The sequence below is a fragment of the Streptomyces coelicoflavus genome (assembly GCF_003112555.1).
GTDB classification, from domain to species: Bacteria; Actinomycetota; Actinomycetes; order Streptomycetales; family Streptomycetaceae; genus Streptomyces; species Streptomyces coelicoflavus.
Map to the genome: position 1 here is coordinate 334,018 of NZ_BEWB01000007.1, position 57,671 is coordinate 391,688.

The 57,671-nt window shown below is 72.5% G+C and carries 41 protein-coding genes and 1 pseudogene (1 of these 42 running past the window's edge); 15 read left to right on the forward strand and 27 right to left on the reverse strand.

Annotated elements, in window-relative coordinates; all coding sequences use genetic code 11:
* Window positions 1–267 precede the first annotated feature (267 nt).
* From Sco07f_RS19160 to Sco07f_RS19185, 6 genes are read right to left on the reverse strand one after another with little or no spacing between them, the layout of a single operon-like run.
* Window positions 268–1,593 carry an alpha-glucosidase/alpha-galactosidase gene (locus Sco07f_RS19160; protein ID WP_108988551.1) on the reverse strand — a complete coding sequence of 442 codons (1,326 nt, stop codon included), beginning with the start codon at window positions 1,591–1,593 and terminating at the stop codon, window positions 268–270.
* Complete coding sequence (locus Sco07f_RS19165; protein ID WP_108988552.1) at window positions 1,590–2,546, reverse strand: carbohydrate kinase family protein; 957 nt, start codon at window positions 2,544–2,546, stop codon at window positions 1,590–1,592. Before Sco07f_RS19165 ends, Sco07f_RS19160 begins: the two co-directional genes overlap by 4 nt.
* 43 nt (window positions 2,547–2,589) lie before the next feature.
* Window positions 2,590–3,489 carry a carbohydrate ABC transporter permease gene (locus Sco07f_RS19170; protein WP_007389615.1) on the reverse strand — a complete coding sequence of 300 codons (900 nt, stop codon included), beginning with the start codon at window positions 3,487–3,489 and terminating at the stop codon, window positions 2,590–2,592.
* Window positions 3,486–4,436 carry a carbohydrate ABC transporter permease gene (locus Sco07f_RS19175; RefSeq protein ID WP_007389616.1) on the reverse strand — a complete coding sequence of 317 codons (951 nt, stop codon included), beginning with the start codon at window positions 4,434–4,436 and terminating at the stop codon, window positions 3,486–3,488. Before Sco07f_RS19175 ends, Sco07f_RS19170 begins: the two co-directional genes overlap by 4 nt.
* Window positions 4,437–4,450: 14 nt before the next feature.
* A complete protein-coding gene (locus Sco07f_RS19180) occupies window positions 4,451–5,779 on the reverse strand; it encodes an ABC transporter substrate-binding protein (RefSeq protein WP_108988553.1) in 1,329 nt (442 codons plus the stop codon).
* 37 nt (window positions 5,780–5,816) lie between these two features.
* Window positions 5,817–6,644 (reverse strand): endo alpha-1,4 polygalactosaminidase, encoded by an 828-nt coding sequence (locus Sco07f_RS19185; protein ID WP_007389618.1) that lies wholly within the window; start codon window positions 6,642–6,644, stop codon window positions 5,817–5,819.
* Window positions 6,645–7,016: 372 nt separating this feature from the next.
* Here Sco07f_RS19185 and Sco07f_RS19190 point away from each other — a divergent pair, with 372 nt between their 5' ends.
* On the forward strand, window positions 7,017–7,238 hold the full coding sequence (locus Sco07f_RS19190; RefSeq protein WP_054101081.1) for a hypothetical protein: 222 nt from the start codon (window positions 7,017–7,019) through the stop codon (window positions 7,236–7,238).
* A 16-nt stretch (window positions 7,239–7,254) separates the two neighbouring features.
* On the opposite strand, the gene Sco07f_RS19195 is transcribed toward Sco07f_RS19190, so the two are convergent.
* The 5 genes from Sco07f_RS19195 to Sco07f_RS19215 form a co-directional block, all read right to left on the reverse strand.
* Window positions 7,255–8,694 carry a cellulose binding domain-containing protein gene (locus tag Sco07f_RS19195; RefSeq protein WP_108988554.1) on the reverse strand — a complete coding sequence of 480 codons (1,440 nt, stop codon included), beginning with the start codon at window positions 8,692–8,694 and terminating at the stop codon, window positions 7,255–7,257.
* Window positions 8,691–10,310 carry a beta-N-acetylhexosaminidase gene (locus Sco07f_RS19200; RefSeq protein WP_108988555.1) on the reverse strand — a complete coding sequence of 540 codons (1,620 nt, stop codon included), beginning with the start codon at window positions 10,308–10,310 and terminating at the stop codon, window positions 8,691–8,693. The genes Sco07f_RS19195 and Sco07f_RS19200 overlap by 4 nt, the downstream gene beginning before the upstream one ends.
* Before the next feature lie 66 nt (window positions 10,311–10,376).
* On the reverse strand, window positions 10,377–11,228 hold the full coding sequence (locus Sco07f_RS19205) for a carbohydrate ABC transporter permease (protein WP_108988556.1): 852 nt from the start codon (window positions 11,226–11,228) through the stop codon (window positions 10,377–10,379).
* The gene (locus tag Sco07f_RS19210) at window positions 11,225–12,139 is read right to left on the reverse strand and encodes a carbohydrate ABC transporter permease (protein WP_087788309.1); all 915 of its coding nucleotides are present in this window, start codon (window positions 12,137–12,139) and stop codon (window positions 11,225–11,227) included. The genes Sco07f_RS19205 and Sco07f_RS19210 overlap by 4 nt, the downstream gene beginning before the upstream one ends.
* A gap of 30 nt (window positions 12,140–12,169) precedes the next feature.
* On the reverse strand, window positions 12,170–13,438 hold the full coding sequence (locus Sco07f_RS19215) for an extracellular solute-binding protein (RefSeq protein WP_108988557.1): 1,269 nt from the start codon (window positions 13,436–13,438) through the stop codon (window positions 12,170–12,172).
* 225 nt (window positions 13,439–13,663) lie between these two features.
* Between Sco07f_RS19215 and Sco07f_RS19220 the strand changes: the two genes are divergently transcribed.
* Both Sco07f_RS19220 and Sco07f_RS19225 read left to right on the forward strand, forming a co-directional pair.
* Complete coding sequence (locus Sco07f_RS19220) at window positions 13,664–14,509, forward strand: GntR family transcriptional regulator (protein WP_108988558.1); 846 nt, start codon at window positions 13,664–13,666, stop codon at window positions 14,507–14,509.
* Window positions 14,510–14,732: 223 nt separating this feature from the next.
* Window positions 14,733–16,154, forward strand: coding sequence for a Gfo/Idh/MocA family protein (locus Sco07f_RS19225; protein WP_007389628.1), 1,422 nt, complete (start codon window positions 14,733–14,735; stop codon window positions 16,152–16,154).
* A gap of 36 nt (window positions 16,155–16,190) precedes the next feature.
* Here the strand turns inward: Sco07f_RS19225 and Sco07f_RS19230 are convergent, their stop codons facing one another.
* Window positions 16,191–16,949 (reverse strand): hypothetical protein, encoded by a 759-nt coding sequence (locus Sco07f_RS19230; protein ID WP_108988559.1) that lies wholly within the window; start codon window positions 16,947–16,949, stop codon window positions 16,191–16,193.
* 331 nt (window positions 16,950–17,280) lie between these two features.
* Here Sco07f_RS19230 and Sco07f_RS19235 point away from each other — a divergent pair, with 331 nt between their 5' ends.
* Window positions 17,281–17,484 (forward strand): cold-shock protein, encoded by a 204-nt coding sequence (locus Sco07f_RS19235; protein ID WP_003978336.1) that lies wholly within the window; start codon window positions 17,281–17,283, stop codon window positions 17,482–17,484.
* Window positions 17,485–17,578: 94 nt separating this feature from the next.
* Here Sco07f_RS19235 and Sco07f_RS19240 read toward each other — a convergent pair whose 3' ends face one another.
* The 13 genes from Sco07f_RS19240 to Sco07f_RS19300 all read right to left on the reverse strand — a co-directional run bounded on the left by Sco07f_RS19240 (window position 17,579) and on the right by Sco07f_RS19300 (window position 33,146).
* The gene (locus Sco07f_RS19240; protein ID WP_007389623.1) at window positions 17,579–18,412 is read right to left on the reverse strand and encodes an alpha/beta fold hydrolase; all 834 of its coding nucleotides are present in this window, start codon (window positions 18,410–18,412) and stop codon (window positions 17,579–17,581) included.
* A gap of 34 nt (window positions 18,413–18,446) precedes the next feature.
* Window positions 18,447–19,262, reverse strand: coding sequence for an SAM-dependent methyltransferase (locus Sco07f_RS19245; protein ID WP_007389624.1), 816 nt, complete (start codon window positions 19,260–19,262; stop codon window positions 18,447–18,449).
* Window positions 19,263–19,370: 108 nt separating this feature from the next.
* Window positions 19,371–19,952 (reverse strand): TetR/AcrR family transcriptional regulator, encoded by a 582-nt coding sequence (locus tag Sco07f_RS19250; protein WP_054101073.1) that lies wholly within the window; start codon window positions 19,950–19,952, stop codon window positions 19,371–19,373.
* Between the two features lie 253 nt (window positions 19,953–20,205).
* Window positions 20,206–21,387: a YncE family protein gene (locus Sco07f_RS19255; protein ID WP_108988560.1), complete on the reverse strand. Its 1,182-nt coding sequence runs from the start codon at window positions 21,385–21,387 to the stop codon at window positions 20,206–20,208.
* Entirely contained in the window at window positions 21,384–22,037 is a 654-nt protein-coding gene (locus Sco07f_RS19260; protein ID WP_108988561.1) for an ankyrin repeat domain-containing protein, read from the reverse strand. The genes Sco07f_RS19255 and Sco07f_RS19260 overlap by 4 nt, the downstream gene beginning before the upstream one ends.
* Before the next feature lie 324 nt (window positions 22,038–22,361).
* On the reverse strand, window positions 22,362–23,015 hold the full coding sequence (locus Sco07f_RS19265; RefSeq protein WP_108988562.1) for a maleylpyruvate isomerase N-terminal domain-containing protein: 654 nt from the start codon (window positions 23,013–23,015) through the stop codon (window positions 22,362–22,364).
* Window positions 23,016–23,103: 88 nt separating this feature from the next.
* On the reverse strand, window positions 23,104–24,195 hold the full coding sequence (locus tag Sco07f_RS19270; protein WP_108988563.1) for an AI-2E family transporter: 1,092 nt from the start codon (window positions 24,193–24,195) through the stop codon (window positions 23,104–23,106).
* A 94-nt stretch (window positions 24,196–24,289) separates the two neighbouring features.
* Window positions 24,290–25,813: a glycerol kinase GlpK gene (gene glpK / locus Sco07f_RS19275; RefSeq protein WP_108988564.1), complete on the reverse strand. Its 1,524-nt coding sequence runs from the start codon at window positions 25,811–25,813 to the stop codon at window positions 24,290–24,292.
* A 145-nt stretch (window positions 25,814–25,958) separates the two neighbouring features.
* Entirely contained in the window at window positions 25,959–26,789 is an 831-nt protein-coding gene (nadE, locus tag Sco07f_RS19280; protein ID WP_007389659.1) for an NAD(+) synthase, read from the reverse strand.
* Between the two features lie 135 nt (window positions 26,790–26,924).
* Window positions 26,925–29,933 (reverse strand): 3-keto-alpha-glucoside-1,2-lyase-like domain-containing protein, encoded by a 3,009-nt coding sequence (locus Sco07f_RS19285; protein ID WP_108988565.1) that lies wholly within the window; start codon window positions 29,931–29,933, stop codon window positions 26,925–26,927.
* Window positions 29,934–30,138: 205 nt separating this feature from the next.
* On the reverse strand, window positions 30,139–31,458 hold the full coding sequence (locus Sco07f_RS19290; protein ID WP_087788298.1) for a DEAD/DEAH box helicase: 1,320 nt from the start codon (window positions 31,456–31,458) through the stop codon (window positions 30,139–30,141).
* A 131-nt stretch (window positions 31,459–31,589) separates the two neighbouring features.
* A complete protein-coding gene (locus Sco07f_RS19295) occupies window positions 31,590–32,549 on the reverse strand; it encodes an alpha/beta hydrolase family protein (RefSeq protein ID WP_108988566.1) in 960 nt (319 codons plus the stop codon).
* A gap of 162 nt (window positions 32,550–32,711) precedes the next feature.
* Entirely contained in the window at window positions 32,712–33,146 is a 435-nt protein-coding gene (locus Sco07f_RS19300) for a PGPGW domain-containing protein (RefSeq protein ID WP_007389663.1), read from the reverse strand.
* Window positions 33,147–33,418: 272 nt separating this feature from the next.
* Between Sco07f_RS19300 and Sco07f_RS19305 the strand changes: the two are divergent.
* Both Sco07f_RS19305 and Sco07f_RS19310 read left to right on the forward strand, forming a co-directional pair.
* A pseudogene (locus Sco07f_RS19305) lies at window positions 33,419–35,286 on the forward strand (CocE/NonD family hydrolase).
* Window positions 35,287–35,324: 38 nt separating this feature from the next.
* On the forward strand, window positions 35,325–35,564 hold the full coding sequence (locus Sco07f_RS19310) for a DUF5302 domain-containing protein (RefSeq protein ID WP_007389666.1): 240 nt from the start codon (window positions 35,325–35,327) through the stop codon (window positions 35,562–35,564).
* 85 nt (window positions 35,565–35,649) lie between these two features.
* On the opposite strand, the gene Sco07f_RS19315 is transcribed toward Sco07f_RS19310, so the two are convergent.
* The gene (locus tag Sco07f_RS19315; protein ID WP_054101063.1) at window positions 35,650–36,597 is read right to left on the reverse strand and encodes a methionyl-tRNA formyltransferase; all 948 of its coding nucleotides are present in this window, start codon (window positions 36,595–36,597) and stop codon (window positions 35,650–35,652) included.
* A 189-nt stretch (window positions 36,598–36,786) separates the two neighbouring features.
* Here Sco07f_RS19315 and Sco07f_RS19320 point away from each other — a divergent pair, with 189 nt between their 5' ends.
* The 9 genes from Sco07f_RS19320 (at window position 36,787) to Sco07f_RS41350 (ending at window position 57,077) form a co-directional block, all read left to right on the forward strand.
* Complete coding sequence (locus tag Sco07f_RS19320; RefSeq protein ID WP_087788294.1) at window positions 36,787–38,142, forward strand: lysine N(6)-hydroxylase/L-ornithine N(5)-oxygenase family protein; 1,356 nt, start codon at window positions 36,787–36,789, stop codon at window positions 38,140–38,142.
* A gap of 11 nt (window positions 38,143–38,153) precedes the next feature.
* A complete protein-coding gene (locus tag Sco07f_RS19325) occupies window positions 38,154–39,212 on the forward strand; it encodes a FecCD family ABC transporter permease (protein ID WP_164139973.1) in 1,059 nt (352 codons plus the stop codon).
* An 11-nt stretch (window positions 39,213–39,223) separates the two neighbouring features.
* On the forward strand, window positions 39,224–40,315 hold the full coding sequence (locus Sco07f_RS19330; RefSeq protein ID WP_174855388.1) for a FecCD family ABC transporter permease: 1,092 nt from the start codon (window positions 39,224–39,226) through the stop codon (window positions 40,313–40,315).
* 38 nt (window positions 40,316–40,353) lie between these two features.
* The gene (locus tag Sco07f_RS19335; protein ID WP_108988569.1) at window positions 40,354–41,217 is read left to right on the forward strand and encodes an ABC transporter ATP-binding protein; all 864 of its coding nucleotides are present in this window, start codon (window positions 40,354–40,356) and stop codon (window positions 41,215–41,217) included.
* 50 nt (window positions 41,218–41,267) lie between these two features.
* Window positions 41,268–42,320: an iron-siderophore ABC transporter substrate-binding protein gene (locus Sco07f_RS19340; RefSeq protein WP_007389671.1), complete on the forward strand. Its 1,053-nt coding sequence runs from the start codon at window positions 41,268–41,270 to the stop codon at window positions 42,318–42,320.
* Between the two features lie 2 nt (window positions 42,321–42,322).
* Complete coding sequence (locus tag Sco07f_RS19345; RefSeq protein ID WP_108988570.1) at window positions 42,323–44,116, forward strand: ABC transporter ATP-binding protein; 1,794 nt, start codon at window positions 42,323–42,325, stop codon at window positions 44,114–44,116.
* A gap of 64 nt (window positions 44,117–44,180) precedes the next feature.
* Complete coding sequence (locus Sco07f_RS19350) at window positions 44,181–55,181, forward strand: non-ribosomal peptide synthetase (protein ID WP_108988571.1); 11,001 nt, start codon at window positions 44,181–44,183, stop codon at window positions 55,179–55,181.
* Entirely contained in the window at window positions 55,168–56,868 is a 1,701-nt protein-coding gene (locus Sco07f_RS19355; protein ID WP_164139968.1) for an ABC transporter ATP-binding protein, read from the forward strand. Before Sco07f_RS19350 ends, Sco07f_RS19355 begins: the two co-directional genes overlap by 14 nt.
* A gap of 131 nt (window positions 56,869–56,999) precedes the next feature.
* Window positions 57,000–57,077: a 50S ribosomal protein bL37 gene (locus tag Sco07f_RS41350; protein ID WP_370454205.1), complete on the forward strand. Its 78-nt coding sequence runs from the start codon at window positions 57,000–57,002 to the stop codon at window positions 57,075–57,077.
* Window positions 57,078–57,128: 51 nt separating this feature from the next.
* Here Sco07f_RS41350 and Sco07f_RS19360 read toward each other — a convergent pair whose 3' ends face one another.
* Window positions 57,129–57,671, reverse strand: partial view of an alpha/beta hydrolase-fold protein gene (locus tag Sco07f_RS19360; RefSeq protein ID WP_108988572.1) — the end only. 564 nt of this gene lie beyond the right edge of the window; only the last 543 of its 1,107 coding nucleotides appear in the window; its start codon lies off the right edge, out of view — the gene reads right to left on this strand; it ends in the stop codon at window positions 57,129–57,131.

A 57,671-nucleotide genomic window follows, 5' to 3' on the forward strand; every position in this document is an offset into this window, starting at 1 on the left:
GACCTCAGTGTGTGCCCGGTACGGCCGGCCCCGCAGCGCGCGCCGCCCGGACGCCCCGCGCTCCGGTGAACGCTCCTGTCCGCCGGTCGGGTGACGCACCCGGTGAAACGCGGGGTGGGAGCGCCGCCGCGGGGCGGGGGTGAAAGGTTCGGGCCGGTCGCCGCGCACCGGGTCTGGCAGGCGGCCGGTTACTCCGATAGCTTGCTGGTGCGGCCCCGCGTTCTCCCCCGTACGCGGGGCCGCACCAGTGCGGCCGTGCCGGTCGGCTCAGAGGGCGAGCGCGCCCCGCAGCCCCGGTTGCAGCAGGTCCCCGTGGGCGCGGACCATGTCGTCGCACAGCCGCCAGATCTCCTCGACCGTGAGGGTCGCCGCCGTCGCCGGGTCGGCCATCGCCGCGTGCCTGATGTGCCGCGGATCGTCCTCCGTCGCCGCCCGCACCACCAGGTCGGTGGTGCTCAGGTAGGCCCGGTTGAGGGCCGCCAGCTGCGGGGGCAGCGCGCCGATCCGGGTGGGCCGGACGCCCGTGGAGTCGACCAGGCAGGGCACCTCGACGGTGCCCCGGTCGGGCAGGTTCTCGATCAGGCCGTGGTTGGGCACGTTGCCGTAGACCGTGCGGGGCGTGCCGGTCACGATGCTGTGGATGATCTGCGGCGCGTACTCCATCGTGCCCTCGACCGTGAGCGGCGCCCCGCAGGCCAGGGCGTCGCGGGTGCGCTCGTACTCCGCCACGTTCTCGTCCACGATGCCCAGGTAGGCGCCTACGGGCAGCCGCAGCCGGTCGATCTCGCTGTCGTGGTGCAGGTACCAGGGGACGTACTCGGCGGAGTGCTCGCTGGTCTCCGTCGGGTAGTGACCCAGGCGCCGGTACATGTCCATGCGGACCCGGCGGCGCAGTTGCGGGTCCTCGTCGATCAGGGCGTCGAGGCGCGGGTGGAGGTCCCGGCCCCCGTGCTCCAGGCGCAGCACCCACGCCTGGTGGTTGACGCCCGCCGCCTCGTAGGTGACCTCCTCGTAGGGGACCTTCAGCAGCTCGCACAGGCCCTGGACCGTCCAGTAGACGGAGTGGCACAGCCCCACCACCCGCGTCAGCCCGGTCGCCTCGGCGAGGTACTGGACGTTCATCGCCATCGGGTTGGTGTAGTTGAGCAGCCAGGCGTCCGGGCAGACCTCGGCGATGTCCTCGCCGAGCGCCCTGAGCAGCGGGAAGGTGCGCAGCGCGCGGAAGACGCCGCCGACGCCGAGGGTGTCGCCGATGGTCTGGCGCAGTCCGTACCGGGCCGGTACCTCGAAGTCGGTACGGGTCGCCTCGCCCATGCCGACCTGCACGATGTTGATGACGAAGTCGGCGCCGGCCAGGGCCTCGCGGCGGTCGGCGTGGGCGGTGACGCGCGGCCGGGCGCCGCGTTCGGCGGCGATGTACTCGGCGGCGGCCCGCGCGGTGGCCAGGCGCTCCGCGTCGATGTCGTGCAGCGCGATGTGCGCGGACTTCAGCTCGTCGAAGGCGAAGAGGTCGGCGAGCAGGCCCTGGGTGAAGACGACGCTGCCGGCTCCGACGAAGGTGATCTTGGGTGCGGTCGGGTGGGCGGTGCTCATGCGGGGTTCTCTCCGTTGCGGGTGACCTGGGCGAACGCTTCGTCCCAGGTGGGCTGGGCGGTGGTGCCGCCGTGCGCGCGGGTGGACAGCGCGCCGCAGACGGCGGCGAGTTCGAGGGCCTCGGGCAGGGCGAGCCCGGTGAGGAGCGCCGCGACGAAACCGGCGTCGAAACTGTCGCCGGCACCCACCGTGTCCACGGGCCGGGCCGGGACGCCGGACGTGGTGAGCAGGGTGCGCCCGTCGTGGCACAGGGCGCCCTCGGCGCCGTTCTTGACGACGACCGTCGGCCCCCGGCCGGCGAGCACGGCGGCGCACTTGCCGAGGTCCGGGGTGCCGAGCCCGGCCAGCTGCCGGGCCTCGGCCGCGTTGGGCAGCAGATAGTCGGTGTGCGGGAGTACGGCGTCCAGGCCGGCCGGGTCCCAGCGGCCGGCGGGGTCGTCGTTGGTGTCGAGGGACGTCGTCGCACCGTGGGCGCGCGCGGTGCGCAGCAACTCGGGCAGCGCGGCGGCGAGTCCGGGGAGCAGGAAGTACGACGCGGCGTGCACGTGCCGGGCGGTGCTCAGCAGTTCGGCCGGAACGTCCGCCGCCGTGGTGGCCGGCAGTGTGCCCGGCGCCGTGACGATGGCCCGGTCGTCCCCCCGGGTGAGGATCACGGTCAGCGGGGTCGGCAGCCGCGGATCGACGAGCAGCGCACTCGTGTCGACCCCGTGCGCGTCGAGGGTGTCGCGGACGTAGCGGCCGGCGTCGTCGTCGCCCACCCGGCCGGCGAACGCCACCCGCAGGCCGAGGCGGGCGGCGCCGCACGCCATGATCGCGGCGGAGCCGCCGAGGGTGAGGGCACCGCCGGGGACGAGCTGTTCGCGCTGTCCGAAGGCGAGGGGGGAGTCGAGGGGCCCCACCACGACGTCGGGATTGGCGTCTCCGACGACGAGCAGGTCGAGGTTGTGCGGCATGGGTCTTCCCTGGAGTGACGGCGGACGGGCGGAGGGCGGGTGGTCAGCCCTTGAGCCCGCTGGAGGTGATCGACTGGATGAAGGTCTTCTGCGCGCCGAGGAAGGCGAGCAGGACCGGCAGCACGGTGATGACGTTGCCCGCCATCACGGCCGCCCACTGGGTGTGGTGCTGCCCCTGGAACGTGGTCAGGCCCAGCTGCAGCGTGTACTGCGTGTCGTGGTTGATGGCGATCAGCGGCCAGGTCAGGTCGTTCCACGTGGTCAGGAAGGTGAGCACGGCCACCGTGGCCAGCGCCGGGCGGGACAGCGGCAGCACGATCCGCCACAGCACCCGCAGCCGTGAACAGCCGTCGATCCAGGCGGCCTCCTCCAGCTCCCTGGGCAGCGAGAGGAAGAACTGCCGCAGCAGGAACACCGCGAACGGCGTGACCAGCGACGGCACGATCAGCGCGCCCAGGGTGTCGATGAGGCCGAGCTTCTTCATCACCAGGAACGTCGGGATCATCGTCAGCTGGAACGGCACGGCCATCGTGGCCAGCATCAGCCCCAGCAGCACCCGGGACCCCGCGAACCGCATCCGGGCGAACGCGTAGCCGGCGAGCGAGCCGAAGACGAGGTTCGCGGCGACCGTGACGGCGGAGACGATCAGCGAGTTGGCGAACCAGCGGGGGAACATCGCGTTGCCCAGCACGTACCGGTAACCGCCGAGGTCGATGCCGGACGGCCACAGTGCCGGCGGGAACCGGTTGATCTCCGCGTTGGTCATCACCGAGCTGAGCACCAGCCAGACCAGCGGCACGGCGAAGACGAGGGCGAGCGGGGCGAGCAGCAGGTGCCACGGGCTGAACGGAAGCCGCGGACGGCGCCGTTCCACGGCGGCGGGCGGATCGAGGACGCCGCGGACGGGGTCGGCGGTGCCCGGCCGGGCGGAGGTCGCCGTCATGATCGGGCCCCTTCGAGACGGTGGCGTCCCCGACGCCGGACGAGACGGACGGCCCCCGCGACCAGGGCGAGCGCGACGGCCAGGACGTACGCGGCCGAGGCCCCGTACCCGGCGGTGGCGTTCTTGAAGGCCTGCTCCCAGATGAAGTAGACGATCACCGTGGTCGACCCGAGGGGACCGCCCTTGGTGGTGACGTACACGAGGTCGAAGACCTGGAGGGACTGGATGGCCTGCCACAGCACCAGGAAGACGGTGACCGGGGTGAGCGTGGGCAGCGTGACGTGGCGCAGCAGATGCCGTCGGCCCGCCCCGTCGAGACGGGCCGCCTCGATCAGGGACTGCGGCACGTCCTGGAGGGCGGCGAGGTAGACGACGACGCAGAACCCGGTGCCGCTCCACAGCGTGATCGCCACCAGCACCAGGAGTGCCTGGGAGGGATCGGACAGGAAGCCCTGCGACGAGACGCCGAGACGGTGCAGCACCGAGTTGGCCGCGCCGAACTCCGGGTCCAGGATGAAGGAGAACAGCACACCCTGTGCGGTCGCCGACAGGACGAACGGCACGAAGATCAGGGTGCGGTAGAGGCCGACGAGGCGGATGCGCCGGTTGAGGACGAGGGCGAGGGCCAGGCCGAACAGCAGGCTCAGCGGCACGTACAGGACGGTGTAGAGCAGCGTGTTGCGGACCGCCTGGCTGAAGTTCGGGTCCTGGGCCAGGGCGCGGTAGTTGTCCAGGCCCACCCAGCGGCTGGGCGTGACCAGGTCGCTGGCCTGGAACGACAGCAGCAGCGACCAGATCACCGGGACGATGCTCAGGCCGAGGACGATCAGGACCGCCGGCGAGACGAACGCCCAGGCGGTGCCGGTTTCGCGGCGGCGCTTGCGGCGCAGCGGGCGAGGGTCCGGCGGCGGGCCCTCGACGGTGATGGGGCGGGGGAGGCGCGGCATGGCGGTGTGGCTCCTCAACGCGGTATGAGCAGGGCGGCGTTGGCGTCGTCGGCGCAGGCCCGCAGCGCCTTCTCGGGCGTGCTGCGCCCCAGGAGCACGGCGACGACCGCCTGCCCGAGCGCCTGCGAGACCTCCGGGTACGCCGGATGGACGGGGCGTACGCGCGCCGTCTCCAGTGCCTTGGTGAACACGCTCAGGCCCTCGGTGCGGGCGACCTTGTCCTGCCAGGCGGGCAGGGCCTCGGTGCGGCGGCTGAGCGGGAGACTGCCCGCCTCGATGTCCCAGCGCACGTCCTGCTCCGGCCGGGCCAGCCAGCTCAGGAAGGTGCGGGCGGCTTCGGTGCGTGCGTCGCCGTTGTCGAACATCGTCCAGGTGTCGGGCCCCGAGATGGTGACCGGGCGCCCGCTGAAGGACGGCAGGGGGACGACGTGGTAGTCGATCCCGGCGGTCTCGATGTCGGGCAGCTGCCACGGCCCGGTGACCACCATGCCCATGCGGCCGGACTGGAACACCTGGTACATCTGTTCGCTGCCGGGCTTGGGGTCGATGTAGACGCTCTCGTCCCGGGCCAGGTCGGCCACCACCTCCAGCGCGCGGGCACCGGTGTCGGCGAAACCGATGTTCTTGCCGCCGTCGTCGACGACGTCACCGCCCAGGTCCCAGATCAGCGGCCACAGGCGCCACACGGTGTCCTCGTCGCCGGTGCCCGGCCAGCCGGTGCCGAACCGGCCCCGGCCCGACCGGGTGAGCGTGCGCGCGCAGGAGACGAAGTCCTGCCAGCTCCAGCCGGCCTTCGGCAGCGGCAGACCGGCCTCGCGGAACAGCTTCCTGTTGCAGACCACGGCGAGCGAGTCGAGCACCGCCGGAGCGGCCCTGACCCTGCCGTTGAGCGTGACGGCGTCCCTGGAGGCCGCCCAGTAGTTCTTCCACGGCACGGGCCCCGACGCGACCATGCCGGTGAGGTCGACGACCTGCGGGCTGCGGGCCACCCGGGCCAGGTCCGAGCCGAAGATGTACGCGATGTCGGGGTAGGAACCGGCGGCGAGGGCGGCCGTCACCTTCTGGAGCATCACGTCCGACAGCACGCCGCCGCCCAGCTTCACCCTGATCTTCGGGTGCGAGCGTTCGAAGTCGGCGACGAGCCCCTCCAGGGCCTTCTTCGCCGTGTCCGCCTGGCCGTGCCACATCTCGACGGTGACCGTGCCGTCGGCCGCGACGCCGTCGTCCGTACCGGCCCCGCAGCCGGTCACCGCGGTGCCCGCGACCGCCGCGAGCGCGGCACCCCCGCCGGCCCGCAGCACACCCCGGCGCGAAGGGCGCGCGGCACGTCGGACCGCATCCATCTGTACCTCCAAGGACTTCACTGGCCGTCGGGCGGTGTCAGCAGGTCTCACGTACGTAGCCGCTGCTGCCCTTGGGCGACACGTCCAGGTCGCGCCGGACGATGCTCAGCTCGTCGCCGAACCCCGCGCACGCCTTCGACAGGCCCTCGGCGGTGTACTCGACGACGATCACCCGGTCGCCGAACTCGGCCGTGTAGTCGCCGCACTCGTCCCACTCGCCGCACTCCTCGGCGACCGCGAAGTCCAGCCCGTTCTCCTCGCGGTTCGGGGCCAGTTCGACGGTGTTCTTCTGCCCGATCGCCAGGCCGTCGGAGTGCGCGCGCTCGGCCAGCAGCCTGATCAGCCCCTGGGCGTCGGCGGCGTCCAGCAGGTCGCCCGCGCGGGTGTAGCTGTCGTAGTTGTCCGGTTCGACGGCCTGGAATCCCTTGTCCGCGCAGCCGTCGATCCACGTGCCGACCTTCTCCGCGATGCGCTCGCGCTTGTCGGCGGTGCGGATGTCGAGGAAGGCCTCGCCCCAGTCGGTGTCGTAGACGACGTCGCCGTTCGCGTCGCGCAGCAGCAGGTCGTCGTCCCAGTCGCCCTCGGCGCCGGGCTGGGCCTGGAAGGCGTTGACGTAACAGATGTTGTACAGGCCCGGCGCGGGGGAGGCCGAGTGGTCGCGGCTGACCACCTCCACCCCGGCGGGCGGGGTGTAGGCGCCGCCGATCTGGTAGTCGAAGCCCGCGTGCGCGGGGGGCGGGGAGTAGGCGGCGGCCTCGGCCGGTGTGCTGCCGGGGACGAGTGCGGCGGCGGTGACGAGGACGGCGGTGGCGCCCAGGCCGGCCAGCAGCGGCTTCCTGCGGGTGTGCGCCTGCGTACGGCTCATGGTTCGAGCTCCGGAGAATGGTGGGCACGTCCCCGCCTCGGAGGCGCGTGGCCGTCCTGGCGACTCAGTCCGGGCTCCTGGCGCGAAGCCAGCTACCGGCTGGGCGTACCTCTGCCGCCGATCACACGACATCGGCGTTGACCGGGAGTAAATCGACCGCATCCAGGCCCTGTCAAGGGTTCGAAGCGAGAGAGCAGGTGCATGAAGATGATCGAAAGGTGCTCAGTTTTTGCAGAATCAATCATGATGCGTCGGTCTCCGGCAGCCTGGGAACGATGCATGCGTGCCAGGTGGGAGCCGTGATCGCACGGCTCCCACGGGGCTGGTAGCGTCGCGTGGTCGCGGCGGGCGGCGCGAGAGAGGTGTCGGTGCGTGGGAGAGCGGCAGGACCGTGAGTGGGTGGCGATGACGCCGGGCGACTTCGACCGGGACGCCCCACTGGTCCTCAACGTGAGCACGGGGCCCGCCACCGTCCCGGCCGAGCCGGACGAGTACGGCACCGCCCCCCTGTTCGGCGAGACGGCACCGGCCTCCGGCGCCCGGCCGCGCGCCCGGCGGGGACGGCCGGCGGACGGTCAGGAACGCCTGTTCTGACCGCCCCCGCCAGGGATCACGGGGCGGGCACCTCGTCCACGAACCCGGTCCCCTCGGCGCGGTACGCGGCGACCTCGGCGGCGACCTCGGCCGGGCCGAGCACCCGGTCCTTGACGTGCAGGACGTAGTCGACCTGCTGGTCGTAGGCGCGCGGGGTCGTCGACGTCTGGCCGTTCAGGTCGATGAACCACTGGTTGAAGTTGATCGACATCGGCCGCTCGGGCAGGTAGCGCGCGTCGTGCGTGCCGAACAACTGCCCGTCCACGTAGTACGTGATGGCGCTGTCGTCGATCGTGACGACGAGATCGTGCCAGCCCGCGTAGCTGCTGCGCTGCTCCGAGTGCTGGTTGACGGCCTGCCAGGGGTCGGGGTCGTAGGTCTCCCAGGAGGTCGTGTACAGGATGTTCGACGGCTCGCCCCACCCTCCGTTCGGCAGGTACTCGAAGTCGTACTCGGCGTAGTCGTCGGCCATCGGCGCCTTGAGGTCGTTGATGGTGAAGAACGTCTGCACCAGGTGGTCCCCGTCGGGCCCCGACCTCGGCGCGTCGGAGAACCTCACGCGCGCGGCGTAGGTCCCGTTCCGGAACTTCGTGGACCTGGTCAGGACCTCCGTCTGCGTGGTGGACGCGCCGGTGCCGGCCGTGGACGTCTCCAGGTTCATCACCGAGTTGCCGCCGGCTGAGACGAACGTGACCTTCGACGGGTCCCAGGTCGCGCCGGGGACGCCGGGCCCGCCGCTGTTGGAGCGCACGTTCCAGCCGTGCGCCGAGAGCGCGGGGTCGGTGTGCGAGTCGTAGTCGAAGTCGTCGAACAGCGTCTGACCGCCGCCGGGAGGGTCCGTCGGGTCCGTCGGGTCCGTCGGATCGGTCGGGTCCGTGGGGTCGTTGCCCTCGGGTGCCGCGCCCCAGACGGTGGCACCGGCCAGCTGGGCGGTGACCCTGTCCCAGTTCGCGTACGCGGTCTGCGCGCCGTTGAACGAGTAGTCGTCGCTCTGCCGCAGCGTCTGCCAGTTGCTCTGGTGGAAGCGCAGTTGCAGGTCGCCGGTGTCCGCGCCGGGCGCCAGGGTGCCGGCCGCCGGGGTGAAGCCGATCTCCAGGTAACGGTCGGCCGTGGACGTCGGGCTGCTCAGGGTGCCGAACGTGCCGGTGACGGCGGCGCAGCCGCGCACCGCCCAGGAGCAGGCGAAGCGGTAGGAGGCGCTCGGGGAGTCCGCCTTGAAGTAGTAACGGATCTTCACCTGGCTCAGCGGCACGGTGGACGAGCCGGTGTTGCGGACCTTGAACCAGGGTTCCGTCTGGTCCGCGGTGGCCCCGCTCGCGCTGGTGCGGTACTGGACGGCGAGCCCGTCGGCGGCGGGAGCGGCCTGGGCGGGAAGGGCGGTCAGGGCGCCGCCCCCCAGGAGCACGGACAGGGCGAGCGCCAGACGGGCGCGGCCCGTGGTGGGTCGGTTCCTCATGCGGGATCCTTTCGGCACGGCTCCCGCCTGCGCGGGAGCGTCGGTGGGTGGTGCGTGGTGTGGGGGAACGACAGGGGGAGACCGGCCGGCGGGGTGGCGTGCGGGACGTCCAGGGCGTCCAGGCGGGCCCGGTGACCGGCCAGCCGGGCGGTGAAGCCCGGCCAGTCCGGAGCGCCGCCCCAGACCCGGTCGGCCAGTGCGCACAGCCGCGGGTAGGTCAGGTACTCGATGTGCTGCGGCGTCCGTACGAACTCCGTCCACAACTGGCCCTGGGCGCCCAGTACGAGGGACGCCGCCTCCGGGGTCGGCGGCGCGAGGTCCACGTCGTGGACGGCGCGCAGGTCCACGATGCCGCCGGGCTGGGCGGGCGGTTCTCCCGGACCGGGGCCGCGCGCGTAGTCGAAGTAGGCCGCGCGGTGGTCGGCGTGGACGACCTGGTGCCCGCGCAGTGCCGCGGCGCGGGCGTGCGCCGGTTCGCGCCAGCTCATCACCGTGCAGTCCAGGGGGAGCGCGACGCCGCTCTCCGCCCAGACCACCGGCCTGCGTCCGGCGCGCACCAAGTGCTCGGACAGCCGTGCGATGAACCAGGGATGCAACGCGCGGGGCCCCGCCAGCCCCTCACGGACGGCACGGGCACGCGCCCGCGGGCTCCGCTCCCACTCCGTGGTGGGCACCTCGTCCCCGCCGATGTGCACGTACGGGGAGGGGAAGACGTCCATCACCTCGTCCAGGACGGTGCGGAAGAAGTCCAGGACGTGGTCGCCGGTGCCGAGGACGTTCTCGCACACGCCCCAGTGCGTCCACACGTCCATACGGCGGGCGGGGTCGGTGCCCAGCTCGGGGTAGGCGGCGAGAGCGGCGCGGACGTGCCCCGGCACGCCGGTCTCCGGCAGTACGCTCACGCCGCGTTCGGCCGCGTACGCCACCAGTCCCCGCAGCTCCGCCCGGGTGTAGGAGCCGCCGTGCTCCTGGCCGTCGAAGCGGGTACTGCCCGCGGGGCCCACCATCGACTCCGTGCGCCGGCCGCCGACCTCGGTGAGCCGGGGGTACGCGGCCACCGGCATCCGCCAGCCCTGGTCGTCGGTGAGGTGGAGGTGGAAGACGTTCAGCTTGTGCAGCGCCAGCAGATCGACGTAGCGCCGCAGATAGGACACCGGCTGGAAGTGCCGGGCCACGTCGAGCATGGAGCCGCGCCAGGCGTGGCGGGGCACGTCGGTGATCTCCACGGCGGGCAGCTCCCACGGCACCCCGCGCACCGGCCGGGCGGACAGGGCGTCGTAGGGCAGGAGTTGCCGCACCGTCTGCACCCCGCGCAGGAGGCCGGCCGGGCGGGCGGCCCGCAGCAGCACACCCTGGGGGCTCACGGTCAGGCCGTACCCCTCGTCGCCGAGACCGGTCAGGGCCGGGTCGAGGGCGAGGACGAAGGCGCCGTCGGCGGCGGAGTCCAGGCGCAGTCCGGTGGCCGGGGCGAGCAGGGCGCGCAGCAGGGCCGCGGCCGGACCGGCTCCCGGCGTGACCCGCAGCCGGGTCGTGCCGTCGAGGCGGAAACGGCCGGAGCGGGTGGACAGGCGGGTCGGGCGGGGGACGAGGGCCAGTTCGGGGCGTGGCAGGTCCACGGGACGGCTCCGGTGGTCGTCGGTGCACGGCGGCGGAGGAGAGGGGGCGAAGGACGGCGGACGCGGTCAGCCCTTGACGCCTCCCGAGGCGAGCCCGGCCGTCACGTGCCGTTGCAGGGCGAGGAAGATGATCAGCGCGGGGAGGGCGAAGAGCGTGGCGGCCGCCATGGTGGCCCCCCAGTCGGTGCCGAAGGTCGACTGGAACGAGGAGAGCCACACCGGAAGCGTGCGGCTGTCCTGCTGCTTGATGATGAGGAAGTTGGCGTAGGTGAACTCGTTCCAGGCGGTGATGAAGCCGAACAGCGAGGTGGCCATGAGCCCGGGGGCGAGCAGCGGGAACGCCACCCTGCGGAAGGCACCGGCCCGGGTACAGCCGTCGACCTGCGCGGCCTCCTCCAGCTCCGGCGGGATGCCCGCGATGAAACCGCGCAGCACGACCACCGTGAACGGCAGCGTGATCATGAAGTAGACCAGCGTCAGCGTCGGCAGCCGGTCGAGCATCCCGGTGTCGCGGGAGATGATGTAGATCGGGATGATCAGTGACTCCCAGGGCGCCATCTGCGCGACGAACACCGCCAGCATGAACTGCCGGCGCCCGCGCCAGCGCATGCGGGCCACGGCGTAGGCGGCGCCCAGGGCGACCAGCAGGGCGAGCAGGACGGCGCTGAGGGTCACCAGGATGCTGTTGCGCCAGAAGAGGCCGAAGCCGTCGGCGCTCACCGCCTCGTGGAAGTGGTCCAGCGTCCAGGCGCGGGGGATCAGCCGGGGATCGTAGGACTGGATGTCCGTGGACGGCTTGAAGGCCGTCGTGACCATCCAGTACACGGGGAACAGGCAGATCACCACGGTGAGCACGGCGGCGGCGTTGAGCGGGAGGCGGCGCAGCACGCGGTGCAGCGGGGAACGCGGGTGGCTCACAGCTGCTCGCCCTCCTGACGGAACAGTTGGCGGAAGTAGAGGACCAGGACGCCGCTCATCAGCAGGACCGTGAGTATCGACGCGGCGGAGCCCAGGTCGTAGCGCTGGCCCGCCAGCGCGGTCTGCACGGCGTACACCGGCAGGATGGTGGTGGCCTCGCCGGGCCCGCCGCGGGTCATCACCCAGATCTGCACGAACGCCTTGAACGTCCAGATCACTTCGAGGGACAGCACCAGCATGAAGATCGGCCGGATCAGCGGGAAGGTGACGGAGCGGAAGACGCGTGCGGCCCCCGCGCCGTCCATGCGCGCCGACTCGTACAGCTCGGCCGGCACGGTGACCAGCGCCGAGTACAGCGTGATCGCGGCGAACGGCACGGACTGCCAGACGATCAGCACCACCACGATGCCGAACGCCGCCCCGCCGTGCGCGAACCAGGGATAGCCCTCGTACGACGCGAATCCGAGGCCGGTGAGGGTCTCGTTGACGATGCCGAACTCGGAGTGGAACAGCCACTGGAAGACGGTGGTGGCCGCGACCACCGGCACCGCCCAGACCAGCACCAGGGAGCTGAGGACGACGGTCCTGGCCGCCCGGCCCAGCCGCTCGGTCATCAGGGCCACCAGGGTGGACAGCACCATGACGGCCACCACACAGACCGCCATGAACACGAAGGTGCGGCGCACCACCTCCCAGAACACCGGATCGCCCAGCAGGGTGCGGTAGTTGCGCAGCCCGACGAAGTCGGCGTCGCCCAGGATGAGCTGGCGCAGCCGGAAGTCCTGCAAGGAGATCAGTACGGCGCGGGCCAGGGGGTAGAGCAGCAGGTACAGCATGCCCAGCACCGCGGGAGCGATCAGTAGGTACGGCAGGCGGCTGCCCGGCACGCTCCGCTCGCGGACGGTCGACACGTCGCCTCCTGGTGTCGTGGACGGCGGGGGTCAGGAGTCGCTGCCCAGCGTCTCGGTGATGGTCCTGGAGGCCTCGGCCGCCGCGGACGCGGCGTCCTTGCCGGTGAGTACGGCCGTCATGTACTCCTTGATCGGGTTCTTGGCCTCGACCGCCGCCCACTGGGGCGTGTTGGGCGTGGCACGGCCGTGCGCCGCGCCGGCCGCCATGGCGGCGGTGCCCGGGTCGTCGGCGACGGCGCCGGCCAGGGTCGTCTTGTTCGGCACGTAGCTCATGGCGACGGCGAGCTTCTTCTGCCAGGCGTCGCCGGTCAGTTCGCGGATGAAGGTGAAAGCCTCCTCCTGGTGGGCGGCGACGGCCGGGACGACCAGGTCCGAACCGCCGGTGAAGACGGCGCCCGGACGGTCGGCGGTCTTGCCGGGGATCGGGAAGAAGCCGAGCTTGCCCTTGAGTTCGGGGTTCTTCTCCTCGATGACCTTGGCCCCGCCCGGCACGGCGATGATCTGGGCCACCTGGCCCTTCGCCATCACCTCCGCCTGCGGCGGCTGGGCCTCGTCCGAGTCCTTGGGGCCCTGGCCGAGGGCCTGGAGACGTCGGTAGAAGTCCATGGCGCGCAGCGCGGCCGGGCTGTCGAGGCCGCCCTTCCACTCGCCGCCCGACTTCACGGCCAGGTCGCCGCCCTCGTCCCAGACGAAGCCGGACAGGACATACCAGTTCTGGCCGGGCAGGTAGATCCCCTGGTTGCCGCCCTTGTCCAGTTTGCGGGTGGCGGCCATCCACTGGTCCCGGGTCCTGATCCGCGAGGCGTCGACACCGGCCTGTTCGAACAGGTCGGTGCGGTGGATGACGACCCGGTTGGCCGCGTAGTACGGGATGCCGTACTGCTTGCCGTCGTACGATCCGGGCTCCGCGAGCCCTTCCAGCCAGGTGTCGCCGCCCAGCTCCTCCACCCGGTCCGAGAAGTCGGTGAGGCCGCCGCTCTGCGCGTACTGGGCGACCTGGGTGTTGCCGACCTCGATGACGTCCGGGGCGTCGTTGCTGGCCAGGGCGGCGGTCACCTTCTCGCCGATGCCCTCCCACTCCTGAATCTGGATCTTCAGGTCGATGCCCGGGTGGGCCTTCTCGAAGCCCGTCTCGAACTCCTTCTGGAACTCGGCGGAGACGCTGTCGCGCATGAGCCACACGTCGAGCCCGGTGCTGCCGCCGGCGCCGTCCGAGGCCGAGTCGCCGGACGAGGAACACGCGGTGAGCCCGGCGCCGAGCACCAGCGCGGAGAGCAGGGCGAGCGAACGGTACTTCACGGTTCACCTCTGGGAGAGCTGGAAGGGTCGACGCAGCCACACTTGACCAGTAAGGGATGCAAGGCTTACCAGTTGGCGTTGCTCGAAGGTGGCATGGACCAATGAGGGCGTCAACCCCTCGCGTATGTACGGGTTTTCGGCCGAGGAGACCGGGGAGTGGCTGGTTCATGCCCTATGTGGACAGGTAAGCTCGGCTGACCAGTGGACCAGTTACGGGAGTACTGCATGGAGATCGACGCCGCCGCCTCCGGTGCGGTGCTCAAGCGGGAGCGCGTCCGCGACGCCATCCTGGAACTCATCGAGGACCGGCGCCCGGGCGACGCGATCCCCTCGGAGCGCACCCTGTGCGCCGAACTCGGCGTCTCCCGGCCCACCTTGCGCGCCGCGGTCGACGAACTGGTGGTCGCCGGGCTGCTGGTGCGCGAGCACGGCCGGGGGATGTTCGTCGCCGCCGAGAAGATCACCCAGGAACTGGTCTCCGGCCGGCAGGCCTTCAGCCTCCCGCAGGCCTCCGGTGCCTGGACCAGCAGGCTCCTGGAGGTCCGCACCCTGCCCGCGGGTGCCCGGGTGGGCCGCAAACTGCGCATGTCACCGGCGGCGCAGATCCACTACGTGGCCCGCCTGCGCCTGGTCGACGGCTCACCCATGGCCATCGAGTACCTGCACGTCCCCGCCGGTCTCGTCTCGGACCTGACCAGTGAGGAACTGGAGCAGGGCGACCTGTACCAGCACCTGGGCGACCGGCACGGCGTCCGGGTCAGCGAGGCCGTGCAGTCCATCGAGCCGACCGTGGTCACCCGCGCGGAGGCCGACCTGCTCGACGTGCCCGAACTCTCCCCGGCGCTGCTCTTCGAGCGCCTGACCACCGACACCCGGGGCGTGCCCGTCGAGTACGTGCACTCCCTCTACCGGGGCGACCGGTACCGGATCGTCTCCCGGCTCACCCTGGGCCCGCGCGACCAGGCGCCACCACCAGGCGAGGGTCACCCCCCGGGCATCCCGCCGGGGGACTTCACCACCAAGGGCCCCGTCACGCTCTCCACGCGCGGGGTGGTGCAGGACGGGATGTAGCGGCGCCGCTCTCGGCGACCGGACGCGCCGAAGGGCTGGGCAGTGCCCGGTTGTGCTCGGAAGTGCTCGGAACAGCCGTGCATCGAGCACGTATTGACATGTCACGGCAGAGCCCGCAGAGTCATGCCCCGAAAGTGTTCGACAGCTCGACAGCTCGACGTTGCCCGACAACGCCCGACCGCGCCCCGACCGTGATGCGAACGCCACGAGGAGTGTTGCCGTCATGTCCGAAACGCCCGCTGTCTCACGCCGACTGCTCCTGGGCTCGGCCGCCGCCACCGGAGCCCTGGCGGCCGGGATCGGAGCCGTCGCCCCCGCCGCGTCGGCGGCCGAGCAGGCGCCCCGCCGCAGGCCCGGCCAGAAGTCGATGATCGGCGTGCCCTTCGCCGCCCACAGAACGGTGCGCGTCGGCGTCATCGGACTCGGCAACCGCGGCGCAAGCATGATCACCGGTTGGGCGGCCGTGCCGGGCTGCACCGTGACCGCCGTCTGCGACATCCGCGCCGACCGGGCCAAGCGCGCCGCCGACCGCCTGGAGAGCAAGGGCAAGCCGCGCCCCGCCGAGTACGGCGGCTCCGCCGACTCCTACGCCCGGATGCTGCGCCGCGACGACATCGACCTCGTGTACATCGCCACGCCCTGGGAGTTCCACTACGAGCACGGCCGGGCCGCGCTGCTCAGCGGCAGGCACGCCGTCGTGGAACTCCCCGTCGCGACGGAACTGCGGCAGCTGTGGGACCTCGTCGACACCTCCGAACGCACCCGCAGGCACCTGCTCCTGTCCGAGAACTGCAGCTACGGCCGCAACGAGCTGGCCATGCTGAAGGCGGCCCACGACGGCCTGTTCGGGGACATCACCAACGGCCACGGCGGTTACCTGCACGACCTGCGCGAACTCCTCTTCTCCGACACGTACTACACCGACTCCTGGCGACGCCTGTGGCACACCCGCAGCACCGCCTCCTTCTACCCCATGCACGGCCTGGCCCCCATCGCGGCCGCCATGGACGTCAACCGCGGCGACCGCATGACCACCCTGCGCGCCACCACGACGGCCCCGAAGGGGCTGGCCGACTACCGGGCCCGCTTCGTCCCCCGGGACCACCCGTCCTGGAAGGAGACCTACATCAACGGTGACCTGGTCACCTGCATGATCGAAACGGCGAAGGGCAGGACGATCCGGGCGGAGCACGACGTGAGTTCGCCCCGGCCCTACAGCCGGATCAACACCCTCGCCGGCAGCCGAGGCATCGTCGAGGACTACGCGGGACCAGCCCCGACCGGCGCCCGTGTCTACGTCGAACCGGACCACAGCGGCCACACCTGGCGCGACTTCGAGGGCTACCGCAAGGAGTACGACCACTGGCTGTGGCAGAAGGTCGGGGACGACGCCGCGAACAACGGCGGCCACGGCGGCATGGACTACGTGCTCCAGTGGCGCACGGTCCAGCTGATGCGCGCGGGCCTGGTCCCGGACATCGACGTCTACGACTCGGCCGCCTGGTGCTCGCCCGTCCCCCTCAGCGTCACGTCCCTGGCCAGGGGCGGCCGCCCGGTCGAGATCCCCGACTTCACCCGGGGCGCGTGGCGGGAGCGCAGGGCCGGCCTCGACTCCGCGCCCACCGACATGCCGCCCGTCGGCTGAGCACGGAGCACCGGCCGCGACACCGGCCGGGACGCCCTACCGCGACAGGACCTCTTCCGGGCCCATGACGACGACCGGTTCCCTGTCCGGGTCCAGGACGGTCAGCAGCGCCCGCATGTGCTCCTCGCTCAGGGACACGCAGGCGTTGGTCGGCCCGTCGTGGTCCACGTGGATCCAGACCCCGCCGCCCTTGTCCTCGCCCATGGGGCGGGTCTTGTCCAGCGGGGTGGTGCCGGGCACCCGGTTGTAGTCGATGGCGACCACGTAGTCGAAGGACCCCTCTAGGGGCTCGCCCAGATACCCGGTGCCCGACACGGAGAACTGCGGATCCTCGTCGTAGGGGAGCAGGGTGCCCGGGTCGGGCAGCCGGCCCCCCGCGTCGCTGAGGCCGAAGACACCGATGGGCGTGTGCAGATCGCCCGCCTCGTGGTCGTCGGTCCAGCCGCGCAGGCCGTTGTGGGCGGGCCACGGACCTGCGACGGCGCGCCAGCCCTCGGCCGGGTACCGCTCGTAGAGCACCACCCGGGACTGCGACGAACTCTCGGTCTCACCGGTGACCACCAGGGCCTGCCGGGTGCCGGCCGGGAGACGCTCCCGCATGACCGGCCCGATCCCCGGCAGCGGCCGGGGGAACGAGCGCGGGGGCGCGGGGCGCGGGGCCGGGGAGGCGGAACTCCCGGGCGCGTGCGCGTCCTGCGAGGAGGCGCCCGTGTGCTCCCGGGCGCAGCCGGTGGCCAGCACGCCGGTGCACACGACGGCGCCGATCACCAGGGCCAGCGCTTTCCTGACGGTCATATCGATCTCCGACTCCGTGGGTGGTCTCTTCATAGCTAGACCACTTCCGGAACCGGGTTGTGCGGCCGCCTCGCCGTGTCGCCCGGATGGCGCAGCGAGGGCCCGCGCGGCGGTGGCCGGGGGCCCCGGTCTGCAACAAGGTTCCCGCTCACACCCCTTACTCACTGGTGAGGCTCGGACATGCCGTGTAGCGTCAGCATCAGATGTCGTGGTTCGCCCAGACCGCCCGCGCCGGAGTGCGGGCGGTTTGCTGTGCAATGCCGGAGGACCAGGACGACCACCTCCGGGTTCGCGCGGTGCGAATCCGATAACGGCTGAAAGGCAAAAAGGCATGGCCAGCGGAACTGTCAAGTGGTTCAACTCTGAAAAGGGCTTCGGCTTCATCGCGCAGGACGGCGGCGGCCCCGACGTCTTCGCGCACTACTCCAACATCAACGCTCAGGGCTACCGCGAGCTGCAGGAAGGCCAGGCCGTGACCTTCGACATCACCCAGGGCCAGAAGGGCCCGCAGGCGGAGAACATCACCCCCGCCTGACCGGGAGATCGTCAGCGGGGCGGGCCCCCGGGAACGCTTGTTTCCCGGGGGCCCGCCCTGTGGCGTACCGCCGCCCGCCGGACGCGCGCGGACGTCAGGGAACGCGGCGGAAGAAGTCGAGCAGGGCCGCCGTCAACTCGGCGGGCGCGTCCTCCTGGACCAGATGACCCGCATGGGCGATCGGCTCCCATCGGGCACCGGGGACCAGACCGGCCAGTTCGCGTCCCTTGGCCACGGGGATCCAGGCGTCGTCCTCGCCCCAGCAGATCAGCGTCGGCACGTCGATCCCGGCGTACCGGTCCTGCACCTCGTCCGTGTACCGCTGGTCCGCCTGGGCGATCTGCCGGTAGAAGGCCGGCTGCCCCGTTTCGCCCAGCCACGGCTCGACCAGTCGGTCCAGGACCGCCGGATGCAGGCCCGGGCCGCCGGTGGAACCGACGTACTCACGCACCAGCGCCCGGTGCAGCGACTCGGGCAGCCGCGCGAAGACCTCGGCGTTCTCGCGGACCAGCCGGAAGAACGGCGACCCCCACGGCGCCAGCGCGACAGGGTCGACCAGGGCGAGCGCCCCGTACCGGGCACCGTGCAGCAGATGCGCCCGCAGGGCCACGGCGCCGCCGAAGTCGTGGGCGGCCACGAGGGGATCCTCGAGCCCCCAGTGGTCCAGCAGCCCGGCGAAGACCCGGCCCTGCGCGGCCAGCGACACGTCCTGTCCGGCGGCCTTCTCCGACCTCCCGTAGCCCGGCATGTCCCAGACGAACACCTGGTGGTCGCGGGCCAGGGAGCGGGCCACCGCGCGCCAGACGTACGAGGAGAACGGCGTACCGTGCAGCAGGACCAGCGGACGCCCGCCGGGGTCGCCCAGCCGGTTCCAGCGGACGGTCCCCGAACCACTGGGGAACGACTCGGGCAACGGCCATGCGGACATGGTGCGGTCTCCTTCCGGTCGGGCGCGGCTCACGTCACGGCTTGCGGGCGAGTCCGCCGTGTTCGCCGATGGGCTTCGGGGCCTCGGCGCCCGCCTCGGGACGCCACAGGGTCACCGGGACCACGCCGGGATCCACCAGTTCCAGCCCGTCGAAGAACGCCGTGATCCGGTCGACGGTGCGCAGGACGTACGGCGCGGCACCGCTCTCGTTGTAGGCGTCCTGGGCGCGCTCGAACTCGGGGTCGACGCCTCGCGAACCGTCGTTGACGGAGAGGTAGCTGCCGGACGGCAGGGCGCCGACCAGCCGGGAGACGACGGAGCGCGCCCGGTCGTAGTCGGGGATGTGGCCCAGGATGTTGCTGAGGATCAGGGCGATCGGCCGGTCGAAGTCCAGCGTCTCGGCGGCGGCCGCCAGGACGGCGTCGGGGTCGAGCACGTCGGCGTCGATGTACGCGGTCGCGCCCTCGGGGGTGGAGTAGAGCAGCGCGCGGGCGTGGGCGAGGACCATCGGGTCGTTGTCCACGTAGACGATCCGCGTCTCGGGCGCGATGCGCTGGGCGACCTCGTGGGTGTTGTCGGCGGTCGGCAGCCCGGTACCGATGTCGAGGAACTGCCGGATGCCCGCCTCGGTGACCAGGTGGGTGATGTTGCGGCGCAGGAAGGCGCGGCTGCTGCGCGCGATGGTGACGATGCCGGGGAAGACGGCGGTGTAGGCGTCGCCGGCCTGCTCGTCGACCGGGTAGTTGTCCTTCCCGCCCAGCCAGTAGTTCCAGATCCGGGCCGAGTGCGGCACGGACGTGTCGATCTTCTGCTGCGTCGCGTTGCCGGGTGTCGTCGAGGGGTCGCTCATGAGTGCGGTCCGTCTTTCAGCCGAGGCGTGGGTGCTTGACCACAACCTACGTCGCAACGGCCCCTTTCTGTACACCGGTTGCCCGACGGCCGGGGCCCGGCCGCGCGGCTAACCGGCGCCCACCGCTCCCTGCGCGGACGCCGTACGGAGCACGTCGAAGCACTCGGCGAGCAGTGGCCGCAGCGGCCGCTCCCGGTCCCCGTCGATCCAGCGCCGGAAACCGACCTTCAGAACGGCGATCGCCGCCTCGGCGGTCAGCCACGCGCCCAGTTCGTCCACGCCGCGCTCGCGCAGCGCGTCGGCGAGTGCGCCGGAGAGGGACGCGAGCTTGATCAGCTCTCTCTCCCGCAGCTCCGCGTTGGCGTCGATGACGCTCTGCCGCAGGCCGACCAGGTCCCCGCGCTCCTCGAAGACGCCCGCCGCGGCGTCGAGGGCGGCGGCCACCGCCGTCATCGGCGCCGCCGTCGCGGGCGCCGCCGCGACGGCGTCCGCGCACAGCTCCTCCAGCATGCTCGAGCCGGCGAAGAGGACCTCCCGCTTGTCGGCGAAGTGCCGGAAGAACGTGCGCTCCGTCAGGCCCGCACGCTTGGTGATCTCGGCCACCGGGGTCTGTTCGTAGCCGCGCTCCACGTACAGCTCCAGCGCCGCCTGCTCCAGGCGGCCGCGCGCGTTCGGCTCCCATCGACCCATGCCGCGGAGTCTACGCGAGGGCAGGCACTGTCATGCGGGGGCGCGGTGCGGTGCTCACGGTGGGCCGGGAACCGGATCTCGAGCACGTCCTGCACAGCATCGTGAGGGCCACGGCTTCCTGGGCGAGTTGATCCGCCACCCCGAGCCCCTGCGGCTGTCGGACCTCTCCGAGCCTCCCGCCGGCCGGACCGGGACACCAGGGGCCGCCCGGTCCCCGGCGTGGGCCGTTCGGCCCCGGTCCGGCCCCGGGGGCTCAGGCGCCGCCGGTCCCCTCCTCGCCGCCGAGGACCGCGACGGCCAGCGGCCGCTCGCCCACCGGGAGCCGGGTCACCCGGCCGGTGCCGATGTCGACGACGCTCAGGCCGTTCCAGTAGCCGTCGCGGGTGAAGCCGCCCGAGACGTAGGCGGTGCGGCCGTCGGCCGAGAGGGTGACGGTCTCGTGCGGGCCCTCGAGCGGGACGACCCGCTCGTCGCCGTCGGGCGTGCGGACGGTCAGGGACGGGCCGTCGTCCTCGGACGGGTCGATCGGGCCGGTGCCCACCACGTACAGCGTGCCGTCGGCGCCCGCCGCCACGCCGTGCTGGTGGGTGTTGGCCGTCATGTCCTCGATCCGGACCCGACCGGTGCCGGGATCGACCACCGCCAGGCGCTCGCCCTCGAAGGGCAGCAGCAGGGCCCCGTCGGAGGGGCGTACGGCGGTGTAGTGCGGCTTGAGCCAGGAGCCGAGGCCGCCCTCGGTGCCGTACGGGGCGACCTCGATGCGGCGCGCCGTCCACTCGCCGGTGTCGACGACCGTCACGTCGAAGGAGTCGTGGTTGGTCGCGTAGACCTGCCGGCCGTCGCGCGAGACGTCGACGTCGAACGGGCGGCGGCCGACCGGGACCACCCGCGTCACCTCCCGCCGCTTCGTGTCGACGACCTCCAGGGTGCCCGTGCCGCCGGGGACGTTGACCCCGACGTAGACGCGGCTGCCGTCGGGGGACAGGGCGATGCCCATGCCGCCGCCCCGGTACTCGCCGGTCGTCACCGGGCCGGTGTCCGTCCGGTAGGGGATGAGGGCAGTGCGCTCGCGGGTGCGGGTGTCCACGGCGGCCACGCCCTCCGCGGTCGCCACCCACGCCGTGCCGTCCTCGCCCAGCGCGATCCCGTACGGCGCCGTCCCGACCCGTACCGAGCCGAGGCCGGCCGCCGCGCCCCGTCCGGCGGGGTCGACGAAGGTGACGGTGTCGGCGCCGAAGTCCGTGACCAGCAGGGTGCCGTCCGGAGCGCGCGCCGGGGCGCCGCCGGACTCGGGTGCGTGCGGGGCCGCGGTGGCCGGAGGGTCGGACACCGGGGGCGCGGCCCGGTCGTCGCCGCCGTCCGAGGCGCATCCGCCCAGCGTCGCGGTGACGGCGGCCAGCACGGCGAGGCGGCCCGTGAGGGAACGCCGGTTCACCGTCGGCCACCCTCCGCGCGAGGGCCCTCGCCGTCCGGTGACTCGGCCCGCCGCAGCAGCTCCGCGACGGCCTCGAAGCCCCTGCGTTCGGCGTGGGCACGGGCCGTGACACCGTCGCCGTCCGGCAGCGCGGGGTCGGCGCCCGCGGAGAGCAGGGCCGCCACGACGTCCTGGTGCGCGCGGTCGCCGTCGCCGAGGACGACCGCTTCGAGGAGCGCCGTCCAGCCGAGCCGGTTGACGTGGTCCACGTCGATGTCCGTCTCCGCGAGCACGGCGCGTACGTAGGCCACGTGGCCGCGTTCGCTCGCCGGGATGACCGAGACACCGCCGAAGCGGTTGGTGAGCGTGACGTCCGGGCCGCCGGGCAGCAGCGCCCGCATCATCGCGACGCTGCCCGTGACCCCGGTGACCAGCCACGCGCTGTCGTCCCGCGCGTCCTGCGCGTTGACGTCCGCGCCGGCCGCGACCAGGACCTCGGCGACCGCGACCCGGTCGGCCAGGGCCGCCAGGAGCAGAGGCGTGCGGCCCTGTTCGTCGCGCAGCTCCCGGTCGGCGCCGGCCCGCAGCGCGGCCCGGGCGGCATCGGCGTCGCCGCGGCGAACGGCGTCCGACAGGGCGAGGTCGGCGGGGGTGGTTGGCTCGGCGGTCATGGTCGGACAGCTCCACGGTGTCGGGGACGTGTGCCTCCAGCTTGGACCCGCGGTGCCCCGGCAGAGGTCGACGCACCGGCTCCCGCGCGGCTGCCGATCGGACGAAGACCGCGTCGTCCGATCGGACGACCCACCGGCCTGCCGGGCGACTCACCGGACCACTGAGCGCCCCCCGGCCTGCCGGACGACCCACCGGACCACTGGGCGGCCCGCCGATCCGCGGGGGTCGCCGGACCGGCGGTCGCGCGCGCCGACGGGATGCCGACCGGCCGAGTCCACCGGGTCCACCAAGTCCACCGGGGCCGACGTGCCCGATGCAGCGGGTCAGCCGACGGGGAACGGGAGCCGCGCCGCCGGCGCTCCCAGCGCGGCCTCCTCCGCCGGGGTAGGCGGCCGGCGGCCGGTGCCGACCAGCAGTGCGTCCCGGTCGGTGAACGACGCGGGGAACGCCGCGCCGACGACCCCTTCGAACAGCTCCCGCGCGTGCCCGAGTCCCTCGGCGGGCGGCGCTGCCGCCTCCGGGAGGTGCGCGACCAGGTCCAGATGGTGCAGGGACCATTCCAGGACGTACGCCGAGAGGTAGTCGCCCGCCGTGAGTACCTGGCCCTGCGTGCCCACCCGGCCCGTGGGATCGGCCAGCGCCGCCGCGCGGCCGGCGGCGGAACCGACGTCGTCGAGGTGGAACTTGAGCAGCCCCGGCTGCTCGTAGGCGGCGGCCAGGCGGACGATCAGCGCGTCGAGCGGGTCGTCCCCGGTCGGGGGCTCGACGACCTGCCAGTAGGTCACCGCGTCCCGGGTCGGTTCCTCGGTGGTCGGGGTGGCCAGGGTGATCAGGACGTCCTGGGCGTCGACGACCAGGTGGCACACCAGGTCCCGGACGAGCCAGCCGGCACAGCCGGACGGCCGGGCGAAGTCCTCGTCGGAGAGGTCGGCGACCGCGGCGAGCAGGGCCGACCAGGAGCGGCTGAAGAGATCCACGCCCGACAGCCAACACCACCGCCCGCCCGGGGGCGACCCAATTCGCGCGAGCGGCCCGGCATCGGCAACGAGGGGACCGTCCGCCGGCTCAGCCGTCGGCGGTCGCGGCCTCCTCGGACGGCTCGGCCAACTGCTCGCGCACGTAGTTCCACACCACAGCGATCAGCGCGGCGAGCGGGACGGCGAGCAGGCTGCCCACGATCCCGGACAGGCTGCCGCCCAGCGTCACCGCCAGCAGGATCACCGCCGCGTGCAGACCGAGGCCACGGCTCTGGATGATGGGCTGGAAGACGTTGCCCTCCAACTGCTGCACGACCACGATGATCGCGAGCACGATGAGCGCGTCCGTCAGGCCGTTCGACACCAGGGCGATCAGCACCGCCACGAAACCCGCGAACAGGGCGCCCACGATGGGCACGAACGCGGACACGAACGTCAGGACCGCCAGCGGCAGCACCAGCGGCACGCCCAGGATCCACAGGCCGAGGCCGATGAACACGGCGTCGAGCAGCCCCACCAGGGCCTGCGACCGGACGAAGGAACCCAGGGTCTCCCAGCCCCGCAGCGCGACCACCGGGACGTCGGTGGCCAGCCGGCCGGGCAGCTGGCGGGCCAGCCAGGGCAGGAACCGCGGCCCGTCCTTCAGGAAGAAGAACATCAGGAAGACGCCCAGGACCGCGGTGATCAGGCCGTTGACCACCGCCCCCACCCCCGTCGCCACGGCAGTGGTGATGCTGCCGACGCTGTCCTGGATGCGGGCCACCGCTGAATCCATCGCACCGGTGATCTCGTCGTCACCGATGTTCAGCGGCGGTCCCGCCGCCCACTCGCGCAGCCGCTGGATGCCCTCGACCACGCCGTCGGTCAACTCGTCCGTCTGGGAGGACATGGGCACCGCGATCAGTGTCACGATGCCCACGACGACCAGCAGGAAGGCCACCGTCACCGCCGTCGCGGCCAGGGCCGGACGCCACCCGTGCCGCCGCAGGAAGCGGGCCGAGGGCCACGTCAGCGTGGTCAGGAGCAGACCGACGAGCAGTGGCCACACCACCGACCACATACGGCCGAGGACCCACAGGGTCACCGCGAGCATGACGAGTATCAGCAGCAACTCGCCCGAGACGCGCGCGCTGGTGCGCAGCGCGGCCCGGGTCCTCGCCGCGCTCAATCCGGCAGACATGGGATCACCCTATGCGGACGCCCGTGCGCGGGACCCGGGGGATCGCGGAACCTCCGGCACGCCGGGCCCCGTTGGCCGTTGATCCGCCCCCGGATCAGCTCTCCGGGACCTTGACCCAGTCGAGGGTGCGCTCGACCGCCATCTTCCAGCCCGCGTACCCCTGCGCGCGCTGCTCCTCGGACCACTGCGGCTCCCAGCGCCTGGACTCGCTCCAGTGGGTGCGCAGTTCGTCGGTGTCCCGCCAGAAGCCGGTGGCCAGCCCCGCCGCGTAGGCGGCGCCGAGGGCGGTGGTCTCCGCGACCACGGGGCGGCTCACGGGGACGCCCAGGACGTCGGCCTGGATCTGCATGCACAGGTCGTTGGCGGTCACCCCGCCGTCGACCCTCAGCACGTCCAGGTGGACCGAGGAGTCCTGCTCCATGGCCACGACCACGTCGCGGCTCTGGTAGCAGATGGACTCCAGCGTCGCCCGGGCCAGGTGCGCGTTGTCGTTGTACCGGGCGAGGCCGACGATCGCGCCCCGGGCGTCCGAGCGCCAGTAGGGGGCGAACAGGCCGGAGAACGCCGGGACGAAGTACATGCCGCCGTTGTCCTCGACCGTGCGGGCGAGTTCCTCGCTCTCGGCCGCGGTCTTGATGATCTTCATCTGGTCGCGCAGCCACTGCACGGCGGACCCGGTCACCGCGATCGAGCCCTCCAGCGCGTAGACCGGCGGATTGTCGCCGAACTGGTAGGCCACGGTGGTCAGCAGGCCGTGCTGGGAGCGGACCAGCTCGGTGCCGGTGTTGAGGACCAGGAAGTTGCCGGTGCCGTAGGTGTTCTTGGCCTCGCCGGGCGAGAAGCAGACCTGGCCGACGGTCGCCGCGTGCTGGTCGCCCAGGACCCCGGTGATGGGAACGGCGGCGCGCAGCGGCCGGGAGGTCCGGGTCGTGCCGTACGCCTCCGAGTGCGAGGACGGGTTGATGGTGGGCAGCATGCCGCGCGGGATGCCGAAGAAGCCCAGCAGTTCGTCGTCCCAGTCGAGCGTCTCCAGGTCCATCAGCATGGTGCGGCTCGCGTTGGTCACGTCGGTGGCGTGGATGCCGCCGTCGGGGCCGCCCGTCAGGTTCCACAGGACCCAGGAGTCCGTGTTGCCGAACACCGCGTGTCCCTGCTCCGCGGCCTCGCGGACGCCGTCGACGTTCTCCAGGATCCACTGGATCTTCCCGCCGGAGAAGTACGTCGCGGGCGGCAGCCCGGCCTTGCGGCGGATGACGTCGCCCCGGCCGGTGCGTTCCAGGTTCGCCGCGATGGCGTCGGTGCGGGTGTCCTGCCAGACGATGGCGTTGTAGTACGGCCGACCGGTGCGCGGGTCCCAGACCACCGTGGTCTCCCGCTGGTTGGTGATGCCGATGGCCGCCAGGTCGGACCCCGACAGTCCGCCGTTGCGCAGGGCGTTCTGCATCACCGAGTTGGTGCGCTCCCAGATCTCCACCGGGTCGTGCTCCACCCATCCGGAGCGGGGGAGGATCTGCTCGTGCTCCAGTTGGTGCTTCGCGACCTCGTTGCCCCCGTGGTCGAAGATCATGAACCGGGTGCTGGTGGTTCCCTGGTCCACCGCGCCGATGAAGTCCGCCATGTCCGCTCCGCCTCTCCGGCCGGTGCCCGCCCTGGTTCGGGCACCTCCTCGGACAGACTAGGTCGACTCATGGCAAACCGCACATAAAGGGCATGCCTGACGTGGTGGTCGCCGGTGGTGGCCGTCGCCACCACCGGCGGTCGGGTCAGGGAGCGATCGGCATCCGGCGCTTGTGGTCGGTCTGCCGGTAGCGGGTGACGATCGTCTCGAAGACCTGCTCCTTCACCGGCTTGCCCTCCAGGAAGTCGTCGATCTCGTCGTAGGTGACCCCGAGGGCGTCCTCGTCGGCCTTGCCCGGGTCGAGGGTCTCCAGGTCGGCCGTCGGCACCTTCCGCACCAGCTCGGCGGGGGCGCCCAGCGCGTCCGCGACGGCGCGCACGCGGCGCTTGGTCAGGCCCGTCAGCGGTACGACGTCGGCGGCGCCGTCGCCGAACTTGGTGAAGAAGCCGGAGACCGCCTCTGCCGCGTGGTCGGTGCCGACGACCAGGCCGCCGTGCGCACCGGCCACCGCGTACTGCGCGATCATGCGCTGCCGGGCCTTGACGTTGCCGTGCACGAAGTCCTGGTGGTGGGCGTCGCGGAAGGCCACGTCGGCGGCGAGCAGGGTCTCGAGCATCGCGTCGCTCGCGGGCTTGATGTCCACGGTCAGCACCTCGTCGGGCCGGATGAAGGAGAGCGCGCGCTGGGCGTCGCTCTCGTCCGCCTGGACCCCGTGCGGCAGCCGCATCGCGTAGAAGCGGGCCTCGTGCCCCTCGGCGCGCGCCCGCTCCACGGCGAGCTGGCAGAGGCGGCCCGCGGTGGTCGAGTCGACACCGCCGCTGATGCCGAGCACGAGGGCGCGCAGACCGGCGGAGGCCAGCCGCCCGGCGAGGAAGGCCACCCGGCGCTCGATCTCCCGTTCCGCGTCGAAGGTCTCCGCGACCTCCAGTTCCCGGGCGATCTCCTTCTGCAGGGCGATGGACGCCGGCTCGCTCAATTCCGCTCCTTCTTCGACGGGCAGGTGATTCTCGCTTCAGCCTACCCACAGGCGCCCGCGGCACCGGTTCGCCCGCCGGATCGGTGGAGCGGCCGTGCGGGGCGGCGTTCAGGGACCGTCCCGCACGGCTTCGGGTCAGTCCAGCGGTTCGACCCGGATGTTGCGGAACCTGACCTTGTTGCCGTGGTCCTGCAACCGGATCGCCCCGGCGGCCGGCGTCTCGGCCCGGCCGGCCGCGGTGGGCCCGTCGAGGGCGACGTCGTCGTGGACCGTCTCGCCGTTCCACACCACCGTCACCCGGGCGTCGGCCGTCTTGGCGCCGTTCTCGTCGAAGCGGGCGGCCCGGAAGACGATGTCGTACGTCTGCCACGTCTCCGGGGCCGTCGCCGCGTTGGTGTCGGGGGCTTTCTTCAGGTAGATCGCCCCGGCCTCGTTGGTGTCCGGGGTGGTGTCACCGTAGGAGTCGAGGATCTGCAGCTCGTAGCGGTCCTGGAGGTAGATGCCGCTGTTGCCGCGGTCCTGGCCGGTCACGTCGTCCGGCAGCAGCGGCACCCGGAACTCCACGTGCAGTTTGAAGTCCTGGTAGGCGTCCTTGGTGCGGATGTCGCCGCAGCACACCTCCATCGACCGCTCCTCGGCCAGCGGCCAGGCCACCTTCCTCCCGTCCGTGTGCTGCCACTGCTCCTGCGAGGCGGCGGTCCCGTCGAACAGGGCGACCCGGGCGCCGTGCGGGCGCACGGTGATCAGGTCGAGGTTGACGTGGCCGGTGTCGCCGGGGTCGTAGCGGTAGGAGAGCGTGTTGTGGCCGGCTCGCAGCCGCACGCTCTCGGTCCGCGTGGACCAGGTGTCCCAGTCCCCGGTGGAGGGGAGCCGCGTCTGGCGCACCTTCTTCCCGTTGGCGTAGAGGGACAGCGACTTGGTGCCCTCGAAGGGGTTCGGGCCGTTGGAGTAGCGCAGGCCCACGTCGTAGGTGCCGGGCTTCCGGACGGGCACGTCGAAGGTCGTGGTGACCTCGCCCTCGGTGGCGTAGCGGTCGACGAAGCCGCTGCCGGAGTAGCCGGCGTGGTCGGTGTTGATGCCCGCCTTCCCCGTCAGCCGCGCCTCCTCGGCCTCGTACAGGGTGGCGGCGGGCGGCTGCTTGCCGGGCATCTCGTTGAGGGTGTACCAGGCCTCGGTGCTCCAGAGCGTCTCACCGGAGGCCGAGGCGAACGGGCGCGGGGAACGCACGTGCACGACGCGGTCCGGCTTCAGGCCGTCCAGCCGCAGCCGCACGGTGCGGCCGTCGTCCGAGAGCGTCGCGGACCGCACGGCCAGCTCCTCCTCGGCGATCTTCGGGCCGCCGTAGTCGCCGGTCGGCGTGTAGCGCCACTGCTCGGCCTCGTAGCGGGAGGCCAGCTCCGCGGCCGTCTCCTCGGACACCGGCTGGGTGTACGTCAGGTCGAAGCCGCCGGGCACGGCCCGCATTTTCTGGACGTCGAAGGTGTTGCCGCCGTTCGGCGTCAGCTTCTGCAGGCCGAACTTCAGCTTGCCCTCCTGGCCCCAGTTCCCGTCGGCGCCCAGGCCGCCGGTGTAGATCGCGCCGTCGGGGCCCATGGAGACCCGGTTGACGCCCGCCTCCAGACCCTGGGTGTAGCGGAAGACGGCGCCCTGGTACTGGCCCTTCACCTTCTCCAGGTAGGCGCGCTGGAGGCCGCCGTAGGTGACGTCGCCGATCAGCATCTGGCCCGCGAACCTGCCCTTGGTGAGGTACAGCGGGGTGGAGGGCGAGTTGCCGATCTCGTTCTGCGGCAGCCACAGCACCGGCTGGGTGACGGGGGAGTCCTCGAAGGGCCCGGCGGGCTCGGTGTAGTGGTTGAAGAAGCGGTCCTGCTTGATCTGGACCAGCTTCGAGGCGGGCAGCCAGCCGCCCTGGTTGTCGGTGGCGAACAGGCTGCCGCCCGGTCCCCAGCCGATGCCGTTGGGCGTGCGCAGCCCGCCCGCGATCGGACTGATCTTCCCGGTCTTCTTGCTGATCTTGTACGTCGTCCCGCGGTTGGGCGCGGGCTGCGGGTTGGTGGTCGCGCCGCCGAGGTCGATGGCGACGGAGAGGTTCACGTAGAAGTAGCCGTCCCGGTAGAGCAGGCCGAACGCGAACTCGTGGAAGTTGCCGCCGTAGGGCCAGGTGGCGACCGTGCGGTATTCGTCGGTCACGTCGTCGCCGTCGCTGTCCACCAGCCGGGTCAGCTCGTGCTTCTGCGAGACGTAGAGCGAACCGTCCACGTACTTGATGCCCATGGGCTCGCGCAGCCCGCTCGCGACCTTCTCGACGGTCACCTTGTCGCGGCTGGTCTCGCCGGTGACGTTGTCCAGGAGGTACACCTCTCCGGCAACGTTGTCGGAGCCGCCCCAGGTGCTGAGCGCCAGGCGCCCGTCGGGCAGCCAGTCCATGCCGGTGACCTGCGGTTCGAAGCCCTCGGGGCGCAGGTCGGTGAGGTCGAGGTCGGGGCGCACGGAGGTGAGCGGCAGACCGTCGCCGGGGGTGTCGCGCCCGGCCTCGCACTCCTTGCGGCCCGGCGCCGTCACTCGGACGACCCCGGCGTCGGTGCTCAGCGCCTCGGTGGGCACGACGCTGAACCCGCTCTCGCCCGGCGGCATCCAGGACAGCTGGAGCTGCTGGCCGCCGCCGCGGTCGAAGTGGTCGATGCGCAGCGGGTGCGCTCCCGCGGTGAGTTCGACCGTGCCGTCCTTCGGCTCCGCGCCGTGCAGTCCGTCGTGGTCGATCACCGTGGTGTCGTCGAGGGTCAGCCGGGAGCCGTCGTCGCTGACGAGCCGGAACACGTAGGTGCCGTCACGCGGCGCCACCAGGTAGCCGGACGCCTGGGAGACGAAGTTGTCGGCGATGCCGCCGAAGTCGGCGGTGGTGGACCAGTCGACCGTCGGCATCAGCTTGTCGTGGTTGGGGGTCTGGCCCGGCTTGAGGGTGCACAGCTCGTTCAGCGGCGTCTGGACGTCGAACACGCGCAGCGTGACGCCGGGTTCCTGCGGCGGGATGTCGGCGGGGGCCGCCGAGGACGCCGGGGCGGCCCAGGCGCCGCCGAGCGCGACGGCCGACGTCAGCAGGAGGATGAGGTGTCTTCGGGCACGTGAGAACAGCCGTGGGTGCATGGGTCCTCCGGGTGGTGGGGACCGGACCGTGCCGGATGTCGCTCCGGTCTTGTGCGGCAGGACGGACGTTCCGCCGCCAAGGTAGGAGACTTCCGCTTGGCATGTCCATACTTTGTCATCAGTGTGTGCAAAGTTCTGGACGTCAAGTCCCCCTCCGGGGCGGCACATTCGCCTCCGTCTCCACGCGGCACGTTCGCCCGCGGGGTCAGCGGCCCCTGCGTACCCGGGCCGCCGCGCGCGCCTCCGCGGCCTTGCGCGCCTCGACGGCCTTGCGCGACCCCTTCGCGGCACCGCCAGGACGGGTGCCCATCCCGCGGAACCGGGCGTTGCCGCCCTCCTTGCCCTGCCCGGCCGGCGGGCGCTTCGCGCCGGTGAGGTCCGTCAGCTTCTGCTCGCCCGACCGCACCGGGGTCACCGTCGGCCGGATCCCGGCCTCGGACATCATCCGGTTCACCTCGCGCCGCTGGTCCGGGGTGACGAGCGTGACCACGCTCCCCGCCCGGCCGGCCCGCGCCGTGCGCCCGCCGCGGTGCAGGTAGTCCTTGGCGTCGGCCGGCGGATCGACGTTGACGACGAGGTCGAGGTCGTCGACGTGGATGCCCCGCGCCGCGACGTTGGTGGCCACCAGCACGGTGACCCCGCCCTCCACGAACCGGGCGAGGGTGTGGGTGCGCTGCGGCTGCGACTTTCCGCTGTGCAGGGCGGCCGCGGACACTCCGGCGGCCCGCAGCTGCCGGGTGAACCGGTCGACCCCGGCCTTGGTGTCGAGGAACATCAGTACCCGGCCGTCGCGGGCGGCGATCTCGGTGGCGGTGGCGTACTTGTCGGCGGGGTGGACGGTCAGTACGTGGTGCTCCATCGTGCTCACCGAGGCCGACACCGGGTCGACCGACACGGGGACCGGGTCGTGGAGACGGTCCCGCACCAGCTGGTCGACGTCGCCGTCGAGAGTGGCCGAGAACAGCAGCCGCTGCCCGTCGGAGGGCACCTGGTCCAGGATCCCCGATACCTGGGGCAGGAACCCCATGTCGCACATCTGGTCCGCCTCGTCCAGCACCGTGATCCGCACGTGGTTCAGGTGGCAGTCCCGCCGGGCCACCAGGTCGGTCAGGCGGCCCGGCGTGGCGACGACCACTTCGGCGCCGTCGCGCAGCGCCTGGGTCTGGCGGTTGATGGACAGCCCGCCGACGACCGTCGTCAGACGCACGTCCAGGGCCCGCGCGTAGGGCGTCAGCGCCTCGCTCACCTGCTGGGCCAGTTCCCGGGTCGACACCAGGACGAGGGCCAGCGGCCGCTTCGACTCCGCGCGCCGGCCCGCCGTTCTGGCGAGCAGGGCCAGCCCGAAGGCCAGCGTCTTGCCGGAGCCGGTCCGCGCCCGGCCGAGGATGTCGCGCCCGGCCAGGGCGTCGGGCAGGGTCGCCGCCTGGATCGGGAAGGGCTCCGTCACCCCCAGGCCGGTCATCGTCTCCACCAGCACCGGCGGCAGCCCGAGGGCGTCGAAGGATGCGGTCGGCTTCGCGTTCATGGGGGACCTTCCTGTTCAGGCGCCCGGAACGCGACCGGGTCCGTACCCCTCGGTACGGACCCGGGCGCCTCGACGCGTGGGGCCATTTTACCAGCGGGCCTCCCCGCGCCCCGCGGCCGAGCGTCCGGGCCCTACTTGGACTCGATCCGCCCGAGCGGGTCGGGACCGGCGCTCAGCGCGTCCCGCGCCGCCTGCCAGGCGGAGTCGCCCGGGTACAGCTCGGAGCGCAGATAGGCCCAGGTGAGCCGCTGCACCGCGGCCACCCGGCCGGGGTCCTCGTCGGTGGTCTCCGCCACGTCGTACCCGGCGACCCCGCCGAGCCCGTGGCCCGCGCCGAACAGGGTGAGCAGGGCCTTGGGGCCGGGGGAGAGGACGTACGGGTCGGTGTGCCACCCGGGTCCGCGCACGGTCAGGTGGGCGGAGTCGTCCTCGTCGCCGGCGACGACGAGCGCGGGGGTCCGCATCCCGGAGAAGTCCGTGGTCAGGAAGAAGGGCATGTTCTCGGCCGCGGACGCGCTGAGGGCGTCGCCGCCCCGGCCGGGCGCGGCGAGCAGGACGCCCGCCCGGATGCGGGGCTCGGTCAGGTCCACCTCCGAGCCGTCGTCCGGATCGGTGAGCCGGGCGCCCAGGAGCAGGCTCGCGGTGTGCCCGCCCATCGAGTGCCCGGCGACGGCGACCCGGTCCCGGTCCAGCCGGCCGGCCAGCTGCGGGACGGCCCGCTCCAGGTCGTCGAGCCGGTCGAGGACGCGCGTCATGTCCTCGGCGCGCGACCGCCAGAACAGCGGCGCCCCCGGGGTCCTCGGATCGAGCGCCAGTGACCTCGAACTCAGGTGCGTCGGCTGGATCACGACGAAGCCGTGCGCCGCCCAGTGGTCGGCGAGGGGCGCGTAACCGTTCAGGGAGGAGAGGTGGTTCGAGTAGCCCTGGCCGTGCGAGAGCAGGACGACCGGCAGGCCGGTCCCGGTCACGGGGGCCGAGACCCGCACCTGGAGCTCCACGGGCCGTCCCGGGGCGGGCAGCACGACCGGGGCGACGGAGAGGACGGGCACGGGCGGGGAGGCGAAGTCGGTGGGGGATATCGGTGCACTCACGATGCGGATGTCCGTTCGGTAGTTCGGGGCTCGTGGGCCTGGCGGCCGCGGCGGCCGGTCGTGCGGGACGGCGGCGGTCGAGGCCGTTCCAGGAGGGCGCACGTCGGCGCGACAAAGCGGAACGCTGTCCCAGTTAAATATACGGAACGCTGTCCCGTTTGGTCAACGCGTACCTTCCGAAGCGGGCGCCGAGCCGCGACGGTCCGCCTGAACGCGGCGGTGGCTCCACACGAGCAGGGCGAACAGCGCCACGCTGGAGATGATCAGACTCGCCCCGGTGGCCCATCCGGAGTACGGCAGCTCGGGGACCAGGCCCCACGCCAGACCCGCCGCGAGAAGGAACAGCCCCACCGACACCGAGCCCGCGATGCGCCACCAGGAGGACACGCTCTCCTCGGCCGCGCGCATCGCCCGGACGCGGACGGGGGCGACGAACCGGTCCAACGCCGGGACGGCGCGCGCCAGCAGCACCACGCCGGCGAAGACGAGCAGCAGGCCGGGTCCCGGCAGCACCAGGAGAGCGACGCCGAGCAGCAGCAGGACGGCCCCGAGAGCACCCAGGGCGGTGCGCCGGATCGAATCGACACCCCGCGCCATGGCGCCCCACTCTCCTGCGGTCGGGAAGAACTCCGGTCTCCGGTTCCGTCGGCGTGCCCAACCTTAGGCAGCAATCGACGTGCGGGCGATTCCGGCGCGGACGCGGCGGGCGGGGCCCGACGGTGCGGGCGCGGGAAGGTCTCGCCCCACCCTGTCCGCCAATGCCCTTTGTGGACGGGGCAGTTGCCGGGACGCCCCATCGACGTGCGGGCACTTCGCTGCTAGACCTGCACCACCCGTACCACCTGCACCCACCGTCCAAGGAGGAGCATGTGAGACCACGTCGCGCGGTCGTCCGGACCGCCTCGGCACTCGTCGCCCTCGCCCTGACCGCGGGCCTCGGCGGCCCGGCCGTCGCGGCCGAGGGTGCGGAGTCGGAGCCGGCCGCCACCGCCACCGGGGCCGGTCCCGTCACGCACGAGGAGAACGACCGGGTCCCGGAGGGTTCGGTCTGGACCCAGCACTACTTCCCGTCGTCCGACCGCTCGGACACCCGCCTCCACGCCGACGTGCTGCTTCCCGAGGGACTGAAGCACAGGGAGAAGGTGCCGGTCATCCTGTCGATCGGCCCCTACTTCGCCCATGCCGGCCAGACCGGCCCCGAGGGCTGGAGCCACACCGGGCCGTCCGCCCGCTTCCAGGACTTCATCGAGGGCACCGACCTCTTCGACCAGGGGTACGCCTTCGTCATGGTGGACCTGCGCGGCTTCGGCGGCTCCACCGGCTGCCTGGACTGGGGCGGGCCGGGCGAGCAGGCCGACGTGAAGGCCGCGATCGACTGGGCCGCGAAGCAGCCCTGGTCCACCGGCGCGGTCGGCATGTACGGCAAGTCGTACGACGCCGTCACCGGCCTCATCGGCAACAACCTGGACCAGCGGGCGCTGAAGGCCGTCGTGGCCCAGGAACCCGTGTGGGACATGTACCAGTACATCTACTCCAACGGGGTGCCCCGCCCGAACGTGACCGGCACCGCCGACGCCTACAACTCCATCGCGTCGATGCCCGCGATGGCGGACGACGACCCCCGCTACCGGGCCGCGGCCCGGTACGAGGAGAGCCACCCGAGTGCCTGACGGAGAACTCGGCCGGATACCGCATATCCGACCAGTGGGACGAGCACTGGACCTCCCGCGACCTGGCGCGGATGGCGAAGGGCAGCGACACCCCGCTCTTCGTGACGCAGGGCTTCGTCGAGAACAACACCAAGCCCGAGGAGATGGAGGAGTACCTCGACAACCACCGGGGCCCCGAGCGCGGCTGGCTCGGCCAGTGGGACCACGTGCGCGGCGGCGACCGCGTCGAGGACGGCCGCCTGGCCATGGGCCGCGAGGGCTGGTACGAGGAGACCCTGTCCTTCTACGACCGGTACCTGAAGGGCGTCAGGCCGACGGTGCGCTACCCGGCCTACGCCGTCGAGGACTCCACCGGCGCCTGGCGCGCCCAGCGTACGTGGCCCGTCACCGAACGGTCGGTCACCGTTCCGCTCGGCGGCGGCTCCTACGTGGACGACGGCGGCGCGTCCGCCCGCGCGGAGCTGACCGCGTCCGGCACCCCGGCGCCGAAGGCACCGTCGCAGCCGCCCGGCAGGTGGGACATGGAGAACGCGCCGGCGACCGAGCAGCCGGCCCCGGCCGGGCTGGCCGCGGGAGTGGCGGAGCGTCAGCTCGCGGGCGAGGTCGGCTCCAGCTTCTTCGTCTGGTCAAAGCCGCTGAAGAAGGACACACGCGTCACCGGCACCCCGCAGGTCTCCCTGACGGCCCGCGGCGAGGGCAACGTCATGCTCAAGCTGTACGACGTCGCCCCCGACGGCACCGCCGTCATGTTCGACGAGCAGGTCTCCCTGGTGAAGCCCGGACGGATGAGCGTCGACCTGAAGGCGACCGACTGGACCCTCGCCGCCGGGCACGTGCTGGCCGTGGAGATCGGTTCCGTCCAGACCGGTTCCTGGCGCGACACGCCCTCCGGCGAGACCGTCGAGGTCAAGGGGGCCAGGCTCCGGCTGGCGCTGGACAACCCGGCCGACGACGTCGCCACCCCCGGGGAGCGGTCGCCGTACCTGGACACGTATCTGCGCCGGTACACGGTGGACCTGCCGGCCGGTCCCGGCACATTCTCGGTGGTTCCGGGCGGCCGGCCGTGACAAGCTGTGCTCTTGTTGTCCGAGCCCAGGAGGTCGTCATGACTGAAGAGTCTTCATCGCAAGCAGGTTCGGAACCGGCGGAGGCCGAGAGCACCGCCCTCACACCCGATGCCAACGGTCAGTACGACCTGAAGGACAAGTTCCGCCAGGCGCTGGAGCGCAAGCGCGGCAAACAGGCCGAGGCCGCTGCCCTTGCCGCGAACGCCGACGTGGCGAAGATCCGGGGCACCCACGGTCCGGCCGCCAGCCAGCGGTCGTTCCGGCGCAAGAGCGGCTGAGGCCGCGCAGGACCCGCAACCCGGCAGGGCCCGACCGTGACGGCACGGTCGGGCCCTGCCCGTCATGGGTGTCCGGTCGCGGCGCTCAGGGGCGGGCGGTCAGATAGCCGCCCATGGAGGTGAAGTACTCCGTCGCGGCCAACTCCCGCCCGTCCTCCGTCCGTACGCGCGTGACGGCGAGGCCGTGATCGCGGCCCCGGCGCGCGTCGGCCCCGGCGACGATCACCACGCCCTCGCCCTCCCGGTAGAAGATCCGGCCGGGGGTGCCGCCGTAGCGCCCCTCGGAGACCACGGCGGCGAGGATCTCCAGCCGCCTGCCGCGGTGGAAGGTGAAGGCGCTGGGGTACGGCTCGGACTGGGCCCGGACCAGACGCTCGAGGTCCTCGGCCGGCCAGTTCCAGTCGATGCGGATGTCCTCGGCGGACCTCTTGTGGAAGAAGCTCGCCGCGGAGCGGTCCTGCCTGGTGAACTCGGTCTGCCCGGCCGCGATGAGCCCGAGGGCGCCGATGGTGACCGGGGCGATCAGGTCGACGGTCTTGTGGAAGAGGTCGGTGGCGGTGTCCGTCGGCCCGACCGGCACCGCCTCCTGCCGGACGATGTCCCCGGCGTCCAGCTCGTCGTTCATCATGTGCGCGGTGACGCCCACCTCGGTCTCGCCGTTGAGCAGCGCCCAGATCAGCGGGGAGAACCCGGCGTACTTCGGCAGCAGCGAGTCGTGCACGTTGAGGGTGCCGTGGCGAGGCAGGCCGAAGATGCGCGGGGGGATCCAGGTCCGCCAGTTGTTGGCCACGATGATGTCCGGACCGGCCTCCTCGAGACGCTCGAACAGCTCGTCGTCGTCCGGGCGGTTGCGGATCAGCACCGGGACGCCGTGCTCCTCGGCGAGGTCGGCGACGGAGTCGCTCCAGATCTTCTCGTACGCGTGCTCGCTCTTGGGGTGCGTGACCACCAGGACCACGTCGTGCTCGGAGTCCAGCAGGGCTCGCAGGGTGCGGTGCCCCCAGGTCTGGTAACCGAACATGACGACCCGCATGGGGGTTCCTCCTCGGGACAGGTGCTGAAGGCAGGGACTGACCCGGGCAGTTAAGCAAGCCTTACCTTAGTGCGCAACACCGCGTCGGAGTGCGTCAGTTGGCTGGAACCGACCCCTGGTGCGCCCTATCGACAGCCGTACCTCATTAGCTTAGGCTCACCTAAGTTTCCGGCGCACGAGGGGAGTGACATGTCACAGGTTCTTCCTGCTGACCCAACGCTGGTCCACGACCTCATTGGTATCGGCTTCGGACCGTCCAATGTCGCCATGGCGATCGCGATCCGCGAACACAACGCACGGGCCGGCGGGCAGGAGGCGCTCGACGCCCGCTTCTTCGAGCACCAGCCGCGCTTCGGCTGGCACCGCGGCATGCTGATCGACGACGCGACCATGCAGGTGTCGTTCCTCAAGGACCTGGTGACACTGCGGAACCCGGCCAGCGAGTACAGCTTCCTCTGCTACCTGCAGAGCAAGGGGCGGCTGATCGACTTCATCAACCACAAGAACCTCTTCCCGCTGCGGGTCGAGTTCCACGACTACTTCGAGTGGGCCGCGGCCAAGGTCGACGACATGGTCTCCTACGGTCACGAGGTCGTCGGCGTCGCACCCGTCGTGCGGGACGGAGCCGTGGACCACCTGGAGGTGACGGTCCGTTCGGGGGAGGGGCTCGAGGTCCACCGGGCGCGCAACCTCGTCGTCGGCACCGGGCTGCGCCCCCTCGTGCCGGAAGGCGTGGAGCGCGGCGACCGGGTCTGGCACAACTCCGAACTGCTGACCAGGGTCGACGCGTTGGAGGGCACCTCACCCTCCCGGTTCGTCGTCGTCGGCGCCGGGCAGAGCGCCGCCGAGAACGTCGCCTACCTGCACCGCCGCTTCCCCGGCGCCGAGGTCTGCGCGGTCTTCGCCCGCTACGGCTACAGCCCCGCCGACGACAGCGCGTTCGCCAACCGGATCTTCGACCCGGCGGCCGTCGACGACTACTTCGCCGCGCCCGGCAGCGTCAAACGCCGGCTGATGGACTACCACGGCAACACCAACTACTCCGTGGTGGACATCGACCTGATCGACGACCTGTACCGGCAGATGTACCGGGAGAAGGTCCTCGGCACCGAGCGGCTGCGGTTCCTCAACGTCTCCAGGCTCACCGACGTCAAGGAGACACCGGACCGGGTGCGCGCCACGGTGACCTCCCTGGTCACCGGTGAGGAGACCCTCCTGGACGCGGACGTCCTGGTCCTCGCCACCGGCTACGGCCCCGCCGACCCCCTCGGACTGCTGGGCGAGGTCGCGGACCGCTGTCTGCGCGACGACGAGGGCCGGGTGCGCGTCGAGCGCGACTACCGCGTCGCCACGGACCCGGCCCTGCGCTGCGGCATCTACTTGCAGGGCGGCACCGAGCACACGCACGGCATCACCTCGTCGCTGCTGTCCAACACCGCCGTCCGGGTCGGCGAGATCCTCGACTCGCTCCTCGGCCGGGGACTCGAGTCCGGTTCCGACGAGGCCCGTACGGTCGCCGACGGGACCGGCACCGGCGCGCGTTAATGTACGGCGCTATGACCACGACTGCGGTGGAGCGACCCGCGCCCGGAGGCGTAACCGAGGCCCGTAGACGCCGCGTTGCCGGTTTGGGCCTCCTCGCGGCGCTGCTCGTGGTCGTGGCCGCGGTGTCGCTGGCGGTCGGCGCGCGGGCGCTGAGCCCCGCCGAGGTCTGGCACGGGCTGGTCGCGGCGCCCGAACCCGACCAGCGGCTCACCGAGATCAGGCTCATCGTGCGGACCGTGCGGGTGCCCCGCACGGTCCTCGCCGTCGTGGCGGGCATCGCGCTGGGTGTCGGAGGGGCGCTGATCCAGGGGTACACGCGCAACCCCATCGCCGACACGGGGCTGCTCGGGGTGAACTCCGGTGCCTCGTTCGCCGTGGTGTCGGGGATCGCCGCCTTCGGGTTCACCAGCCCGTTCCAGTACGTCTGGCTCGGCTTCCTGGGCGCGGCGGTCGCCGGTGTCGTCGTGTTCGGGCTGTCGAGCATCGGCCGGGGCGCGGGCAACCCGCTCACGCTCGCCCTCGCCGGGCAGGGTGTCACGGTGTTCCTCGCGGCGATGACCACGGCGGTCGCGCTGACCGACAAGGCCTCGCTGAACGCCCTGCGGTTCTGGAACGCGGGCTCGCTGACCGGGGTCGGATTCGACGTCATCTGGCCCGTGTCGGCCTTCATCGCCGCCGGGCTGCTGCTGGCGCTGATCACGCTGCCCTCGGTCAACCTGCTCAACCTGGGCGACGACGTGGCACGGGGGCTCGGGGTGAACACCGCGCTGACCCGCACCGTCGGCGTCGTCGCCATCACCCTGCTGGCCGGGGCCGCGACGGCGGCCTGCGGCCCCATCGCGTTCCTGGGGCTCATGGTGGCCCATGTGGCCCGGTACCTGACCGGCCCGGACTACCGCTGGCTGGTGCCGTACGCCGGTCTGCTCGGAGCCGTGGTGCTGCTGGTCTGCGACATCGTGGGGCGCCTGGTCGTGCGGCCGGGGGAACTGGACGCCGGGGTCGTCGTCTCGCTCCTCGGCGCACCGTTCTTCGCCGTCCTGGTGTGGCGCGGAAAGTTCAAGAGCGCGTGAACGGGGCGGACATGAGGGCGGACGGGGCGGACGCGGCTGTGGACGCGAAGGCGGAGGTGCGGGCGTCGGTGGCGCCCGGGGTGCGGTTCGGCGGCGTGTCGTTCGTGTGGCGGCCCTGGATCGCGGGGGTCACCCTGCTCCTGGCGGTGGCCGGCTTCCTGGTGTTCTGCCTGTCCATCGGCGTCGGGGACTTCCCCATCGCCCTGCCCCGGGTCGTCGCCACCGTCCTCGGCGGGGGCGAGCAGGTCGACCGGTTCGTGATCATGGACCTGCGGATGCCGCGTGCCCTCGCCGGGCTCGTCGTGGGCGTCGCGCTCGGGGTGTCGGGCGCCCTCACCCAGTCGATCGCCCGCAACCCGCTGGCCAGCCCGGACGTCCTCGGCATCACCAGCGGGGCCGGCGCCGTCGCCGTGTTCCTGGTGACGGTGTCGGGCGGCGCCGCGACGGCCGTCGTCGACTCCGTGGGCCTGTCGGCGGCGGCGCTCGCGGGCGGCCTCGGCACCGGTCTGCTGGTGTACTTCATGGCATGGCGCCGGGGGATCGACGGCTTCCGGCTCATCCTCATCGGCATCTCGGTCAACGCCGTGATGCAGGCCCTCACCACGTGGCTGCTGGTCACCGCCGACATCAGGGACGTGGCCCGGGCCCAGGCATGGCTGGTCGGCTCGCTGGACAACCGGTCGTGGGAGGAGGTCCACGTCGCGTTGTGGAGCACGCTCGCCCTCCTGGTCGTCGTGGCCTGTGTCGCCTTCCAGTTCAAGCCGCTGCACTTCGGCGACGAGGTCGCCGCCGGGCTGGGCGTCCGGTTCGGGGCGGTGCGCGCGGCCCTGCTGCTGTGCGCCGTGCTGCTGGCCGGCGTGGCGGTGAGCGCGGCGGGTCCGGTGCCGTTCGTCGCGCTGGTGGCACCACAGGTGGCGATGCGGCTGGCCCGGTGCCCGACACCGCCGCTGGTGGCCTCCGGCCTGGTGGGCGCGCTGCTGCTGACCGGCTCCGACCTGGTCGCACGCACCGCCCTGCCCGTCACGCTGCCGGTCGGCGTGGTCACCGCCGCCATCGGCGGACCCTTCCTCGTCTATCTGCTGGTGCGGGCGAACCGCCGATAGCTGGTACAAAGTAAGGCGAGCCTAATCGAGGGGGCCTTGTGGTCGTTCAGTCCATCACCGGGACCGGTACGGGAGTTGACGGCGCCTCACGGCTGGCGGCCCGGGGAGTCACCGTCGGGTACGGCGCACGGTCCGTCATCGACGGCCTCGACGTGTCGATCCCGCCCGGCGTGATCACCACCGTCATCGGACCGAACGGCTGCGGCAAGTCGACCCTGTTGCGCACCCTGTCGCGGCTGCTGAAGCCGACCGGCGGCTCGGTCGTGCTGGACGGCGAGGACATCGCCGCGCTCAAGACCCGCGACGTGGCCAGGAAGCTCGGCCTGCTGCCCCAGGCGCCGGTCGCTCCGGAGGGGCTGACGGTGTCCGACCTGGTGGCCCGGGGCCGCCATCCGCACCAGAGCTGGCTGCGGCAGTGGTCGTCGGACGACGCCGAGGTCGTCGAGCGGGCACTGGCCATGACCGGGGTGTCCGACCTCGCGGACCGCCCGGTCGACTCGCTGTCCGGCGGGCAGCGCCAGCGCGTGTGGATCTCGATGACCCTCGCCCAGGGCACCGACCTGCTCCTGCTGGACGAACCGACCACCTACCTCGACCTGGCCCACGCGGTCGACGTGCTCGACCTGGTCGACGACCTGCACGAGTCCGGGCGCACCGTGGTCATGGTGCTGCACGACCTCAACCTGGCCACGCGCTACAGCGACAACCTGGTCGTCATGCGGGAGGGCGCGATCCTGGCGCAGGGTCACCCGCGCGACGTGATCACCGCCGACCTGCTGCACGAGGCGTTCGGGCTGCGCGCCAAGGTGATCGACGACCCGGTCGGGGACCGCCCCCTCATCGTGCCGATCGGACGGACCCACGCCGAACTGCATCAATCAACACCGGAGTTGCTGAAGTGAGGGTAGGCTAACCTCACACTGGTCGGCGCGACAGCAAAGGGATGCCCGGGATGCTCCTCAGAACGACGCGTATGAAGCCGTGGCGACGACTGGCGGCGGCACTGTCCGCCGCCGCGCTCGGCGTCGGACTCCTCGCGGGGTGCGGTTCCGACTCGGACGACCCGGCGGACGAGGCGGGCGGCGGCACCCCGGCCGCAGCCGGCGCCTTCCCGGTCACCGTGGAGCACGCGTTCGGAACGACGAAGATCGACAAGGCGCCCGAGCGGGTCGTCTCCGTCGGCTACACCGACGACCAGACCGTCCTGGCCTTCGGTATCAAGCCCGTCGGCATGGTCGACCAGTACCCGAACCCGGCCGGCCAGAGCCCCGACATCAACACCCAGTGGCCCTGGGTGAAGGACAAGTGGGGAGACACCAAGCCCGAGGTCATCATGAAGAACGGTGACACGGGCCCCAACTACGAGAAGATCGCCGCCCTGCGCCCCGACCTGATCGTCGCGGTCTACTCCGAGATCGACCGGGCCGCCTACGACAAGCTCTCCAAGATCGCGCCCACGGTGGGCCGCACCAAGGGCGAGAAGGAGCCGTTCAGCGCTCCCTGGCAGGACAACGCGCTGCACATCGCCAAGGCACTCGGCAGGGCCGAGGAGGGCGAGAAGATGGTGGCCGACATCCAGGGCAAGCTGGACGCGGCCAAGCAGGCCCACCCCGGGTTCGCGGACCAGACCGCGGTGGTGCTCTCCTGGTACAAGGACTCGGTGGCCCCGTTCACCTCCACCGACGTGCGCGGACGGCTCGTGACCGGCATCGGCTTCAAGTACCAGACCGAGATCGACGAGGTCGCCGGCGGCGACTTCTACACCACGCTCTCGCCCGAGCGCGTCGACCTGGTCGACGTGGACCGCGTCTTCGTCATCAACGACAAGGCGGACCAGGACGCGCTGAAGAAGTTCAAGCTCTTCACCAACCTGGACGCCGTCAAGAACGGCAAGGTGTCCTACCTGCTGGACAGCGAGGGCCCGGCGGTCGGCGCGGCCATCTCCCAGGGCACCCTGCTGTCCATGCCCTACGCCGTCGACGAACTCGTCAAGGCGGCCGGGTAGGTGTGAGCGTCACCGACACCCGCGTCCCGACGGCCGTCCTGCGTACGGCGACCGGACGCGAGGCCGGCCGATGGGTCGCGGCGCACTGCCGCGAGGTGCCGTGGCTGACGGCGGCCACCGTACTCAGCACGGTGGCCGGAGCGGCGCTCCAGGTGCTTCCGGTGCTGCTGCTCGGCCGCGTGGTCGACGCGGTGGCCGGGGGAGAGTCGCGGTCCGTCCTGGTCACGATCGGGTCCCTGATGGTCGCCGCCGCGCTGCTCGGCGCGGCGGCGACCGCGGTGTCGACCTACCTGATCGGACGGCTGGGCGCCGACCTGCTCGCCCGGCTGCGGGAGGGCGCCGTCCGCGCCGTGCTGGGCATGCCCAGCGCACGGGTCGAGCAGGTCGGACGCGGAGACGTGCTGTCCCGGGTCGGCGACGACGTCGCCGTGATCTCCAAGGGCATCCGCACGGCCGTACCCACGGTGTTCTCCGCGGGTGTCCTCGTCGTCATCGCCACGGCCGGCATGTTCGGCCTCGACTGGCGGCTCGGTCTGGCGGGCGCCGGCGCGCTGCCCGCCTACGCGCTGGCCCTGCGCTGGTACCTGCCGCGGTCGGCGCCGCTGTACCGCAAGCAGCGGGTGGCCCAGGCCGACCGCGCGCAGGCCCTGATCAGCGGCCTGAACGGCATCGACACGGTCCGGGCCTACCGGCTCGAGGGCGCCTTCCGCGAGCAGGTGACCCGTCAGTCCTGGCGGGTGCGCGACCTCGGCATCGAGGTGTTCCGGTTCTTCGGCCGCTTCGTCGGCAGGGAGAACCGTGCCGAGTTCATCGGGCTGACCCTCATCATCCTGGTGGGCTACGCGCTGCTGGAGGCGGACGCGGCCACTCTGGGCGAGGTGTCGGCGGCCCCGCTGCTGTTCCACCGGCTGTTCACCCCGCTGGGCGCCATCATGTTCACCTTCGACGAGGCGCAGAAGTCGGGCGCGAGCCTGACCCGCCTGGTCGGCGTCCTGGGCGAGGACGCCGAGGACCGGCTGGTGGGCGACGAGTCCGTCGACGCTCCGGCCGGACCGTACCCCGTCACGGTGCGCGGGCTGACGTTCACCTACCCGGGTGCCGAGCGGCCGGTCCTCAGCGACGTCGACCTGACGATTCCGGCGGGCGGCTCGCTCGCCCTGGTGGGCGCCACGGGTGCGGGCAAGACGACCCTGGCCGCGCTGGTCGCGGGCATCGGGACGCCGCAGGCGGGGTCGGTCCGGGTCGGGCCGACCGACCTGGCCGGACTGGACGAGGCCGGGGCGCGGGCCCTGGTGAGCATCCTGACCCAGGAGACCCACGTGTTCTCCGGGCCCCTCGCCGACGACCTGCGGCTGGCCGCGCCCGGGGCCACCGACGACGAACTCCTGGACGCCCTGCGCACCGTCGGGGCCGCCGGGTGGGTCGAGAACCTGCCCGAGGGGCTGGACACCCCGGTCGGTGAGGGCGGCGAGCGCCTGGACGGGACCAAGGTGGCGCAGATCGCGCTGGCCCGGCTGGTGCTCGGCCGGGCACCGGTCGTGGTGCTGGACGAGTCGACCGCCGAGGCGGGCAGCGAGGGCGCCGCCGAGCTGGAACGGGCCGTGCTGGCCGCGTGCGCGGGCCGCACCACGCTGTTCGTGGCGCACCGCCTGACCCAGGCGATGGCGGCGGACCGGATCGCCGTCCTGGACGCCGGACGGGTCGTCGAGGAGGGCACGCACGAGGAGTTGGTGGCTCTGGGAGGCCGCTACGCACGGCTGTGGCGGGCCTGGCGCGAGGGCGGCCGTGCGGGGTAGTTAGGCATGCCTTAGTTAGGTTAGCCTGCCTTCATTCCTTGGCTGAAGGGGCGTTGAGTCTTCGATGATGGAACCGACCGCTTCTCTCGTCCGGCTTTCTCTTGGGCAGCTGACCGACATACGCCGGCGCACCGGCGACTTCTCCGACCGGGTCGTCGCCGAGGCGTGCGCCGTCGGACTGTCCTACTGGGCCTCGGGCAGCAGCCCCGCCGGCCTCGACCTCACCGCGGGCACCCTGTTCACCGACGTGCTCGCCTGGGTCGACAACGGCGGTACGGCGCCCGATGGTTGGGGCGTCGGCGCCGACGGCCGGAGCATCACCCTCCCGGACGGCGGCGCACCGGCCGGCGTGCAGCTCGCGCTCGACGACCTGGCCGACTTCCCGGACCGTCCGCTCGGCACCATCGGCCCCTCCGGTCCGGCGCAGCGGCTGGAGAACCTCGCCAGGTGGCACGACACCGACGCCGACCGGGCCCGTCCCACCCTGGTGGAGATGTTCCGCGAACAGGCGCGCGCCAGGCCGGACGCCGTGGCCGTCGTCGACGACCGCCGCACCCTGACCTACCGTCAGGCGGACGAGCTGTCCGCCCAGCTGGCGCATCATCTGATCGCCCGCGGAGTCACCGCGGAAGACGTGGTCGGCATCTCCCTCGAACGCTCCGCCGACATGGTGATCGCGTTGCTCGGAGTGCTCCGGGCGGGCGGTGCGTTCGTCCCGCTCGACCCGCACTGGCCCGCCGAACGCCGGGCCGTCGTCGTCCAGGACGCCCGGGTCGTCGTACAGCTCAACCCCTCGGGCGAGCACGCCCCCAACGAGCCGGAAGCCGTCGCCGTGGACCTCGGCGACTGGCGGTTCGCCGACCACCCCACGGAGGGACCCGAGGTCCCCCTCCCCGGCGACGCCCTGGCGTACGTGATCTTCACGTCCGGCTCGACCGGGCGGCCCAAGGGCGCCATGATCCGGCACGAGGCGATCAGCGAGCGCCTGCTCTGGCAGATCCACGAGATCCTGGGATTCGGCCACGACGACGCGTCGCTGTTCAAGGCGCCGCTGTCCTTCGACATCTCCGTCAACGAGATCTTCCTGCCCCTCGTCAGCGGCGGCCGGCTCGTCGTCCTGCGCCCCGGCGGCGAACGCGACCCCCACCACCTGCTCGGTGTGATCGCCGAACAGCGCGTCACCTTCACCTACCTGGTCTCGTCCATGCTGGACGTGCTCCTCGAGATGGCCGGTGACTCGGGGCGCCTCGACAGCCTCCGCCACGTCTGGTGCGGCGGCGAGGTGCTCACCCCTGAACTCTACGAACGCTTCCGCGCCCGGCTCGACATCCCCCTGTACCACGGCTACGGCCCCGCAGAGACGACGATCGGCGTCTCCCACGTCGTCTACCGGGGAGCGGCGGAGCGCCTGTCGACGTCGATCGGCAGGGCCAACCCCAACACCCGGCTGTACGTCCTGGACGACGAACTGCGCCCGGTGCCGGTCGGTGTCGGCGGCGAACTGTACGCGGGCGGACTGCTGCTGGGACGCGGCTATGTCAACGCGCCAGGCCTCACCGCCTCCCGGTTCGTGGCCAACCCCTTCGCGAACGACGGCTCCCGGCTGTACCGGACGGGTGACCTCGCCCGCTTCGCCCCCGACGGCTCGCTCGACTTCCTCGGCCGCGCGGACAACCAGGTCAAGATCCGCGGCATGCGCCTGGAGATCGAGGACGTCGAGGTCGGCCTCGCGGAGCACCCGGGAGTGCGCCACACCTGCGTCGTCGCGAAGAAGAACCCGGCCGGCGGCACCTACCTGGTGGGATACGTCATCCCGGCCGCCGGCCACGAGGAGCTGCGCCCGGACGACGTCAGGACCTGGGCCGGCGCCCACATGGTGGAGTACATGGTGCCCGCCCACGTCGTCGTGATGACGCAGTTCCCGCTCACGGCGAACGGCAAGCTCGACCGCGACGCGCTGCCGGAGCCCGTCGTCGGCACGCCCTCGGCCGTGCCGCCCGCCACCGACGAGGAACGGGCGGTGTGCGCGGCGGTCGCGGCGCTGCTGCACCTCGACGAGGTCGGCGTCGACCAGGACTTCTTCCGGCTCGGCGGAGACAGCATCCTGGCCATGTCACTGCTGAGCGCGCTGCGCGACGCCGGGCTCCACGTCACGGCCGGGCAGATCTTCACCCACAGCACGGTGGGCGCGCTGGCGGCGGTGGCGAGCCGCGAGGACACCACGACCGTGGACCACCGCGACGTGCCGACCGGGCCCGTTGTGGGATCCCCCGTCGTGCAGTGGCTCGGGCAGACCACCGACGCCGTCGACGGCTTCTTCCAGTCCGTCGTGCTCAACACCCCGGCCGGCCTGACCGCCGGCGCCCTCGACGCGGTCCTCGCCGCCGTCGTCCGCCGGCACCCCATGCTGCGGGCCAGACTGGTGCGCGGCGAGCGCTGGGGATTCGACATCCCGGACGTGGACACCAAGGCGGACACGGACACGGGCGGCGCCCCGGCCGCGCACCTCTGGCAGACGAGCGACCGACCCCTCGAGGAGTGCATCGCCCTCGCCGCCGAAGGACTGGACCCGGAGGGCGGCGCGATGCTGCGCGCCGTCTGGCGCCGCGAGACCCGCCACCTGGTCGTCGTCGTCCACCACGTGGTGATCGACGGCGTGTCCTGGCGGGTGCTCATGGAGGACCTGGCCACGGCATGGCGACGGTTCACCTCGGGCACACCCGTCGAACTCCCGTCGTCGGGAACGTCGTTCCGGCGCTGGACCCAGCTGCTTGAGCGCGCCGCGTTCGACGCGGACGGCGCCTGCTTCCGGCGCCCACTGCCGGGACCGGACGAGCCGCTGGGCCGACGCGCCCCGACCCCGGACGACACCGTCGCACGCGAGCGCGTCCGGACCGTCCCGGTCGACGCCCGGACCACGGCCGCGCTCCTCGGCGAGACACCCGCCAAGTTCCACGCGGGCGTCAACGACGTACTGGTGACCGCGCTCGCCGTCGCCCTGGCCCGACGGCGCCGCGACCTCGGCCAGGACCAGACCTTCGCGCACATCGAACTCGAGGGCCACGGCCGCGAGCCACGCTTCGTCGCCCCCTCCGCCGGCTTCGAACCGGAACTCTCCAGAACCGTCGGCTGGTTCACCACCCTCTTCCCGGTGACCGTCGACCCCGGCCCGGCCACCGACCCCACCGCACCCGACTACCTGGCCGCCGCCCTCAAGGCGGTCAAGGAAGACCTCGCGCGCGTCCCGGACAACGGCGTCTCCTACGGCGCCCTGCGCCATCTGGCCCAGGTCGCCTTCGACGCCCCCGCACCCCAGGTGCTCTTCAACTACCTGGGCCGCTTCGACGCCGGCTCGTCGGACGACTGGCAACTGGCCCGCACCACCGGACAACTGGGAGAGAGGCGCGACCCGCGCATGCGCCTGCCCCGCGCCCTGGAATTCAACGCGATCGCCGAACCCGGCCCCACCGGCGGGTACGAACTGGTCACCGCCATCTCCTGGCCCGACGGCGTGTTCACCGACGCGGACATCGCGACCCTCGGCACCTACTACCAGGAGGCGCTCACCGGGCTGGCCGCGCTGGAGAGCGGCGGCCACTCGCCCAGCGACTTCCGCCCGCTGTCCCTCACCCAGGCCGACGTCGACGCCCTGGACGGCCCGGCGCTGCGCGACATCCTCCCCCTGACGCCGTTGCAGGAGGGCCTCTACTTCCACTCGGTCTACGACGACGAAGCCACCGGCAGCTACGTCGAACAGCAACTGCTCACGCTGGACGGCGAGGTGGACCCCGGCCGGCTGGCAGCGGCGGCCACCCGTCTGCTCACCCTCCACCCGAACCTGGCGGCACGCTTCGTGGCCCTCGCCGACGGGCGCGTCGTCTCCGTGCTGGAGAGCGGGGCCGAGGCGCCCTTCACCGTGCTGGACCGCCCCGGCATCACGGACGACGAGATCCGCGCCCACGCCGAGCGCGACCGCCGCGCCGGATTCGACCTGGCCGCCGGCCCGCTGATGCGCTGCACACTGATCCACGCCGGAGCCGGCCGGCACGTCCTGGTGCAGACGGTGCACCACATCGTCGCCGACGGCTGGTCGGTGCCGCCCATGCTGCGCACCCTGCTGGCCGAGTACCACTCGCCCGGTTCCGGGTACGCCCTCGGCGGCTTCCCCGACCACGTACGCCGCCTCGCGGCGCGCGACGACGAGACGAGCGACCGGGTGTGGGACGGGCAACTGGCCGGACTCCCCGGCCCGTCGCTGATCGCCGACGGACGCGCACCCTCCGCGCACTTCGCCGACATCGCCGCGCCGGCGGACACCGACGTCGACGCGGCGGCCCGGTCGGCCGGTGTGCCGCTGAGCGTCGCCGTGCACAGCGCCTGGGCGCTCACGCTGGGCGGCATCCTGCACAGCGACGACGTCGTGTTCGGCTCCACGGTGTCCGGCCGCGACGCGGACGTGCCCGGCATCGAGGACATGGTGGGCCTGTTCATCAACACGGTGCCCCTGCGCGCCCGCTGGACCGCCACCACGACCGCGGGAGAACTCCTCGCCTCCGTCCGGGCGCACCAGAGCGCGGTACTGCCGCACCAGCACGTCTCGCTGGCACGCATCACCCGCCGGGCCGGCGCCGGTGCGCTCTTCGACACCCTGGTCGTCTTCGACGTGGCGACCGACGTGCACGCGCTGCGGCGACCCGGCGACACCCTCGTCGTCACCGGCATCGTCAACGAGGGCGCCCCCCACTACCCGCTGACCCTGGTGGTGGAGCGCACCCCCGACGGCGGCCCGCGCTTCAACCTCATCCACGACGCGGAGCTGCTGAGGGAGAGCGACGTCCGCGAGATCCTGCGCACGTTCACGCGGAACCTCACCGGACTGCTCACCCGGCCGGAAGCCCCCGTCGCCGACCTGGCGTCCGGGGGCGGTGGGCACGTCGAGCCGGTCGCCCCCGCCACCCTGGGTGAACTGCTCGCCGCCGCGGCGCACCGTGACCCGGCCGCCACCGCGGTCACCCAGTGCGCCCTCGACGGCAGCACCCGCTCCCTGACCTACGGCGAACTGACCGAACGGAGCGACGGGCTGGCCGCCGTACTGCGTGCGGCCGGTGTCGGTCCCGGCCGGCGGGTCGCCGTCGCCGTGCCGCGCTCCGTCGAGCAGGTGGTCGCCCTGGTAGCCGTCGTCGGGGCGGGCGGCGCCTACGTACCGCTGGACCTGGCGTACCCGGACGAACGCCTCGAGTACGTCCTCGCCGACTCCGCCCCGCAGGTCGTTCTCGTGGAAGCCGAGCACCGCGACCGGTTCACCCGGCTGCTGGCCCGCGCGGGCGTGCCGGCCCGCGTGCTGGTACCGGGGGAGGAGCACGCGCCCACCGTCGCGGGGCCCGCACCCGCGGCCCGGTGGCAGGACCCCGCGTACGTGATCTACACGTCCGGCTCGACCGGCCGGCCCAAGGGGGTCGTCGTCCCGCACTCGAGTGTGGTGACCCTGCTCGCCCGCACCCGGCCCGCGATGGCCTTCGGCCCGGACGACGTGTGGGTCCAGTTCCACTCCTTCTCCTTCGACTTCGCCGTCTGGGAGCTGTGGGGCGCACTCACCCACGGCGCCGAGCTGCTGGTGCCGGAGTACGCTCTGACCCGTTCCCCGGTCGACTTCCACCGCCTGGTCCGCGAGCGCGGGGTGACGGTGCTCAACCAGACCCCGTCGGCCTTCCACCGCTTCGCCGAGGCCGACCGGCACGCGGGCGAGCCGCTGCCCGCACTGCGCCGGATCGTCTTCGGCGGCGAGGCGCTGGACCTCGGGCGGCTGCGCGACTGGGTCGAGCGGCACGGCACCGACGCGCCCGAGCTGGTCAACATGTACGGCATCACCGAGACCACCGTCCACGTCACCCACCGGGTGCTGACCGCCGCCGACTTCGCTCCCGGCGCCGTCGGCACCAGCCCCGTCGGCGGCCCGGTCCCGGGCCTCGTCACCCACCTGCTCGACGACCGGCTCCGGCCGGTGCCGCCCGGCCGGGTGGGCGCCATCTACGTCGCAGGTGACCAGGTGTCCCTCGGCTACCTGGGCAGGCCGGGGCTGACCGCGGGCAGGTTCGTCGCGAATCCGTTCCGGGCGGACGGCTCCCGCATGTACCACACGGGCGACCTGGCCCGCCGGACGTTCGACGGCGAGCTGGAGTTCGTCGGCCGCGCCGACGACCAGGTGCAGCTGAAGGGGTTCCGCATCGAGCCGGGCGAGGTGGAGTCCGCGATCCGCGACCTCGACGGCGTGGTCGACGCCGCGGTCACCGTGGCGGACAGCGAGGACCACCTGGTCGCACACGTCGTGGGCCGGGTGCCCGCGGACCTCACGGCGCTCCTGGCCTCGAAACTGCCCGCGCACATGGTGCCGGGCCGGGTGCTGCCCGTGGACGCACTGCCGCTGACGGTCAACGGCAAGCTGGACCGCAGGGCGCTCACCGAGCGCGCGGCGCCGGCCCCGGCGGTGAGCGGCGGTACCGCCGTCGGTGGTGCGGCGAGCAGCGGCGTAGCGGACAGCGGCGCGCCGGACGGCCGGGACGGCTCCGCGCTCGCCGCGGTCGTCGGCATCTTCGCCGAGGCACTGCCCGGCTCCACCCCGGACGCCGACACCGACTTCTTCGCCGCCGGAGGCGACAGCATCGTCGCCATCACCGTCATCAACCGGGCCAGGGCACTCGGCCTGCCGATCGCACCCCGCGACGTGTTCCTGCTCCGCACCCCCCGCGCACTCGCCGAGCACCTGGACACCCGCGCTTCCGAAGCCACGCCACCCGCCCCCGCCCCCCACGAGGACGGCCCGCTGCCGCCCACACCGATCATCCTGCGCCAGCGGCGACTGGGCGGATCCCTCGCCCGGTTCGCCCAGGCCAGAACGCTCACGGCACCCGACGGGACCGGCTTCGCCGACGCGGAGCGCGCCGCGCGGGCCGTCGTCGCCACCCACCCGGCGCTGCGACTGCGCCTGCGCGTCGACCACGGGGCGTGGTCCCTGCGCACGGAACCCGCCCGCGAGGTCACCGTCGCCCGCGCGGCCGGCACCGACACGACGACCGCGGCCGACGAAGCGGCCGGCCGGCTCGATCCCGAGACCGGCGGCGTCATCGCCTTCACCTGGCTGGAGGCGAGCCGCACCCTCGTGGTGGCCGTGCACCACCTCGCCGTCGACGCCGTGTCCTGGCTGATCCTGCTGGACGACCTGGCCGACGCCATGCGCGGTGCGGCCCTGGCACCGCCGACCACGTCCTACGCCGACTACGCCCGAGCGCTCACCCACCGGTCCGCCCAGGAGACCGACGGCCTGGCCCGCTGGCTCACCACGCTCCAGGCCCCCGCACCGCTGCCCGCCGCCGGGAACCCGCGCGAGCGGACGGCGGTACTCGCCCCCGAGGCGAGCGCCCGCGTCACGCGCACCGCGCCCGGCGCACTCGGCGTCGGTCTCACCGAACTGCTGTGCGGCGCACTGCGCGTCGCGCTGACCCGCATCCAGCCGGCGCCCACGGACCTGGCGGTCGATCTGGAACGGCACGGCAGGGTCCCGGCCCTCGACCACCACGACTACACCCGCACCGTCGGCTGGTTCACGTCCATCGCGCCGGTACGGCTCACCGCGCACACCGACCCCGTCGCCGCGGCCCGCGAGGTCGCCGAACACCAGCCGGACGAGCGCGCGCACGCCGACTACGGCGGACTGAGGTACCTCAACCCGCAGACCGCCCCGCTGCTCGCCGCCACCCACCACCCGCAGGTCCTGTTCAACTACCTGGGCCGCGGCGCCGAGTCGGAGGCACCGCGGATCACCGGTGGCGACGCGGGCAGCCCGTACGCCGTCGAGGTGAACGCGTGGACCGACGCCGCCACCGGCAGCCTGCACGCGGCCTTCACCCTCGCCGAGGGCGTCCCCGACGAGATCACCGGGCACTGGCACCGCGCGCTGCAACACATCGCGGACGCCGCCGCGACGGCCGAGCGCACCGCACCGGTCACCCCCCTCCAGCGCGGGCTGTACTTCCAGGCCCAGCTGACGGGCCCGGCGGGACACTACGTCGCCCAGAGCTGGTTCACCTTCGAACAACGCCTGGACACCGACGCGTTGTCCCGGGCGATGGCACACGTGCTCGCACGGCACCCGGCCGCGGGCGCGGGCTTCACCACGGACGAGGACGGGAACCCCGTCCAGGTCCTCGCCGCGGGACGCCGGGCCGACGTGCGCACGGCCGAAGCGGCGACCGACGCGGAGGCGGAAGCCCTGCGGCTCAGGGACCGGGAGGCGGGGTTCGATCCCGGCGAACCGCCGCTGATCCGGCTGACCGTGGTCCGCCTGCCCGGCGACCGGGACGGACTGCTGCTCAGCTACCACCTGCTGCTGTGGGACGGCTGGTCCCGCGAGATCGTGCTGCGCGACCTGTTCGACGCCTACCGCGCCGTCCTCGAGGGCACGCCCCTGGACGCCGCACCGGCCGACCCGGGCTTCGAGGACCACGCGAGGGCCCTCGCCGCGAAGGACCCGGCCGCCTCCGAACGCTTCTGGGCGCGGCACCTCGCCGGACTGCCCGGCCCGACCCTGCTCGCCGGACCGGCGCCCTCCCTGCCCGACGGCCTGCCGCGTGCGCTCGTGCGGACGCTGACCACCGGGCAGTCGGACGCCCTGCGGGAGGCGGCCCGGACCCACGGCGTCACCCTGAACACCGTACTGACCGGCGCCTTCGGCCTCCTCCTCGGCGCCCGCACCGGCCGCGCCGACGCCGTCTTCGGCGTGACCGTCTCCGGCCGGGAGGGCGAAGGACTGGCCGACGTCGTCGGCGTCCTGCTCAACACCGTGCCCATGTGGACGCGGGCCCGGCCGCACGACACGGTCCGCGCCTACCTGTCGGCCGTACAGGCGGCCCGGGTCGAGGCCATGGAGCACGAGCACCTCGGGCTCGGCGAGATCCAGCGGGCCGGCGGCCACGACACACTGTTCGACAACCTGTTCGTCCTCCAGAACTTCCTGGACCTGGACGCCTTCGCCGAGATGAACGCCCGGCACGGCATCACCTCGGTGCGGGCCGACGACTCGACCCACTATCCGTTCACGTGGGTGGTCACCCCCGGCGACCGGCTCACCGTCAAACTCGAGTACCGCGACCACGACACCGCCGGCGCCCGCGGCCTCCTCGACGATTACCTGCGCGTGCTCGACGACCTGACCGGGGCCGCCGGACCCACGGGGACGATCGGGGCTCTTCCCGGCCCGGCCCCCGCGCCCGAGCCCGCCGAACGCACCGACATCGGCACGGACACCGTCGTGGACCGCTTCGACCGGGCGGCCGACCGCGCCCCGCGACGGACGGCGCTCGTCGCCCACGGCTCGGCCATGACCTTCGCCGAACTCAGGGACCGCAGCCGGGCACTGGCGGGTGTGCTCGTCCGGCGCGGCATCGGCCCGGAGACGACGGTGGGCCTCGCGATCCCGCGCTCCCTCGACTCGATCGTGGCGCTCTTCGCCGTACTGCGCACCGGCGCCGCGTACGTGCCGCTGGAACTGGACCACCCCGACGAGCGGATCGCCGCGATCGTCGAGGACGCCCGACCGGACGCCGTACTCACCCTGAGTACCGTGGCGCACCGCCTCACCGGCGCCGTCGGCCTGATCGAGCTGGACCGTCCGCTGCCCGGGGCCGAGCCGTTCGTGACGTTCGCGCCGGACGACCCGCACCGGCTGCGGCACCCCGCGTACACGATCTACACCTCCGGCTCGACCGGCCGGCCCAAGGGCGTGGTGACCGAGTACGCCGGACTCACCAACATGCTCGTCAACCACCAGCGGCGGATCTTCGAACCGGTCCTGGCGGCGCACGGCCACCGGACCTTCCGCATCGCCCACACCGTGTCGTTCGCCTTCGACATGTCGTGGGAGGAACTGCTCTGGCTCGCCGACGGCCACGAGGTGCACATCTGCGACGAGGAACTGCGCCGCGACGCACCCAGGCTGGTCGACTACTGCCTGGAGCACGGGATCGACGTCGTCAACGTCACCCCGACCTACGCGCAGCAACTGGTCGCCGAGGGACTGCTCGCCGACCCGGACCGCCGGCCCGCGCTGGTGCTGCTCGGCGGCGAGGCCGTCACCCCGGCACTGTGGACACGGCTCGCCGAGACCGAGGGCACCGTCGGCTACAACCTGTACGGGCCCACCGAGTACACCATCAACACCCTCGGCGTCGGCACCTTCGAGTGCCCGGACCCGGTGGTCGGGGTCGCGATCGACAACACGGACGTGTACGTCCTGGACCCGTGGCTGCGCCCCGTGCCCGACGGCGTCCCCGGCGAACTGTACGTCGCGGGCGTCGGCATCGCCCGCGGCTACCTCGGGCAGCCCGCCCAGACCGCGCACCGCTTCGTCGCCTGCCCCTTCGGCGCACCCGGCGAGCGCATGTACCGCACCGGCGACCTGGCGGTGCGGCGGCCGGACGGGAACCTGGCCTACCTCGGCCGCACCGACCAGCAGGTCAAGATCCGCGGCCACCGGGTCGAACTCGGCGAGGTCGAGGCCGTGTTCGCCGCGCACCCGGCGGTCCGGTTCGCCGCCGCCGTCGCCCAGCCCGACCCGCAGGTCGACGGCGCCCACCGGCTGGCCGCCTACCTGGTGCTGGACGGTGCCGACCTGGCCGAGGTCGCCGCCGAAGTGGGTGCCGCACTCCCGGACTTCCTCCGTCCCACGCACTACGCCCGGGTCGACGGCATCCCGCTCACCGTGAACGGGAAGGCAGACACCAAGGCGCTCCCGGAGGCCAAGCCGCTGGGCGCGCTGACCACGGCGGGGGAGCGGCCCCCGGAGACGGAGACCGAGACCACGGTGTGCGAACTCTTCGCCGAGGCACTGGACCTGGACGACGACGAGGTGAGCGCAGTGAGCGACTTCGTGGCCCTCGGCGGCCACTCCATGCTGGCGGTGCGGCTGACCGGGCTGCTCCGCCGGGAGTACGGTCCAGTGATCACCATCCGCGATCTGTTCACCCTGCGAACCCCGGAAGCGATTGCCCGCCACCTCGATGACCACTCCTGACACCCAGCGGCCCCGCGCGGGGTCCGACATCCTCCGTACCGCCCTACGGCGCAACGTCGGCGCGATGGCCTGGGGCACCGTCCTCATGGGCCTCTACCAGGCCGGTGAGACCGCCTTCCCCATCGCGCTCGGCCTGATCGTCGAACACACCATGCGGCACCGGAGCCCGGAGGCGCTCGGCGTCTCCGTCGCCGCCCTCGCCGTGATCATCACGACCGTGTCGCTGTCCTGGCGGTTCGGGATGCGGATCCTTCAGAAGGCCAACACGACCGAGGCGCACCGCTGGCGGGTCCGGGTGGCCGGCGCGGGGCTCCAGCCGGTCGCCGGGGACGTCGACCTCAAGTCCGGCGAGGTGCTGACCATCGCCACCGAGGACGCCGACCAGACCGCCGACATCATCGAGGTGGTGCCGCTGCTGATCAGCTCGCTGGTGGCGGTCCTGATCGCGGCGGTCGCCCTGGGGCTGGCCGACGTCCGGCTGGGGCTGCTGGTCATCGTGGGGACGGTCGCGATCCTGTCGGTCCTGAGCGTGATGTCCAAACGCATCGGCTCCAGCACCCGTGAGCAGCAGGCGCGGGTGGCGCGGGCGGGCGCCAAGGTCGCCGACCTCATCATCGGCCTGCGTCCGCTGCACGGCTTCGGCGGCAATCACGCGGCGTTCCGCGCCTACCGCCGGGTCAGCACCGACGCGAAGCGCCAGTCGGTCACCGTCGCCCGGGTCGGCGGCGTCTACGCGGGCACCGCACTCGCCCTCAACGCGGTACTCGCCGCCGCCGTGACCCTCACGGCGGGGTGGCTGGCCTTCGAGGGGCGGATCAACATCGGTGAACTCGTCATGGCCGTGGGCCTCGCGCAGTTCATCATGGAACCGCTGAAACTCTTCTCGGAGATGCCGAAGTACGTGATGATCGCGCGCGCCTCCGCCGAGCGGATGGCGCTCGTACTCACCGCACCACCGGTCACGACACCGGGGACGGAGCGGCCGGCCCGGGGCGCCGGCCTGGAGGTCGACTGCGTCCGCCACGGGACGCTGCGCAAGGTGCGGTTCCGGGTCGCGGCCGGCGAGTTCGTGGCCGTCGCCGCGTACCAGCCGCGCGCCGCGGCCGACCTCGCGGCGGTCCTCGCCCTGAACGTCCCGCCCGACGCGTACGAGGGCACGGTGCGGGTCGGCGGACGGGACCTCGCGGACCTGGCGGTCGAGGCGGTCCGTGAGCACCTGCTGGTCAACCCGTACGACGGCGAGATCTTCGCGGGCACCCTGCGCTCCAACATCGACCCCTCCGGCACCAGCCGCACGGTCTCCGAAGCGGTCGAGGCCTCGATGCTGACCGACGTCGTCGCCCTGCACCGGGAGGGGCTCGACTACGCCGTCCGCGACCGGGGCGCCAACCTCTCCGGAGGCCAGCGCCAGCGGCTCTCCCTGGCCCGCGCCCTCGCCGCCGACACCGACGTCCTGGTGCTGCGCGACCCGACCACGGCCGTCGACGCGGTCACCGAACAGCTCATCGCGCGGGGCGTCGCCGAGCTGCGCCGGGGCCGCACCACCCTGGTGATCACCAGCAGCCCCGCCCTGCTGGACGCCGCCGACCGCGTGCTCGTCCTGGACGACGGCGTCGTCACCGCCGAGGACACCCACCGCCGCCTCCTGGCCACGGACGAGGAGTACCGCCTGGCAGTGACCAGATGACCGGCTCGCCCGTTGAGCAAGTGCCCCCGCGCCGGATGTTTGGTCCGGCGCCGACGGGAAAGGGGCTCTGTGATCACCGGAGATGACAATCCGGTGCAAAGCGTGTGGAAAGCAACCGCAAGGAGGTATCGATGTCCTCGAAACGACGTCGCAAGAAGAAGGCCCGCCGCAAGAACGGCGCCAACCACGGCAAGCGCCCCCAGAGCTGAGGACGCCCCGCCGCAGCGGGCGGGCGGCAGCCGTGTCGCCCGCCCTCGCGTTCAGGCCATGCGGTCCCGCGCCAGAGCCCAGGCCACGTCCCTCACCAGCGCGTGCCGCCAGCCCGCCCGGTCGTGGCCCGACGCCGACCGGGAGACCCGTACGGTCGCACCGGCCCGCTCGGTCAGATCCTCCACCAGGGCGCAGTGCGGGAGCATCCGCGTCTCGTGCTCACCCACGTCGAAGGCGATCCGCAGGCCGGACAGATCGGGACGCCCGCGCAGACGAGCCGCCAGGGCACCGCCGAGCGGGCCGCCCAGCGGGTCCGCCCGGTCCACCGCACCCGGCGTCCACCACACCGACGGCGACTGGCAGGCCACCCGCGAGACCAGACCGGGGAACTCCACGGCGGCGTACAGCGCGCTCAGTCCGCCCAGGCTCTGCCCCGCGACCACGAGCCGGTCCCGATCGGCGGGCACACCGCTTCGGGCCACGAGCGGCAGCACCTCGTCCCGTACCGCCTCCCACAGCCCGGGCCGGCATCCGAACTCGGCCGCGCGGTCCCCGGCGGGCAGGAACACGAGTGTGACCGGCGGCATCTCGCC

What these genes read in the sequence shown, in the direction of transcription:
- glpK (WP_108988564.1), bottom strand. Translation starts at nt 25,813, where the DNA reads ATGGCGGACTTCATCGGCGCGGTGGACCAGGGAACCACCAGCACCCGG.
- Sco07f_RS19270 (WP_108988563.1), bottom strand. Translation starts at nt 24,195, where the DNA reads ATGTCTGCCGGATTGAGCGCGGCGAGGACCCGGGCCGCGCTGCGCACC.
- Sco07f_RS19310 (WP_007389666.1), top strand. Translation starts at nt 35,325, where the DNA reads ATGACTGAAGAGTCTTCATCGCAAGCAGGTTCGGAACCGGCGGAGGCC.
- Sco07f_RS19245 (WP_007389624.1), bottom strand. Translation starts at nt 19,262, where the DNA reads ATGAGCGACCCCTCGACGACACCCGGCAACGCGACGCAGCAGAAGATC.
- Sco07f_RS19240 (WP_007389623.1), bottom strand. Translation starts at nt 18,412, where the DNA reads ATGTCCGCATGGCCGTTGCCCGAGTCGTTCCCCAGTGGTTCGGGGACC.
- Sco07f_RS19160 (WP_108988551.1), bottom strand. Translation starts at nt 1,593, where the DNA reads ATGAGCACCGCCCACCCGACCGCACCCAAGATCACCTTCGTCGGAGCC.
- Sco07f_RS19180 (WP_108988553.1), bottom strand. Translation starts at nt 5,779, where the DNA reads ATGGATGCGGTCCGACGTGCCGCGCGCCCTTCGCGCCGGGGTGTGCTG.
- Sco07f_RS19170 (WP_007389615.1), bottom strand. Translation starts at nt 3,489, where the DNA reads ATGACGGCGACCTCCGCCCGGCCGGGCACCGCCGACCCCGTCCGCGGC.
- Sco07f_RS19260 (WP_108988561.1), bottom strand. Translation starts at nt 22,037, where the DNA reads ATGACCGCCGAGCCAACCACCCCCGCCGACCTCGCCCTGTCGGACGCC.
- Sco07f_RS19315 (WP_054101063.1), bottom strand. Translation starts at nt 36,597, where the DNA reads ATGCGGGTCGTCATGTTCGGTTACCAGACCTGGGGGCACCGCACCCTG.
- Sco07f_RS19225 (WP_007389628.1), top strand. Translation starts at nt 14,733, where the DNA reads ATGTCCGAAACGCCCGCTGTCTCACGCCGACTGCTCCTGGGCTCGGCC.
- Sco07f_RS19235 (WP_003978336.1), top strand. Translation starts at nt 17,281, where the DNA reads ATGGCCAGCGGAACTGTCAAGTGGTTCAACTCTGAAAAGGGCTTCGGC.
- Sco07f_RS19175 (WP_007389616.1), bottom strand. Translation starts at nt 4,436, where the DNA reads ATGCCGCGCCTCCCCCGCCCCATCACCGTCGAGGGCCCGCCGCCGGAC.
- Sco07f_RS19195 (WP_108988554.1), bottom strand. Translation starts at nt 8,694, where the DNA reads ATGAGGAACCGACCCACCACGGGCCGCGCCCGTCTGGCGCTCGCCCTG.
- Sco07f_RS19250 (WP_054101073.1), bottom strand. Translation starts at nt 19,952, where the DNA reads ATGGGTCGATGGGAGCCGAACGCGCGCGGCCGCCTGGAGCAGGCGGCG.
- Sco07f_RS41350 (WP_370454205.1), top strand. Translation starts at nt 57,000, where the DNA reads ATGTCCTCGAAACGACGTCGCAAGAAGAAGGCCCGCCGCAAGAACGGC.
- Sco07f_RS19325 (WP_164139973.1), top strand. Translation starts at nt 38,154, where the DNA reads ATGACCACGACTGCGGTGGAGCGACCCGCGCCCGGAGGCGTAACCGAG.
- Sco07f_RS19230 (WP_108988559.1), bottom strand. Translation starts at nt 16,949, where the DNA reads ATGACCGTCAGGAAAGCGCTGGCCCTGGTGATCGGCGCCGTCGTGTGC.
- Sco07f_RS19350 (WP_108988571.1), top strand. Translation starts at nt 44,181, where the DNA reads ATGATGGAACCGACCGCTTCTCTCGTCCGGCTTTCTCTTGGGCAGCTG.
- Sco07f_RS19185 (WP_007389618.1), bottom strand. Translation starts at nt 6,644, where the DNA reads ATGAGCCGTACGCAGGCGCACACCCGCAGGAAGCCGCTGCTGGCCGGC.
- Sco07f_RS19330 (WP_174855388.1), top strand. Translation starts at nt 39,224, where the DNA reads ATGAGGGCGGACGGGGCGGACGCGGCTGTGGACGCGAAGGCGGAGGTG.
- Sco07f_RS19165 (WP_108988552.1), bottom strand. Translation starts at nt 2,546, where the DNA reads ATGCCGCACAACCTCGACCTGCTCGTCGTCGGAGACGCCAATCCCGAC.
- Sco07f_RS19340 (WP_007389671.1), top strand. Translation starts at nt 41,268, where the DNA reads ATGCTCCTCAGAACGACGCGTATGAAGCCGTGGCGACGACTGGCGGCG.
- Sco07f_RS19355 (WP_164139968.1), top strand. Translation starts at nt 55,168, where the DNA reads ATGACCACTCCTGACACCCAGCGGCCCCGCGCGGGGTCCGACATCCTC.
- Sco07f_RS19320 (WP_087788294.1), top strand. Translation starts at nt 36,787, where the DNA reads ATGTCACAGGTTCTTCCTGCTGACCCAACGCTGGTCCACGACCTCATT.
- Sco07f_RS19300 (WP_007389663.1), bottom strand. Translation starts at nt 33,146, where the DNA reads ATGGCGCGGGGTGTCGATTCGATCCGGCGCACCGCCCTGGGTGCTCTC.
- Sco07f_RS19220 (WP_108988558.1), top strand. Translation starts at nt 13,664, where the DNA reads ATGGAGATCGACGCCGCCGCCTCCGGTGCGGTGCTCAAGCGGGAGCGC.
- Sco07f_RS19290 (WP_087788298.1), bottom strand. Translation starts at nt 31,458, where the DNA reads ATGAACGCGAAGCCGACCGCATCCTTCGACGCCCTCGGGCTGCCGCCG.
- Sco07f_RS19285 (WP_108988565.1), bottom strand. Translation starts at nt 29,933, where the DNA reads ATGCACCCACGGCTGTTCTCACGTGCCCGAAGACACCTCATCCTCCTG.